Genomic DNA, 52,800 nt, shown 5'->3' on the forward strand with positions numbered 1-52,800 from the left:
ACCGGAGGTAAAGCCGGCCACCGGCGGCCATGCCGATACTACCCTTCACGTTTTTGGCACCGCCGCGCACGGCTCCCTCGCCGACATGCCATCCAGCCTTCGCCTTCCCCCGGCTCACCGCTTCCTCGCACGCCTGGCCACCGCCCTGGCCGCTCCGTTGGCCGCAGCATTGCTCCTCGGCGGCTGCGCCAGCGAACAGACACGCACCGGCGGCAAGACCGAAGTGCTCATCTCCAGCGGCTCCGAGACCCAGCTGGCCCGCTGCCGCAACAGCCTGGGGGCCGTGGCCATCACCGAGTCCGACACCAACGCGCAGGCGCTCGTGTCGGCCGGACTGCCGCGCTCGATGGCACCGCTGGTGCGCCAGCTGCTGCTGCAGACCCGCTGCTTCGTGGTGGTGGATCGCGGGCCGGCGTTTGCGATGCTGGAGCGCGAGATGAAGCTGCGCGAGCAGCAAGGCGAGCTGCATGCGGCGCAGGTCGCGGCCATGACCGCGGCCGACCTGCTGATGCGTGCGGAGATCGTCTTCCTCGAGCAAACGGGCGGGCAGCGCGGCGGCGTGGGCGCGCTCCTGAACAACGTGCTGGGCGGCGTGGCGGTCGAGACGCGCACGCGCGAGGCGCTGGTGGTGATGACGGTGGTGGACGTGCGCACGAGCGAAGTGCTGGCCGCGTCGTTCGGGCGCGGCACCAGCGAGTCGTCCGGCGTGGGCAGCATCATCCTGGGCGGCGGGCTGGTGGCCATCGAAGGTGGCTGGCTCGACACGCCGCAAGCCAAGCCGGTCGCCGCCGCGCTGGTGGACGCCTGGAACCAGCTCCTGCCGCGCCTCGCGGCCGTGAGCGACATGGCAGACGCCCCCTCGGCCCCCTCGCCGCAGAAGTGAGCCTTCAAACGCGGCAACACGCGTTTCGAGCGGTCACCCCTCGGGTATTCGAAGCGCGATACACCGGGGCCCATGAAAAGCGCTGCCTTCCTGATGCTGGCCCTCGGTCGCCCGGCCCACATCGGCGCGCTGGCGCCGTCGTCGCGCCGGCTGGCCGACGCCATGGCCCATGAGGCCGGCAGGGCGCGCTGCATGATCGAGCTGGGCGCCGGCACCGGCGCCATCACCGCGGCCCTGCGCGAACGCCACCCCCACCTGCCGATGCTCGCGGTGGAGCTGCAACCGGCGCTGGCCGATGCGCTGCAGGGCCGCTGGGACGGCGTGGAGGTGCGCTGCGGCGCGGCGCATCACATCCTGCGCCACGAAGCGCCGAGGCTGCCTGGCGAAACGGTGGTGGTGTCGTCGCTGCCCTTGCGTTCGCTGCCGGCGCCGCTGCGCACTTCGACGATCGACGCCTTGTGCAGCTTCGTCGGCGCACATCCGGCGCGCCGCCTGGTGCAGTACACCTACCAACCGCGGGCGCCGTTTTCGCTGCCGGGCAGCAGCCCGCTGCGCTGGCAGCGGCGCCAGCGGGTATGGCGCAACCTGCCGCCGGCCGACGTGTGGGTGCTGGAGCGCGCGACTGCGTCCTAGCGCGCGCGTACCGGCAGGCGTGCGTGCGTCAGTGCGCCGGGGGCGGCGACACCGTCCAGCGGCGCTTGGTCTCGCCGTGGCTGTCGACGCTGTCCAGGTGCACCGGGAAGCCCCACAACCTGGCGACGTGCTTCAGGACTTCCTGCGCGTCGTCGTTCAAGGGTCGTGCGTTGTGCTGCGTGTGCCGCAGCGTGAGCGAACGGTCGCCGCGCAGGTTGACGCTCCACACCTGGATGTTGGGCTCGCGCGAGCCCAGGTCGTATTGCTTGGCCAGCGCCTCGCGCAGATGCCGGTAGCCGATGTCGTCGTGGATCGCGCTCACCTCGAGCTCGGGGTCCTGGCTGTCGTCCTTGATTGCGAACAGGCGGAACTCGCGCATCAGCCGCGGGCTGAGGAACTGGCCGACGAAGCTCTCGTCCTTGAAGTTGCGCATCGCGTAGTCGAGCGTCTTCAGCCAGTCGCTGCCGGCGATGTCGGGGAACCAGGCGCGGTCTTCCTCGTCGGGGTTCTGGCAGATGCGCTTGAGGTCGGTGTACATCGCAAAACCCAGCGCATACGGGTTGATGCCGCTGTAGGCGCGGTGACCGACCGGCGGCTGGAACACCACATTGGTGTGCGATGACAGCCACTCGATCATCATGCCGTCGGCCAGCAGGCCGTCTTCGTACATGGTGTTGAGCAGCGTGTAGTGCCAGAAGGTGGCCCAGCCTTCGTTCATGACCTGGGTCTGGCGCTGCGGATAGAAGTACTGCGCGATCTTGCGCACGATGCGCACGATCTCGCGCTGCCAAGGCTCCAGCAGCGGCGCGTTCTTCTCGATGAAGTAGAGGATGTTCTCCTGCGGCTCCTCGGGGAAGCGGCGCGCGGTGTCCTCGCCGTGCGACTTGCCTGCCTTCCTGGGCAGCGTGCGCCACAGGTCGTTGATCTGCCGCTGCGCATAGGCCTCGCGGTCTTCACGGCGGGCCTGCTCCTGGGCGAGCGACAGCTTCTGCGGCCGGCGATAACGATCGACGCCGTGGTTCATGAGCGCATGGCAGGAGTCGAGCGTCTCCTCCACCGCCTGGATGCCGTGGCGCTCTTCGCATTCGGCCACGTACTTCTTCGCATAGACCAGGTAGTCGATGATGGACGAGGCATCCGTCCACATGCGGAACAGGTAGTTGCCCTTGAAGAAGCTGTTGTGGCCATAGGCCGCATGCGCGATCACCAGGGCCTGCATCGCCATCGTGTTCTCCTCCATCAAATAGCTGATGCAGGGATTCGAGTTGATGACGATCTCGTAGGCCAGGCCCATGTGCCCGCGCTTGTAGTTCTTCTCGGTCGAGATGAACTCCTTGCCGTAGCTCCAGTGCCGGTAGTTCACCGGCATGCCCACGCTGGCGTAGGCATCCATCATCTGCTCGGAGGTGATGATCTCGAGCTGGTTGGGATAGGTGTCGAGCCCGTAGCTCTGGGCCGTGGCGCGGATGGCCGCGTGGTATTCCTCGATCAGCTCGAACGACCAGTCCGAACGGTCCGGCAGCGTCTTCTCGGCGCGCGGCCGGCGCACCACCTGGGTGGAGAGTTTCACCGGGGGCTGCGGCGGCGGCAGTTCGCTGCCGGTGAACAGGTCGGGGGTCGGGTTGTCCACGACGGGCGAGGTATCGGTCGAGCGTCGCTTCATGCGTCCACCCCCTCCTTCTTGAACAGCTCGCGGAATACCGGGTAGATATGCGAGGGCTCCAGCACCTTGCGCATCGCGAAGTGCGGGTAGATCTCGGCGATCTGCTGGTATTCCTCCCACAGGTTCTGCTCGGGCTCGGCCACCTGCACGTACGCGAAATAGCGGCACAGCGGCAACAGCTGTTCGCTCACGATTTCGCGGCAGCGGCCGCTGTCGTGGTGCCAGTTGTCGCCGTCGCTCGCCTGCGCGCCGTAGATGTTCCATTCGCTGGTCGGGAACCGCTGCTTGATGATGTCGTGCATCATCACCAGCGCACTCGACACGACCGTGCCGCCGGTCTCGGTGGCGTGGAAGAAGTTCTCCTCGTCCACCTCCTGGGCCTGCGTGTGATGGCGGATGAACACCAGCTCGATGTGGTCGTAGTGCCGCGTCAGGAACAGGTACAGCAGGATGAAGAAGCGCTTGGCGAGGTCCTTGCGCTGCTCGTCCATCGAGCCGGACACATCCATCAGGCAGAACATCACCGCCTTGGTGGTGGGCACCGGCACCTTCACGCGGCTGCGGAAACGCAGGTCGATCGGGTCGAGGTACGGAATGCGCTCGACCCGCGCACGCAGGAAGGCGATGCGTTCTTCGGTGGCCTTGATCTCGGCCGTGGTGACCGGGTCGCCGGGCAGCGCGGTGCGCAGCAACTCTTCAAGGCGCGCCTGCAGCTCGCGCAGCTCGCGCCGCCAGTCGGCACCGATCGCGATGCGACGGCCGATGGCGCCGCGCATCGAACGCACCACGTGCAGGTTGTTGGGCGTGCCGTCGCTGGTGAATCCCGCCCGGTGGCTCTTGTACTCGGGCACCTCGGCCAGCGAGGTCTTCACGAGGTTGGGCAAGGCGAGGTCTTCGAAGAAGACCTGCATGAACTCTTCCTTGCTCAGGTGGAAGACGAAGTCGTCCTCGCCCTCGCCGCTGTCGCTGGCCTGCGAGCCGCCGCCACCGCCCTGCCCGCCCTGCGGCCGCTCGATGCGGTCACCCTTGACGTACTCGCGGTTGCCGGGGTGCACCATCTCGCGCTGTCCACCCTGGCCATGGCCGAACACCGGCTCGGACACGTCGCGCTTGGGGATGTGGATGTTCTCGCCCTGCTCCATGTCGCGGATGCCGCGCTGGCTGACCGCCTTGCGCACCGCGTCCTTGATCTGCTCACGGTAGCGGCGCAAGAAACGCTCGCGGTTGCCGATGGACTTGTTCTTGCCCGCCAGCCTGCGATCGATGATCTGCTGAAGCATGGAAGCCCCTGCGTTGATGTGTGCCGTCGCCGTCTCCTTGGATGGGTGGTCCGCTGATCAGCTGCTCTTGCGCACGCGCAGGTACCACTCGCACAGCAGGCGCACCTGCTTGGGCGTGTAGCCCTTGTCGACCATGCGGGTCACGAAGTCCTCGTGCTTCTTGGCTTCGTCGGCGCTCGCCTTCGCGTTGAAGCTGATGACCGGCAGCAGCTCCTCGGTGTTGGAGAACATCTTTTTCTCGATCACCGTGCGCAGCTTCTCGTAGCTGGTCCACAACGGGTTCTTGCCCTGGTTGTTGGCCCGTGCGCGCAGCACGAAGTTGACGATCTCGTTGCGGAAGTCCTTCGGATTCGCAATGCCGGCCGGCTTCTCGATCTTCTCGAGCTCTGCATTGAGCGCAGCGCGGTCGAACACCTCGCCGGTGTCGGTGTCGCGGTACTCGTGGTCCTGGATCCAGTAGTCGGCGTAGGTGACGTAGCGGTCGAAGATGTTCTGGCCGTACTCGCTGTAGCTCTCGAGGTAGGCCGTCTGGATTTCCTTGCCGATGAACTCGGCATACCGGGTGGCCAGGTGCTCCTTGATGAACGCCAGGTACTTCTGCTCGGTCTCCTGCGGGAACTGCTCGCGCTCGATCTGCTGCTCGAGGACGTACATCAGGTGCACCGGATTGGCCGCCACTTCAGACGAATCGAAGTTGAAGACCTTCGACAGGATCTTGAAGGCGAAGCGGGTGGATACGCCGCTCATGCCTTCGTCGACACCCGCGTAGTCGCGGTATTCCTGGTAGCTCTTGGCCTTGGGGTCGGTGTCCTTCAGGTTCTCGCCGTCGTACACCAGCATCTTCGAGAACAGCGACGAGTTCTCAGGCTCCTTCAGCCGGGTGAGGATGGCGAACTGCGACATCATCTTGAGCGTGCCGGGAGCGCACTTGGCTTCGGCGAGCGACGAGCCGCGGATCAGCTTCTCGTAGATGTGGATCTCTTCGGAGACGCGCAGACAGTACGGCACCTTGACGATGTAGATGCGGTCGAGGAAGGCTTCGTTGTTCTTGTTGTTGCGGAAGGCCTTCCATTCGCTCTCGTTGCTGTGCGCCAGCACGATGCCATCGAACGGAATCGCGCCGAAACCTTCAGTGCCCTTGAAGTTGCCTTCCTGGGTGGCAGTCAGCAAAGGATGCAGCACCTTGATCGGTGCCTTGAACATTTCGACGAACTCGAGCAGGCCCTGGTTGGCCAGGCACAAGCCGCCTGAGTAGCTGTAGGCGTCCGGATCGTCCTGGGCGTAGGTCTCGAGCTTGCGGATGTCGACCTTGCCCACCAGCGAAGAGATGTCCTGGTTGTTCTCGTCACCCGGCTCCGTCTTCGCCACGGCGATCTGCTTGAGCACGCTGGGATAGCGCTTGACCACCTTGAAGCGACGGATGTCGCCGCCGAATTCCTCGAGCCGCTTCACCGCCCACGGGCTGAGGATGCGGTTCAGGTAGCGACGAGGGATGTTGTATTCCTTCTCGAGGATGGCGCCGTCTTCGTCGGGGTCGAACAGGCCCAGCGGCGACTCGTTCACCGGCGAACCCTTGAGCGCGTAGAACGGCACCTCCTGCATCAGCTGCTTCAGCCGCTCGGCGATGGAGCTCTTGCCACCGCCCACCGGGCCCAGCAGGTAGAGGATCTGCTTCTTCTCTTCGAGGCCCTGGGCCGCATGGCGGAAGTACGACACGACCTGCTCGATCGAGTCTTCCATGCCGTAGAACTCGGCAAAGGCCGGGTAACGCTTGATGACCTTGTTGGCGAAGATGCGCGACAGGCGCGGATCGTTGCGCGTGTCGACCAGCTCGGGGTCACCGATGGCCTTGAGCATGCGCTCGGCCGCGGTGGCGTAGGCCAGTGGCTCCCGCTTGCAGATGTCGAGGTACTCCTCCAGCGAGAGTTCCTCTTCGCGGGTGCGTTCGTATCGCGCAGTGAAGTTGCTGATCACGTCCATCGTTTGACCTCCAATCCTCTACCGAGCTATTGCGGAGGCGGCGTCGCACGTGTTGCGCGTGGCAGGCCACGTGATGCGCTACCTGACTGACTCAAAGATCGTTCAAATCCGTGCCTTGCAAGTGCGGAGAAGCGCTGCCTTTGCCGCCCTGTTCTCGCCTGCGTTGCAAGGAGCATGCCCCTTTCCGGCGCATCGCGCTACCGCCGGACGAGGGAACCCTGTTTTGCGTGCAAGTTCCTCAGGTCATACGTTGTCAACGCACGTGCAGTCGCACGGCGCCGGCGCATGCATCCGTACTTCGATGCCGCATTCATGGAATGCATGCTGCGCCTTTTTCTGGCGGAGTTGTTTTAGGGATTAACCCTTTTTGCGTCAAGATTTTGCGCAGCGGGCGCGTGCGCGTGCGTGTGCCTCTGCTGCATGTGTGCAGCCGGACACGCCGATGAGACGCGGGAGAGGCGCGGCGCTATTCCTGGCGGCCGCGCAGCTTGTCGATCAGGCCGTTGAGTTCGTCGAGCGAGCCGAAGGCGATGGCCACCTCGCCCTGCTCGCCGCGCTTGGTGCGCTTCTTGACGCGGATCTCGATCGGCGCGGTCAACAGGTCGGCCAGCTCTTCCTCGATGCGCAGCAGGTCGCGCGGCTTGTCGGCCTTGATTCGCATCAGCGGCGCCTGGCGGCCCGCGGCGGCGCGCGCGACCAGCTTCTCGGCTTCACGCACCGAGAGCTTCTTCGCGGCGATCTCGTTGGCGCTGGTGATCTGGTGGGCACGGTCGAGCGCCAGCAGCGCTCGCGCATGGCCCATGTCCAGGTCGCCGGCCATCAGCATGTGCTGCACCGGCTCGGCCAGGTTGAGCAGGCGCAGCAGGTTCGATGCCGCACTGCGTGAACGGCCCACCGCCTGCGCGGCCTGCTCGTGCGTGAGGCCGAACTCGTCTGTCAGGCGCTTGAGGCCGTGCGCCTCCTCGAGCGGGTTGAGGTCCTCGCGCTGGATGTTCTCGATGAGGGCCATGACGGCGGCGGCCTCGTCAGGCACCTCCTTCACCAGCACCGGCACCTCGTCCAGCCCGGCCAGGCGGGCGGCGCGCGAGCGGCGTTCGCCGGCGATGATCTCGTAGCGCCCGGCCGCCACCGGCCGCACCAGGATGGGCTGCATCACGCCTTGGGACTTGATGCTCTCGGCCAGCTCGTACAGCGAGCCTTCGTCCATGCGCGTGCGCGGCTGGTACTTGCCGGGTTGCAGCGCGTCGAGCTTCAGCGTGGTGGGCGTGCGCGCGGCGTCGCCGCCGGCCGGCGCGTCGGGCACCTTGGGACCGAGCAGCGCTTCGAGGCCGAGACCGAGACCTTTGGGTTTTTTCGTGACCATGGGGGCGGATTGTCCCCGACAAAACCGGGCCTCCGGCGGCGCCTCGGGCTGCTCAGCGCTCGACGAGGGCCTGCAGGAGTGCCCGGCCTTCCGGCCAGTCGCCCAACCCCGAGTCGCCGTTGATGTGGCCGCGCGCGCCGATGGACACGAGCTCGGCGCCCCAGTCGGCCGCCAGCCCGGCGGCACGCCCCGGCGAGCAGAACGGGTCGTCCTGGCTCACCACGGCCAGCGCCGGGAACGGCAGCCGCTGGCGCGGCATCGGGCGCCAGTTGTGCAGCTGTGGCGGCGTGTCGTCGCGTTCCACGTCGGGCGGCGCCACCAGCAAGGCGGCCTTCACCCGGTGCAGCTGCCGGCTGTGCGAGGCCCAGGCCGCCACCAGTTGGCAACCCAGGCTGTGCGCCACCAGCACGGCCGGCTGCTCGCTGGCGAGCAGCTCCTCCTCGAGCCGGGCCATCCAGTCGCCTCGGCGCGGCCACTGCCAGTCGTCCTGCACCACTCGCCGGTCGCCAAAGGCCGCTTCCCAGCTGCTTTGCCAGTGGGCCGGGCCGGAGTCGAGCCAGCCCGGCAGCAGCAAGATGCGGGCAGCGGTGCCGCTCACACTCGCCGCCCTATCGCTGCAACGGCAGGTGGATGCGGCTCTCGCGCTGCGGGCCCCGCAGCAGGCTGCCGTCGCTGACCGGCTGGCCCTGTTTGAAAGCCGTCAGCGCCTGCTTGCCCAGGCCCAGCGGCACCGGCGGGCAGGCATTGCCGTTGGCCCGCATGTACAGGGCGGTCGCGAGCTTGGCCTCGTTCACGTCGCCCAGCGCGCGGCCGAGGTCGTCGCCCGCCGTGCAGTTGGCCCCAAAGCCATCGGCGTAGTCGCCGAAGCCCTTTGCATTGACGCCCTTGAATTCGATCGGGAAGTACGAGATGCCGCAGTTGTCCTTGGCCGTGAAGCCATACGGCTTGCCGCAGGTGGTGGTGCCGACGATGTTCACCTGCACGTTGATGCCCCGCAGGCCGTTGATGATGGACTCGCTGGCCGAACAGGTGCTGCCGCTGGTGAGCACGTAGACTCGCGGCAGGTCCAGCGACGGCAGGGGCTGTTCATTGGTGCACTGGAAGTTGGCGTTCAGGATGCACGACGTGTTGTAGAACGGCGTGCCAGGGGCCGCGTTCTCTGTCGTGCGCTTGTTGTTGTACTGGAACCTCTCGAACACCAGGCCCTGCGTGCGGCTCTGCCCGGCAACCATGTACGCCACCTCGCTGGCAATGAAGACGTAGCCGCCGCCGTTGTAGCGCAGGTCGAGCACGAGGTCGCTGACGCCTTCGGTGCGCAGCGTGTTGATCGCGGTGATCAGCTGCTGCTCGGCGGGGGCGATGTGGTCGTTGAAGACGATGTAGCCGACCTTCTGGCCGTCGCCGGCGGTGATCACCTGGGTGCGGAGCACCGGTGTCTTGGTGATCGCGGCCGCAGTGAAGGTGCGGGTGAGGTTCGCGCTGCCGGCGCGGCTGAAGACGAAGGTGTAGGTGCCGACGCTGCTCGGGAACAGCGCTGCATTGAGCACGTCCACGCCGGCAGAGGTGCCGTCGTCGGCGCTCACGCCGTTCACGCTCACCAGGGTGTCGCCGCGCTGCAGGCCGGCGCTCGCTGCCATCGACCCCGGTTCGATGTATGCGATGCGGATGCTGCGCGGAGGTGTGGGTGACAGCATCGACCATTCGATGCCATAACCCAGCGCCACGCCGGACCGCGCCAGATCGTTCCAGTCCTTGGTCGGGTAGGTGAAGCTGAAGCGGTCGCGGCGCTGGCCGCTGGTCGTGAGCGCAGGCGTACGCAGGGCGTCGAAGTAGCCGTCGATGGAGCCGTAGAAGCCTCCGGTCGTATCGACGCTGTATTGCGCGGCGTTGGCATCGACGCTGGGCATCTCGTCGTACCAGAGGTAGGCACCGTTCATGTACGAACGCAGCCAGGCCTTCTCGCTGGACAACGAACCGCTGGTGGTTGCCCGGGTCGCATCGCCTCGGTAGGGGTTGTTGGGCGAGCACTGCTGCGCGAGAGGCAGGACGTCGCCGCCGGAGCCACCGCCGCCGCCGCCGCCGCAGGCCGTCAGCACGCAAGCAGCCGTGAATGCAGCCAGGCTCCTGAACTTGCCGGCTCGGTTCAAGAAGTTCATAACGCTGGCCCCTCCCAGGACCGTGACGGAGCGAACGAAGGTGGCGCGATTCTAGGGAGTGCGACCGGCCGCTGCGCCCCCTCCGAAGAGGCCTGTCGTGCCGCCGATCCGGTCGGCCGGTCAGGTGGCCGAAGCATCCCGGCAACGGTAGTGGTACGCGTAGGCGTCCGTGAAACCGAGGCGGTGGTAGACCGCGCGCGCCGGGCTGTTGGCGGCATCCACCTGCAGATAGGCACAACGGGCGCCAAGCGCATGCGCACCTTGCAGCATGCTGCGGCACAGCTGCGATGCCCAGCCCTGTCCGCGGTGCGACGGTGCGGTGAACACGTCGTACAGGCCGACGAGGTCGTCTTCGACCGCGAACTGGCCGCAAGCCACCAGATGGCCGTCCACCATCAGCGCCCAGCCGGTGTAGGGCACAGGCGACGTCATCAGGCGTTGTGCATGCGCGGCGCGCTGCGACGCCGGCGAACCGCGCAATTCGCCCACCGCCTCGGCGAAGGCGACGGCGTCGAGTCGCTTCAACTGGGCGCCCTGCAGCCAATCGGCCTGCGTCTGACGGTCGATGGCTGGCGCGAGCGATGGCAGCACCATCACGCGCGTGTCGTCGATGCGGGCCCACCCCTGCTGCTCGAGCTCTGCATCCAGGCTGGCTGGCTGGGTGAAAGGCGTGATGCGCACGAAGAAGGGCAAGCCGGCCTGCGCGTAGGCAGCCTCGCACCTCGCGAGCTTGTCGGCCAGCGGCAGCCGGCCGGCGGCCACGGCGTTCACACAGCGCGCCCGCTTTGCCTTGCCTGGCGACAGGCGCACCAGCCAGCCGTCGAGCCAACGTTGCTGTGGCGGTGCGCTCGCATTGAGGCCCGCGTCCTCCACGCGCGATGTCAAGGCCTCATCAGCGATTGCACGCATGTGACTGCTCACATGCCACGAATGCGCTCGACCATCTCGCGTGCGAAGTCCACGAAGGCCTGCGCGCCCTTGGAGGCGGGATCGAACACCACCCCGGGCAGACCGTAGCTCGGTGCTTCGGCCAGGCGCACGTTGCGCGGGATCACCGTGTTGAACACCTTGTCGTCGAAGTGCGCCTTGAGCTGGTCGCTCACCTGGGCCTGCAGCGTGATGCGCGGGTCGTACATGACACGAAGCAGGCCGATGATCTGCAGATCACGGTTGAGGTTGGCGTGCACCTGCTTGATGGTGTTGACCAGGTCCGACAGCCCCTCGAGCGCAAAGTACTCGCATTGCATCGGCACGATCACGCCGTGCGCGCTGCACAGGCCGTTGAGGGTGAGCAGGCTCAAGCTCGGCGGGCAGTCGATCAGCACGAAGTCGTAGGACGCGTCGACCACGGCCAATGCCGCCTTGAGGCGCTTGTCGCGCTGTTCGAGTTCGACCAGCTCGACCTCGGCGCCGGCCAGTTCGCGGTTGGCGCCCAGCACGTCGTAGCCGGCCTTCTCTGACGGACGGCGTGCCTCGGCCACCGAGGCCGACCCCAGCAGCACGTCGTACACGGTGAGCGGCAACGCACGCTTGTCCACGCCCGAGCCCATCGTGGCATTGCCTTGGGGGTCGAGGTCGACCACCAGGACCCGCTGGCCGATCTGTGCCAGACCGGCCGCGAGGTTGACGGTGGTGGTGGTCTTGCCGACGCCGCCTTTCTGGTTGGCAATGCAGAAGATCTTGGCCATGGATGTGGTGCTGGAGGTGGGCACACGCCGGGCGCGCCTGGCTTGAAGCCCGGTATTGTCGTTGAGGCCAGGCCGGCTTCGGTTGCTGCCAGCCCACATCGAAGGCTCTGCCGAGCTATTGAGTGCCGAGCTTGATGCCGAAGCCGACGAGGAACGCGCCGGTAGCTCGCTCCAACAGCCGGGCAATGCGCCGGTGCGCGCGCACCTTGGCGGCCACCACGTTCGCGAAGGCGCACAGCGCCAGGCAGTACACCAGCGTGATGACGGCGATGGTGGCCGCCATGGCCCCGAAGGTGATGGCGCCGCGATGGGCAGCCGGGTCGATGAACAACGGGAAGAAGGCCATGTAGAAGACGATGGCCTTCGGGTTGAGCAAGGTGATGAGCGTGGCCTGACGGAAGTAGCGCCCAGGCTGCAGGTCGATCACCGGTGCGGCACCGTCCTTCGCGAGCAACAGCTTCAGGCCGATCCAGGCCAGGTAAGCCGCCCCCAGGTACTGCACCGCCTTGAACACTGCCGGGTAGGCAGCCAGCAGCGCGGCAACTCCCGCCACCGCCAGCCAGAGCAGCACCTGGTCGCCCGCGATCACGCCGAGCGTTGCTGCCGCACCGGCACGAAAGCCGCCCTTTCCGGTGGCCGTGAGCAGCGTGAAGGTGCCGGGACCTGGTAGCGCCAGGAACAGCAGGACGGCGGCACAGAAAGATCCATAGTCGGTAATGCCCAGCATGTAGCCTCCTCAGTTCTTGTGGCGCATCCAGACGATGCACCTCTCAGCCTCCAGGCCGGGGACCTGGAGATGTTCCACGTGAAACACCTCGACGTCCTCCGGCAGCTCGGCTATCTCGGCGTCGGGTCGCTTGCCTTTCATGGCCAGCCAGACACCGCCCTGCGCCAGCGAGCCGCGCGTCCATGCCACGAAGTCCGGAAGCGACGCAAACGCGCGGGACGTGATGACGTCCCAGGTCTTGGGCGCGAGGCTTTCGACCCGTGCATGCACACCCTGCAAGTTGCGCAGCCCCAGTTCGGCCGCCGCCTGCCGAATGAAACTGACCTTCTTGGCCACCGCATCGACGCAGCTCACCTGCAGTTGCGGGCAAGCGACGGCCAAGGCGACGCCCGGCAAACCAGCCCCGGCCCCCACATCCAGTACAGAGGCAGGGCGACCGCCCAGCTGGCGCTGGAGCGGCAAGACGATGGCCAAGCTGTCGAGAAGGTGCTGCGTCAGCATCTCGCCGGGCTCCCGTACCGCGGTCAGGTTGTAGACGCGATTCCACTTGCTGATCAGGGCGAGGTAGGCCAGCAGCTGGTCCACCTGCGGCGGCGCCAGCGACAGGCCGAGCTCGGAGGCGCCCGCGCGCAGACCTCCGGCGAGCGCCCCACCCTGCTCCACTGGGGCGCTCACGCCACTGCGCCGGTCGTCGGCGTGTCGTCGTTTGCGGCGGGTCGCTGCTCGAAGCCCTTGAAGCGGCCCTTCTTCAGATGAATGAGCAGCAGGGAGATCGCCGCCGGCGTGATGCCGGAAATCCGCGACGCCTGACCAAGCGTCTCCGGGCGGTGCTTGCTCAGCTTCTGGCGAACCTCGAAGCTCAGCGCCTTGACCTGGTGGTAATCGAGCTCAGGCGGCAGCTTGAGGTGTTCGTAGCTGGCGGCGCGCTCGACCTCGTCGTTCTGTTTGTCGATGTAGCCGGCGTACTTGGTGGCAATCTCGATCTGCTCGATCACCGCATCGGCAAGCGCTCCACCCAGTTCGGAATGCAACGTTTCACGTGAAACAGCCACGTCCGGGCGGGCCAGGACGCCAACGGCCGCGACCGCATCGAAGTCGACACCGGGGCGCCGCAGCAGATCAGCCAAGGCGTACTCGCGCTCCAGCGCCTTGCCGATCAGCCGCTCAGCATCTGCTGCCTGCAGGATGCCGGGGTGCACCCAGGTCGACTTGAGCCGCTGCGTTTCACGTGAAACAGCATCGCGTTTCCGGTTGAAGGCCGCCCAGCGCTCGTCGTTCACCAAGCCGAGCTGCCGCCCTGCCTCGGTGAGGCGCATGTCGGCGTTGTCTTCCCGCAGCTGCAGCCTGAATTCAGCCCGGCTGGTGAACATCCGGTAGGGCTCGGTGACACCCTTGGTGATGAGGTCGTCGACCAGCACGCCGAGGTAGGCCTGCTCGCGGCCCGGCAGCCAAGGATCGCGCCCCTGCACCTGCAGCGCCGCATTCACGCCGGCAAACAAGCCCTGTGCTGCGGCCTCCTCATAGCCGGTGGTGCCGTTGATCTGCCCAGCGAAGAACAGGCCACCGATGACCTTGGTTTCGAAACTGGCCTTCAACTCCCGCGGGTCGAAATAGTCGTACTCGATGGCGTAGCCGGGCCGCAGGATGTGGGCGTTCTCCAACCCGGGCATCGAATGCACCGCGGCGAGCTGGATGTCAAAGGGCAGCGAAGTCGAGATGCCGTTGGGATAGAACTCGTGGGTCGTGAGGCCCTCCGGCTCCAGAAAGATCTGGTGCGAGGTCTTGTCGGCAAAGCGGTTGATCTTGTCTTCGATGCTGGGGCAGTAGCGCGGGCCAACCCCTTCGATCACGCCGGTGAACATCGGGCTTCGGTCAAAACCGCTGCGGATGATCTCGTGCGTGCGCTCGTTGGTATGGGTGATCCAGCAGGGCAGTTGCTGCGGGTGCTGCTCCGGCCGTCCCATGAAGCTGAACACCGGCACAGGGCCCTGCCCGTCCATGCCGTCGCCGGGCTGTTCGGTCAGCCTGGAAAAGTCGATGGACCGGCCGTCGATGCGTGGCGGGGTGCCGGTCTTGAGCCGCCCCTGGGGCAGCTTCAGCTCCTTGAGCCGCGCCGAGAGGCTGACCGCCGCCGGGTCGCCGGCACGGCCGGCGGTGTAGTTCTGCAGGCCGACGTGGATCTTGCCGTCAAGGAAGGTGCCCGCCGTCAGCACCACCGCGCGTGCCCGAAAGCGCAGGCCGACCTGCGTCACGGCCCCCACCACCCGGTCACCTTCGACCATCAGGTCGTCGACCGCCTGCTGGAACAGCCACAGGTTGGGCTGGCTCTCCAGCCGGCGGCGGATCGCCGCCTTGTACAGGATGCGATCCGCCTGGGCGCGGGTGGCCCGCACCGCCGGCCCCTTCGACGAATTGAGGATGCGGAACTGGATCCCGCCCTCGTCCGTGGCGGCGGCCATGGCACCGCCCAGCGCATCGATCTCCTTGACCAGGTGCCCCTTGCCGATGCCGCCGATCGACGGATTGCAGCTCATCTGCCCGAGCGTCTCGATGTTGTGCGTCAGCAGCAGCGTGGCGCAGCCCATGCGGGCAGCCGCGAGCGCGGCCTCGGTACCGGCATGGCCACCGCCGACCACGATCACATCGAATTCCTTGGGATACAGCATCAGGTGCCTCGAACGAAATGCGCTGCAGACAGCAACGCGGGCAAACCCTGAATTTTAGTTATCCACAGCCCGCGCGTCACCTGCACGGATACCCACCCCGCCACGCCCGAAGGGGCCGGGCGACAATGCCGCCCATGAATTGCCGCCCCGGCTGCGCTGCCTGCTGCATCGCGCCGTCCATTTCCACCCCGCTGCCCGGCCACCCCTTCGGCAAACCTGCCGGCGTACGCTGCGCCCAGCTCGACGACGCGTTGCGCTGCCGCCTGTTCGGCCGCCCGGAGCGGCCGGCAGTGTGCGGCTCGCTGCAGCCGTCGGCCGAGATGTGCGGCGATTCGCGGGAACAGGCCTTGCGTTGGCTCGGCTGGATGGAAGCCAGCACGGCGCCAGAGGGCTCCCCCGTCGCCACGTCACCGCCATGATGAAGAACCCGTTTTCGCTGCACGGCCGCACCGCCCTGGTGACCGGCGGATCCACCGGCCTGGGCCTGGCCATCGCTCGCGCACTGGCGGCCGCCGGCGCCTGGGTGCTGGTCAATGGCCGGGACAAAGCCAAGCTCCAGGCCGCGGTCGCATCGGTCGAGGAAGCCGGTGCCGGCGCCGAAGGGGCCGCCAGCGCCCTGCCCTTCGACGTGGCCGACGAAACCGCCGTCGCCGCGGCCTTCGCGCAGATCGCCCAGCAGCACGGCCGGCTCGACATCCTGGTCAACAACGTGGGCCAGCGCGACCGGCGAGCCCTCGACGCGTTTGCGCTCGACGACGTGCGCCGCCTGCTGGGCATCAACCTGGTGGCGCCGTTCGACATCGCCCGGCGGGCTGCCGGCCTCATGCAGACCGGCGGGCGCATCGTCAACATCACCTCGATCGCCGGCCCGATCTCGCGCGGTGGCGACGCGGTCTACACCGCCGCCAAGGGCGGGCTCGAGGCGCTGACCCGCGCCCTCGCCGCCGAGCTGGGGCCGCGCGGCATCAACGTGAATGCGGTGGCGCCCGGCTTCTTCGCCACCGAAGTCAACGCGCCACTGGTCGCCGACCCGAACACTCGACAGTGGTTGCGGCAACGCACCTCCCTGGGTCGCTGGGGCCAGCCCGACGAGATTGCCGGCGCCGTGGTGTTCCTTGCCTCACCGGCCGCCAGCTACGTCACCGGACACCTGCTCGCGGTCGACGGCGGCTACCTGGCTCACTTCTAGACGGAAAGCTAGACAGAAAGACGAGGCCGTCAGCTGGCGCCCACCGCCGCCGACGGACGCCACCCGGCACGCGCCCGCCACCAAGCCACCAGGCTCGGATGGGCCCAGTACTTGTCGAAGAAGTAGTGCGCCACGGTGTTCACCAGAGGCTCCACGAAGGTGATGGCACCGGCGATGGTGATGCTGCCGGTGAGCGCGTAGCTCACGCTGAAGGCGATGCCGAGGTGCATCACGCCGAAGGTCGCTGTCTTCGCCATAAAAAGAAATCCTCTCAAACAAGAATGATTCTTGTTTGAGAGGATACGGGGCGTGCCTCCCGACACGCTATTGGATCGTCATGATGACAGCGATAGTTATCTCGGTAAGTGAGTCCTCAGTCCTCAGTCCTCAGTCCTCAGTCCTCGGTCCTCAGTTGGCTCCTGATCCAGTCAATGAAGGCACGGTGCGCAAGTCCTGCGCCACCTTGCCCTGCTGCAGCACGATCACCCGGCCGGCCGACGCGATGGTTTCGGGGCGGTGGGCAACGATCACCCGGGTGAGCTTGAGTTGTTTCACGGCCTGGTTGACCAGGCGCTCGCGATCGACGTCCAGCGCGCTGGTCGCCTCGTCGAGGAAGAGAATCTGCGGCCGCTTGTACAGGGCACGCGCCAGCAGGATGCGCTGCTTCTGTCCGCCGGAGATGCTGGCGCCCATGTCGCCGATCAGCGTGTGGTAGCGCATCGGCATGGCTTCGATCTCGTCGTGCACGGCGGCCAGCTTGGCGCATTCCTGCACCCAGTCGAGGTCCGGCCGCGGGTCGAAGAAGGCGATGTTGTCGATGATCGAGCCGGCGAACAGCTGGTCGTCCTGCATCACCGTGCCAATGAGGCGACGCCACGCCGGCAGGCCGAGCTGCCGCAGCGTCATGCCGTTGACCAGGATCTCGCCCTCGTCGGGCGCATGGATGCCGAGCATCAGCTTGAGCAGCGTCGTCTTGCCGCAACCCGACGGACCGGAGATCGCCACCGACTCGCCCGGCTCGATGGTGAGGCTGCAACCGTCGAGCACGCGTGCCTCGGTGTCCGAGTAGCGGAATCCCACGCCGCGCAGCTCCAGCCGCACCGGCGACTGCCCCTCGCCCTGCCCGGCCGCCAGCAGGGCGCTCTGCTCCGCCTCCGGCTCGCTGAGCACGATGTCGGCCAGCCGCTCGCCCTGCAGCTTCAGCATCTTGAGCTCGACCAGCTTGTCGATCAGGCCGGCGAAACGCGTGCTGAACTGCTCCTTGTAGGCCAGGAACGCGAACAGCATGCCGACCGAGAAGTTGCGCTCCATCACCAGCAGCGCACCGACCCAGATGATGGCCACCCGCTCCAGGCCGAAGATCAGCTTGTGGCTGACACCGAAACCGATGTTGAGCTTTTTCGTCGCGATGTCGGCGTTCATCGCGTCGACCACCAGGTTCAGGAACCGCGCCTGGCGGTCTTCCTGGCGGTTGAACAGCTTGATGGCCTGCACGCCGCGCAGCGACTCGAGGAAGTGGCTCGCCGTCTTGGCGTCGTGGACGATGGACTCTTCGGTGGCGTCGCGCAGCGGGCGGAAGAACGCCCAGCGCAGCAGCGCATAGCCGCCCACGCAGCCCAGCGCGATGAGCGTGAGCTTGACGCTGTAGATCCACATCATCACGAGCGTCACCACCACCAGCAGCCCGTCGAGCACCGCCTCCAGGAAGCTGGTGGTGAGCGTCTGCTGGATCTGCCGGACCGCGCCGAAGCGCGACATCACGTCGCCGGTGTGACGCTTTTCGAACCAGGCCACCGGCAGACGCATCAGGTGGGCAAACACGTTGCCCAGCCATTGCAGGTTCAGCGTGCTCGACAGGTACAGCACCGCCCAGGAGCGAATGGCGCCGGTGGCCACCTGCAGCAGCACCAGCAGGCCGAAGCCCAGGCCCAGGGTCACCAGCAGGTCGCGGTCGGCGCTCACCAGCGCGCCGTCCACCACCCACTGCAGGAAGAACGGCGACAGCAGCACGAACACCTCGAGCACCGCCGCCAGCACGAAGATCTGCGCGAGGGATCGCTTCAGGCCGGTCACCCGCCCCAGCAGCTGGGGCAAGGTGACCGCCTGTCGCTCGTTGCGCGGCTTGAACTCGGCCGTGGGCAGCAACTCCAGCGCCACTCCCGTGAAGTGCAGCGATACCTCTGAAATGGGCAACGTCCGCACGCCACGCGCTGGGTCGTGTATCACGGCCTGTCCGCGTCTGATCTCCCTGAGCACAACGAAATGGTTCAAGTCCCAGTGCAGCACGCAAGGCAGCTGCAGCTGGTTCAGCTGCGACAGCTCGGCGCGCAAGGCACGCGGGTTCATCTGCAGCTGGCCGGCCATGTGCACCAGGTCGGCCAGCGTGGCGCCCTTGAGCGACAGCGAGAAGCGCTGGCGCAGCGTGGGCAGGTCGGTCTTCAGCCCGTGGTAGCTGGCCACCATGGCCAGGCAGGCCAGGCCGCACTCGGCGGCCTCGGTCTGCAGCAGCATCGGCAGCGTCTGCGTGCCGAGGCCGAGTCGGAGCTGGCGCAGCATGTCCATCACACCTTGCCCGCCACGCCGATCAACGGCTCGAAGATCCACTCGATCAAGCGCCGGCGATCCAGCATCACGTCGCCTTCGAGCTGCATGCCGGCAGCCAGCGCCTGCTCGCGGCCATAGGCGCGCACCGCCTGCTGGTCGAGGGCCACGGTGATGCGGTACATCGGCTCGCTGGCGCTCCCCGCGAGCGGCAACCCGACCAGCTCGGATGCCTGGAGCGGCGTCTTCGATACCTGGAGCACCCGGCCCGGCTGCTGACCGAACTTCTGGTATGGAAAGGCCTGGTAGCGCAGCAGCACCGTCTGGTCGGCCTGCACGAACCCGACGGCGCTCGAGGGCGCGAACAGATGCGCCCGCAGCGGTGCGTCGGCCGGCACCACGCTGGCCAGGGTGGTCGAAGGCGACACGCTCTGGCCCGGCTCGGCCAGCACGGCCGTCACCACACAGTCCTGCTCGGCGCGCACCACCAAGCTGCTGCGCGCTTCGTTCTCGACCGCCTTTTGCGCAAGTTCGGCCAGGTCCCGCTCGATCTCGCCCTGCTCCGTCTGCATACGCAACACGAGCTGGCGACGTTCGGCCTCCATCTCCTCGATGTCGCGCTGGTATGAGCCGCGCTGGCGCTCCAGCTTCTGAAGCTCGGCCTTCAAGCCCAGCACTTCGGCCGTCTTGGCCTGCACCTGCGCTTGCGACACGAAGTTGCCCGCCTGCAACGATTTCCACTGGGCTTCGTTCTGCTCGGCCAGCGCCAGCCGGCCACGTTGCAGCTCGGCCTCGCTTTCGAGCTGCCGCTGCTCGTTGCGCAGCTGCTCGATGCGCCGCCCGAGGCTGGCCTGCTCTTCGACAACGAACTGGCTGCGCTGGCGCGCCGCACCCAGCAGGCTCGCTTCCCGCGCGGCCAGCGTCCGCTGCACCGCCGCCTGCGTGCCGCCCGCCAGGGTGTGCTGGTCGAGCGACAACTCGAACAGCGCCTCGCCCTTGCGCACCAGCTGGCCCTCGGTCACCAGGCGGCGCACCACGGTGCCGCCGATCGCCGGCCGCAGGCCGATCACACCGCCTTCGGGCACGAGGTAGCCATTGACCCGCGCCTTCTGCGTGTATTGCCCGACCGAGAGGAAGGCGACCACCGCCACGGCACAGGCCAGCATGAAGACGGTGAGCACCGTCAGCGACAACGGCCGGATCAGCTGGATCCCGCCCAGCCAGGCTTGCTGCTGGTGTTCGAGGGCTTCGGGGCGGAACAGGCTGGCCATGGTGAACCTGCGGGCGCTCTGTTCGGCTCAGCGCTGCGCCCTGTGCGGCAGCACCAGGGGCAGGATGAAGAAGAGAAGCAGCAATGCCGACCCCAGGGTGAGCAGGGGCTGCTCCGGCAGGGAAATGGCATCGACGGCGGACAGGGCGGCCAACGCGGGGTAGACGGCCAGCATGCATTGCATGACCACATGCATGCGCACTCCAGAGCGGCGATACCGGCGCACCCCGACCAGCAGGGCCAGCGTGAGAGACATCACGACTGCGGCACGCCAGGCGGCCGCGGACGCATCGACTGCCCCTCCGGTCAGCCAGATCAGCCCGACATACACCGCCGTCAAGATCAGGCCGAACCAGAGCGCGCTCCAGAACATGGCCTGGTCCGATGGCGAAGTCGCCTCGCGATTCAGCGCGAAGTAGTCCGCCATGAAATTCTCGACCTCAGAAAAACAACCGCGATTCCGGACACGAACACAAAGCTCGGTCATGGAATCGCGTGAAAAGTTGAGAGAGAGTACCCGGGGCGCACACCCCATTTCTTGTTGTGATTACCAGGTTTTGCTGGGGGCGGAGGTGTTGCCGCCACCAACGAATCGAAGCAACTCGGCATCCAGCTGAACGGGGGCCTGCTGCTCGGCGGTCTTGCGATCGACCTCCTTGATGGCTTCGGCTTCCACAACGACTTTGTTTTCCTGAGCCTGCTGCATGCTGTCCTCCAGACGCTTTGCGATGCGCACGACATCTCGTGCATGGCTCACATTGCAGCAGCCACCGCTACGCGGCGTAACTGTCAGCTCTTACAGGTGCGAACGCCCCGTAAAACTGCTTCTCCACAGCTCAGGCGGAATTCAGCGGATTAGGCCCAGGCGCAGGGCCTTGATGACGGCTTGGTGCTTGCTCGTGCAGCCAAGCTTGTGCATGGCATTGTTCACATGCAGTACGGCGGTGCGCTCGCTGATACCCAAAATGGCACCAACTTCCCACGCCGTCTTGCCATCCATGGTCCAACGCAACGCTTCAAGCTCGCGGGCAGTAAGCTGCGGAGCGTCCGACCCCTGTTCAGCGGGCACCAACAACCGCATTGCGGCGTCTTGAGCGTGCACCGCAAATAGCTGCAAATCGGCGACGATTCGGGTGAGTTCTGTGGCGTGGTTGGGCAGCGCCTGATCTCGATCCACACCGATCATGAAGTGCTTGCCATCTGGCAAATGCAGCGCCATCCCGACGCCGGTACGGTACCCAAATGGCGCCTGCTTCTCCCACTTCTCGATCAGCCCGCTATCGAGATAGGTGCTCTGATTCCAAATGATGGGCGTGCTATGGCGCTTGCAGTGCTGCAGCACCGGATCTCTGTGGCTGTATCCCTCGTCCTCAAAGGTCTGGCGATAGCCGTCCGGCGTGTTGTCGATACAGTAAAACTCCGTACCACCAAGGGGCTTATCTACGGCCACGAAAGCACTCATGAGATCAAAGCCCAACCACTTCGTGAAGCGCAGAACTTCGCCACGCAACTCGTCGAGGTTGCGCGACTCCAGCACTGACGTAAATCCACCATGCAGCATGCGAGATAGGCTCCTGGCTGCCGGTCATGATGCCGCACCGTGGACAGTGCACCCCTACCGCGGGATGGGTCCCGCCTCATGACCGTACAGCACAATATTGTGGCAGCAGGCCAAAAGCAAGACTGCGCAACGCTGCACAGTTCGATGTGTAGAGGCGCGCGAAGCCTCATACGCTGGGGCGCGAAACTCAGCTCAGCAGGCCCAACCGCAGCGCCTTCGCGACAGCCTGAACCTTGTTGACGCATTCGAGCTTATGGGCAGCGTGGCCGAGGTGCCGCACGACCGTTTGCTCGCTGATCGCCAGAATCCGACCGATCTCCCAGGCCGTCTTACCTTCCATCGCCCATTGGAGGACTTCGCGCTCGCGCCAGGAGAGCGCCACACCCTGCGCCGTAGCAAAGCCCTGCCTAGAAACTAGCAGTCGTGTAGCCACGCCTTCAGCGCAGCTAGCAAACAACAACAACTCGGCCGCTTGGCGCCAACCAGGCTCTGGGGCGCGACCGTGCGGCCTGTCCCTGTCAACGCCCACTAGAAGGTGCCGACCACCAGGAAGGTGAAGTGCCACCGCGACACCAGCCTTGTAGCCATGCTGAGCTTGCTCCTCCCACAACTCGCCGCGCCCAGCTCGCACATACGTCGCCTGATCCCAGATGATTGGCGACGAACTCAACTTGCAGTGCTGTGACACCGGATCTACACGAAACCGCGCTTCGTTCTCAAACGCCGACCGATAGGCATCAGGCGTGTTGTCTACGCAGTAAAAGTCTGCACCCTGCCCTCGATCGATCACAACCGTCGCCGACACGAAATCGAATCCAAGTCGCGCCGCAAAGCGGATCGTCACATCGCGCAACCCGTCGATGCCGTCGACGGACGCAAGGGCTTCGAGACATTCGGTCAAGCGCCTCATGTCCTAATCCTCAATTCAGGAATCCCAGCCGCAGCGCCTTCGCCACGGCCTGCACCTTGTTCACGCAGCCCAGCTTCTGCGCCGCGCTGACCGCGTGGCGAGTGACGGTCTGCTCACTGATGCAAAGAATCCGGCCTACCTCCCAGGCCGTCTTGCCGGCCATGGTCCACTGCAGTACTTCCAGCTCGCGCCGTGACAGCTGGATCGATGAGTCGGCATGCTCCTGCGGCACGAGCAGCCGCAGCGCTGCTACATGCGCATAGGCCGCAAACAGACATAGCTCGGCAGCGACGCGGCGCCGCTCTTCGGCGCTGCTGGGCAATGACTGATCGCGGTCAACCGCAAGCATGAAGTGCTTGCCATGAGGCAGATGCAAGGCCAATCCGATTCCCGTCCGATAACCGAAACGGGCCTGCTCTTCCCACTTGTCAGCGACACCGTGCTCTAGGTAGGTCTCCTGCTTCCAGAGAATCGGCGTGCCGCTTCTCTTGCAGTGTTGCGTCACTGGGTCTCGCTGCCAGTTGCCTCTGTCTTCAAAAGCGCTTCGGTAGGCGTCGGGCGCGTTGTCAACATAGAAGGAGTCCGTATGGCCTCCGGGCACGTCGACCACCACGGCTGCCGACATCAAATCGAAGCCCACCCACTTCGTGAACTCCAGCACGCGCTCGCGAAACTCCGCGACATCCGTCGCACGCAGTACCGAGACAAGGCGATCCTCCAGCATGGTTCCTCCCGCCTTCACGCGATCAACCCCAGCTGCAACGCCCTGGCCACAGCCTGCACCTTGTTCACGCACCCAAGCTTCTGCGCCGCATGGCCGAGGTGCCGCACGACGGTCTGCTCGCTGATCCCGAGAATCGCGCCCACCTCCCACGCCGTCTTTCCTGCCATGGTCCAGCGCAGGACCTCCAATTCGCGAGGGGACAACCGAGCCGGTGATCCCACAACCTCGCGCGCGCCGAAAAGTTGAAGCGCGGACTGCTGCGCATACGCCGTGAAGAGACACAAGTCCGCGGCCATGCGCTGCTGCTCCATGAGACTGGCCGGAAGCGGCTGATCGCGATCGACTCCGACGACGAAGTGCCGCCCTTGCGGAAGGTGTTGCGCCACACAAATGCCGGCGCAGTAGCCATGCGCTGCCTGCTCTTCCCATGTCTGCAGCAAGCCGCGCTTCGCGTACGTCCCCCGGCCCCAGATCGCGGGCGTGCCATGGTGCCTGCAATGCTGCATAACGGGGTCGAAGCGCGCCGCCTCCCTGTCGTCAGCCATCTCTCGATATGCGTCGGGAGCGTTGTCGACAGCGAGGAAGTCCGGCTCACTCATGGGTCGATCGATGACCACGATGGCCGCGACGAACTCGAACCCCAGCCACCGCGTGAAACGCAGGAGCTCCTCGCGAAACCCCTCGACGCTGCTCACCCCCAACATCACGGTGAACCGATCACTCGACATCGCCTCAGGCATCACCGCACCAACCCCAGCCGCATCGCCTTCACCACCGCCTGGATCTTGTTCACGCAGCCCAGCTTGTGGGTCACACGGCACAGGTGCCGCACGACCGTCTGCTCGCTGATGCCGAGGATGGCGCCGGTTTCCCACGCGGTCTTGCCCTCCATCGTCCAGCGCAGCACCTCCAGTTCACGCGCCGTCAGTCGAGCGGGCGCCTCATCGCCGCCGTCCTCGCACGCCAGCAGGCACAGCGCACGCTCCTCGAGAAATCGCCGGTAGCTCACGGGCTGCGGCACCACGCCGCGGCGCGTGATGCGCGCTGATTGGAGCGGCTTCATCCCGGACCGCCTTGTTGTCGACAACGGCATCGAGTCCCTTCCCTTCCGGTTGCTGCCCTGCTGCGGGGGGCCACATGTTGCCCCCACAGCGGGCCTCGGTGCACATGCGATCCCTAGAAAGAAGGAGGTCGATGTGCAACAGCTTGCAGCCCTCTCGCGGGGGGAACCCCGCGTCGCGCGCGGCACTTCGCACAACACAAGGCCGCCGTCAAGGGCAACTCCTTGGCATAGGCCGCAACACTCCGCGTCGATAAGGTTCGGCGCACCGCTCGCCAGCTCGCACCTCACCGCGACACGCGTGCCACACAGCCCGCAACACGGGCACGAGGGAGCCACATGACCTGCAATCGCTGCAACCCCAAGCGCCATCGCAACGGAGCCTGCTCGCCGTGTACCTGTTCAGACGAAAAGTCATTCAAGCGCAGCGAGCCCAGCACCTCGGCACCATTCGCCTCGGCGGACCGCCCAGCTTCAGTGTCGTCACCGGCGTGGCCCTCGCGCTCGCTCTCGCGCTGGTGAGCTTTGCGATGTGGGGTCACGTCACTCGCAAAGCCCGCCTGCCCGGCATGCTGGTACCCACGCTGGGCAGCCTGCAGCTGCCGGCACCGCAAGCCGGCATCGTGCTCGAAACCAGCGTGCGCGAAGGCGACCTCGTGCGCGCCGGCCATCCGCTCGTGGTGCTGAGCGTTGATCGCACCACCACCCAAGGCTCCACTGCAGCCTTGGTGGCCGGCAGCCTCGCCCAGCGCCGCGGCGCGCTGCTCGCCGAGCGCGCCTTGCGCGAGCTGCACAACAGCCAACGGCGCGAAGCCCTGCTCGATCGCATCCGCCACGCAGAGGCCGAGCAGCGCCGGGTCCGGGGCGAGGCCGAACTGGCCCATCGCCGCGTGCACCTGGCCGGCAAGACGCTCGACCGCTACCGCCAGCTCGCCGCCGAAGGCTTCGTCGCCGACGTGCAGGCCCAGCAGAAGCAGGAAGAACTGCTCGAACTGCAGGCGCGCACCCAAACCACCGAGCGCAACGCCGCCACCGCTGCCGCGCAACTGCAAGCGCTGCATGCCGAACTCGAAACGAACGCGACACAGCTGCGCACCGAACTGGCCCAGCTCGACCGCACGCTGGCCTCGCTGGAACAAGAGGGCGCCGAAAACGAAGGCCGCCGACGCGTCGTCATCACGGCGCCCCACGACGGCATGGTCACCGCCCGGACCTTCAGCGTCGGTCAGGGCGTGCAAGCCGGGCAGACGCTACTGACCCTCATCCCGCAAACCCTGCAAGGTGCGGTCGCGGGTCAACCGGCCGAGTTGCGCGCACAGCTCTACGCGCCCAGCCGCACCGTGGGCTTCATTGAGCCAGGGCAATCGGTGTGGCTGCGATACGCCGCTTATCCGTACCAGAAGTTCGGCATGGCGCCAGGCGAAATAGAAGCGGTCAGCCGTACTCCCATCAACCCACAAGACCTCCCAGCCGGCCAGGCGCAGGCCCTACTGGCCGCCGCGCAAGTCAACGAACCGCTCTACCGCATCGACGTCCGCATCCAGCACCAGCACATCGTTGCGTACGGCGAGCGGCAGTGGCTCAAGCCCGGCATGGCGCTCGAGGCCGACGTGATCCAGGACCGCCGCGCCGTTTGGGAATGGGTGATGGAACCGGTGCTGGCGGTTTCTGCGAAGGCGCGCATGGCCCCTGGTGTCGGCGCAGCCGGGAGAGCTCTTTGAACCGCCGATCCGCCCTCATTGCTGGCGCCGCGGTCACCCTGCTGACCACAACCGCCGCCCTCATGCGATCACATCATTTCAGCACCCAGCCGCTTGGCTTCCAGTACGTCGCCCGAAAAGGGGATGTTGAAGTCACTCTGGTTCCAACCATCCATGCCGCCCCAAAGCCGCTGCAGCTGCCAACTGCAGTGCGAGATCTACTGGCTCGGGCCGACGCCTTAGCCGTCGAGCTGGACGTGACAGACCTGTCACTCCAACAAGCCGCTCTGATGTGCACCGAGCGGGCTGCTAGCCAACTTCAGCGCCCACAGCTGTCGGAGCGGCAAGCACAGAAGTTGCGCCAGGCCCTACGCGACGCAAAGTTGGACGATCGCCTGCTCGAAGGCCAATCGCCCTACTTGCTCGCGCACTTGGCGGCGCAAAGGCAAATGCCTGAGTGGTCGGTTCGCAACGGCTTGGACCGGCTGCTTATCGAACACATGCGCAGCCTGGGGCGCCCGGTTGAAGCGCTGGAAACCACCTGCTCGCCCACCGACGCACTGGCTAGCGTCGCTCCCCGCCACCTCACCCCTCAACTCCTTGACGAGACCATCAGGGACGCAAAGTCGCCAAGCGCTCTTCAGCGAGCAAATCTTCTGCTTGAGGCCTGGGAAAGAGGAGACGCCGAACTCGTTCAACGCACATTCGCCAAGATGAAGACCGACAGCCCTCTTCAGGGAGCGCTCGCGTCAGCCGTACAGGCAATGCGCGACCGGACCATGGCGCAGCGCCTGGTGAGCATCGCCGCAGCTCACCGTAAGGTGGTGGCAGCGGTCGGCATGCAGCACATCTCATCGCCGCCCGGTATTCCGGGTGAGCTCATCCAACTCGGCTGGGATATCCAACCTATGCCTTAGGAACTCGCAGGGCCGCCCTTGTGCAACTGCACTGCAAATGCACTCCAGCGGCGCCAAAGGGCATCCGGCGTCTTCGCGACGCTCGCAGCGCCGGGCGGCTGAGGTCACCGCATATGGCCTCTCAACAAAGAGAGAGAGAACGCATGAAGTTACTGAACCCTGTCGAAGGGCAAGCCGTCAGCGGCGGAGTTCCCTTGCCTCCGGTACCCCTCCAGCCCGCGCCACCACGTGCTGGTAGCGACGGGTGGCAACCGGTGCAACCCGTCATCGGGCCACCCACACTCGGCCCGACCTAACAAACAGGCGCATGCCCATCAAGAAAACCGAGAGGAACAACAGCCATGAAAACACTCAGGTTCATAGATCTGGGATCGGTAGTCGCCGGCTCGAGCGAAGGGGGTGACCCCGGCACGTCTGGCTCGCAATCAGGCGCAAGCTCAAGCAACAACTCCGACGGCGGCACGATCAACGGCGTCGGTCAGCTTGTCGGCGCAGCGGTTGGGGCCACCCTGTGCATGGGCACCCCAGCAGTGCCCTATTGCGCCGCCGCTGGCGCCTTTGTTGGCGCAAACATCCCAACGGAATCCTCGTCCTCGCCTCGAGTGATGTTGTCAGACATCACGGCACCTTGACCAAGCTCCACGGCCAGCGCGGAGCCCAGATCTCGGACACGGCCGGGGCGTAGTCATTCGAACCGGAACCGCGAGCCGTTCTAGGGACAAAGCAACGATGGAAAGAGTCGCGCTGTATTTCTTTGCGGTCCTCGGAATGGCGTATCTGTTGATCACTTTGCAGGCAGGTTTCTATTCCGGGTCGTCCCTTCCCTTCACCGATCTGCTGAAAGCGGTCCTGTGGAGTTGCCCGCCCGCCATGGTGGCTGCCGCATCCGCGTATTCGAGATCAAAGCGGTCTCGCGTTGGTCGATCGGCATGAGGCGCCCACGTCGACCCGTCGAACGCTGGGCCACGGCAGAGGTCACCGCATTGACTTCACAACAAGGAGAGAGAACCCATGAAGTTACTGAACCCCGACGAAGGCTGCGCCGTTGGCGCAGGGGCAGCGCCCCTGCCGCTGCAGCCAGGTGCTCAGGGCGCAACGCCACCGCGCGCCGGCACTGACGGATGGCTGCCCGTGGAACCGGTCATCGGCCCGCCCGTGCTTGGGCCGGCTTGACCACCGCCGCAATCCTGCCGCAGCAGGTCTATCGCAAACCCATTCAACCAGGAAGGAACGAGATGCAAGTGCTGAACACGACCGAATGCGCAAGCGTCGAAGGCGCAGGTATCCCCCGAATCGTGACCGAGCTGGCCCGGGCACTTTGCGCGTCTGACGCCAATGCCGGCCAAAGCGGAGGCCAGATCTCGGACACGCCTGCGGCGTAGTCACTCGAGCCGAAATCGGGAGCACGGCACACAGAGGTCGCTTCATCGAAGGCCGGGCATCGGCCTTTTCATGTATCGAAGCCAGCACCCGGCACGTTGGGAGCGGGAGGGTTCCCCGCATCGTGAACCCGTCAAACCATGAAGGAAAGACATGCAAGTCCTGAACTTGAACCAGTGTGAAAGCGTAGAAGGCGGCAGCGGCGTTGTGCGCTGGGCCATCGCGGGCATCATCGAACTGACATGCGAGGCCACGAAGGCCCTGATCGCCAGCGACAGCAACGCCGGCCAGAGCGGCGGTCAGATCTCGGACACGCCCGCGGCGTAAAGCCCACCTCCTGGGCCCTTGGGCCTCTGCCAAGGCAGGGGCCTTTCAACCAGTTCCTCCTCAGCCTCAAATCGAGTGCACACATGGCCGCTATCGACCTGACTACGGTGACCTTCTCCTCGATCTTGCGCGAACTGGGTTTGCGCATCCTGGCGCCCGTGCTGCTCATCGTGGCGCCGGCCTTTTCGCTGGTGGTCATCTTCGGCTACGGTTTCCCGTTTCACTGGGCGCTTGTGGCCCTCACGATCGGAGCGGTGCCGATCGGTGCGTCCCTCACACACATCTACCTTAAAAACCGCTACCCGCATATCTCGGCCTTCGCTCGGCTGCGGCCGCTGCCTTGGCGCACCAAGGCCTTACTGCTCGTTCCGATCGCCATGCACCTGGCAGGGGTCTCGTTCTACGTCGTCTCAAACGGCGGGCCGTCGCTCCACCCGGAAAATCACACCGGCCTGCTCATCAGCACATTCCTCGTGATGGTGACGCTTCCCGTTGCAGAGGAATGGATCTTTCGCCTATGCGCCCTGCAGGGCATGGTGTCCCTTGGCGTGCGCGCACCGCTTGCGGTCGGGCTGAGCGCGCTGTTGTTCGGCGGAGCACACGTCTCGGCTGGGCCCACTGGAATCGCGCTCATCGCCACCATCGGCGCCTGCTGGGCCGTCATTACGTTGCGCACCCGCTCAATCTGGCCGGCTATCGCACTCCACGCTGCGTGGAACGCCTGCGAATTTCTGTACGGAACGCTCACCGGCCATCGTATCGACTGGGACGACCGCCACGTCAACGCCAACGATGCCCTCCTACCCATTGCGGTTGCTGCCGCCACGGTGGTGGTCACCGTTCTCATTGCTCAACAACGGCGCCCCACCGAGCCGACTTTGCAGGACACCGTGCCGTCACCGCCGGTCGACTGACTGACACGAGCCATCGGGAGTCCGCGCCCTCACCTGACCACACCCCTCATGCACGCCCAGCTTCAGTCCGAAGCCGCCGAATGCTCTCTCGCGTGCTTGGCCATGGTGGCCAGCGCACACGGCTTGCGGCTCGACCTGGCCGAGCTGCGGCGGCGGTTTCCGGTGTCGCTGAAGGGCGCCAATCTGCAGCAACTGATGGTCCATGCAGCGGCGCTGGGCTTCTCTTCGCGACCTCTGCGCCTCGAAATGTCCGAGCTGCGCCAGCTGCAGCTGCCCTGCGTGCTGCACTGGGACCTGAACCACTTCGTGGTGCTCAAGCGCGTCAACCGCCGAGGCGCTGTCGTGCTCGACCCGGCAGTCGGCGAGCGGCGTCTGCCGCTTGCGCAGGTGTCGCGCCATTTCACCGGCGTGGCCCTCGAGCTCTTTCCCAATGCCACCTTCCAGCCGGCCGATCAGCGACAGCGGCTGAAGCTTTCGCAGCTCACCGGCCGCGTGCGCGGCCTGAACCGGTCGCTGCTGCAGATCCTCGCGGTGGCGCTGGTGCTCGAACTCTTCGCCGTGGTGGCTCCGCTGTTCAACCAGCTTGTGGTGGACGAGGTCATCACATCGCACGATGCGGACCTGCTCACCGTGCTGGCTCTGGGCTTCGGACTGCTGCTCGTCGCCCAGACAGGCATCGGCCTCGCCCGCTCCTGGATGGTCATGGTGCTCGGCCAGACACTGTCGCTGCAATGGCTGGGCAACATGTTCGCCCACCTCGTGCGCCTGCCCCTCGACTATTTCGAGAAGCGCCATCTCGGCGACGTGGTGTCGCGCTTCGGCTCGGTCACCGCCATCCAGAAAACGCTCACCACCAACGTCATCGAAGCCGTGCTCGACGGTGTCATGGCGCTGGCCGCACTGACCATGATGCTGCTGTATGCACCGCAGCTGGCGGCGGTCACGGTGACGGCGGTGCTGCTGTACACCCTGCTGCGCTGGGCTTCGTATCGCCCGCTACGCGAGGCCGCGGCCGAGCGGCTCGTCGTCGCCTCGCGCGAGAACACGCACTTCCTCGAGACCTTGCGTGCCATCACGCCACTGAAGCTCTTCGGCCGCGAGGAGGCACGCCGCGCGGGCTGGCAGAACCTGATCGTCGACGTGCAGAACCGCGACGTGCGTACGGCCCGGATGAACATTGGCTTCGCGGCGGCCAGCACCTTCATCTTCGGCACCGAGAACCTGGTGGTGTTCTGGCTGGGCGCGAGGCTGGTGATGCAGGGCCAGAGCACGCAGGCCGTGGCATTCACCGTCGGCATGATGTTCGCGTTCGCGAGCTACAAGGGCCAGTTCACCAGCCGCGTGAGCGCCCTCGTCAACTACGCAATCGAACTGAAGATGCTCAGCCTGCATGCCGAGCGCCTGGGCGACATCGCGCTCACGGCCCCCGAGACGGATGAGCTGCCCGAAAGCGACCTGTCCCACCTGCCCGCCTCGCTGGAGCTGCGCAACGTCAGCTTCCGCTACGGCGAGGGCGAGCCGTGGCTCCTCAAGAATGCGAACTTCAAGGTCGAGGCCGGCCAGAGCGTGGCACTGACCGGCCCTTCGGGCTGCGGCAAGACCACCTTGCTCAAGCTCATGCTCGGCCTGCTGCCGCCCACCGAAGGCGAGGTGCTGTACGGCGGCGTGCCGATCCGCCAGCTCGGCATTGCCAACGTGCGGCGGCGCATCGGCACCGTCATGCAGGAAGACGTGCTGCTCACCGGCAGCCTGGCCGACAACATCAGCTTCTTCGATCCGCGGCCGAGCAGCCAGCGTGCGGAAGTCTGCGCACGGCTGGCTCAGCTGCACGCCGACATCATGAAGATGCCGATGGGCTACCACACCCTCGTTGGCGACCTGGGCAGCGGGCTCAGCGGCGGGCAGAAGCAGCGGCTGCTGCTGGCACGCGCGTTGTACAAGCAACCCAGCGTGCTCGCGCTCGACGAAGCGACCAGCCACCTCGACGCGGGCAACGAACGCGCCGTCACGCTCACCCTCGGCGGCATGCGCCTGACCCGGCTCGTCATTGCCCACAGGCCCGAAACCATCGCGGGGGCGCAACGAGTGGTGCAGATCCGCGACGGCCAGGTGGCCGAGCTCATGCAAGCCGTGCCTCGACCTGCCCAACCAACAGCGCCGATGCCCGCCTGAAGGCACGGGCACCCCCACGAATGAAGCCCCGATTCACCCTGACAAGGTTTACAGGTGACAGTGTTTACAGCTGGCAAGACGCGCATTGCCGTCCAAACTGTCTCCGTCAGACTTCACTTGATTGAACGCTATGGACGCAGCTTGGAATGTCGATGGGTGGCCGCCGATCCTGTGGCAGGCGAGCTCGGTGCCGCAACTGCACCTGGTTCACCTCGAAACCAACGTGATCAACTCTGGCGACGACGAAGAGCCGTGCAGTGGCCAAACGGTGTGGGGCGGACCATCCGTCGGAGGCACCGCAGGTGTGGCGTGGGACTGGGTGCGCATGGCACCGGGCATCGTGGCGATGGTGGACCCGCTCACGGTCATCACCAACCTGCGCCTGCTCGGACCGCGCGGCCAGGTGCTGTCGGCCATGCAGGCTGCGCCGCACCTCAACGAGATCGTGCACTCGCTGCCCTGGCAGGACGAAGTCAACCGGGCACTACGGCGGGTCGAACTCACGGCTGCCTGACGACAGGCGCGCAGCCGCACGCGCACACGCTCCCATACGCACACGGCGCCCGTGCTGATGCGGCGCGGGTGCGCATGCTGATTGCGAGTGCCGACCGGCTGCCTGGCGCGGCTTCAGTCGTCCGAGCTGAAGCCCGAAGCCTTGACGATGGGCGCCCAGCGCTCACGCTCGCGGCTCAGCTGGCGCGTGTACTGCTCGGTCGACTGCGAGACCACCGGCTCGAAGGCGAACTTCGCCATGCCCTCGGTCACCGCCTTCTCGCGCAGCGCCAGCCGCGCGAGGTCGAAGATGCGGTCGATCACCGCGGCCGGCGTCTTCGCCGGCACGAACAAGCCGAAGCTCTCGACGCCGATGATCGACTGGAAGCCCTGCTCCGGGAAGGTCGGCACCTCGGGCGTGAAGCGCGAGCGTTTCGTATCGGTCACGCCGAGCAGGCGCACCTTGCCGCCAGCCAGGTAGGGCAGGAAGTCCCCCAGCGCGAACATGCCCGACGCGATCTGGCCGCCCATGAGCTCCTGCATGCCCGGAGCGGCACCGCGGTACGGCACGTGAGTGAGCGTGATGCCGGCAGCCCGCTCGAACTGGTTGCCCAGGAAGTGCGGCATCGCGCCCGCGGCAGGCGACCCGTAGGCCGACTGCTTCGGATTCGCCTTGGCCCATTCGACGAACTGCGCGAGGTTGGTCACCGAGGCCGGCACCATGGGCCCCACACCGAAACCGCAGGTGTATTCACACACCGACGTGACCGGCACCACGTCGGTGGGCGCATAGGCCAGGCGGCGGAACACATGCGGATAGATCGTGAACATCGACGCCGGGCTCAGCAACAGCGTCAGGCCGTCGGGCACCGCCTCCTTCAGTGCGGCAATGGCGATGCGCCCGCCGGCACCCACCTTCTGCTCGACCAGCACGTTGCCCGCGTAGCGGCCGCGCCATGCCTCGGCGATGAGCCGCGCGGTGGTGTCGATCGAACCGCCGGCCGGAAAGCCTGCCAGGATGCGCGCCTGCAGCGTCTGCGCCTGCACCTGCGCGGCCCACGGCGCGGTGGCGCCCAGCGCCAGGGTTGAAACGAACTGTCGGCGAGTCAGGCCCATGATGTGCTCCGCAGCAATGGTGTTGGCCCGGCATTGTGGGGCAAGGCCTCTCGCGACCCCGCCGCCCGGGCTGCTACGCTGCAGGGCCGTTCGTCGGCCCCCGCGGGCGGCATCTCTCTACACCACCGGAGAACCCCTCACCCATGCAAAAGATCCTCAAGGCGTTGGGCCTGGTCGTGCTGGCCGCCGTGGCCTACCTGCTGCTCTGGCCTGTGCCGATCGCGCCGGTGTCATGGGCCGCACCCGAAGACTCGGGCTACAGCGGCGCCTTCGAACGCAACGAACGGCTCTCCGCGCTGGAACACCTGCCCTTGGGCGATGACGAAGGCCCGGAGCACGTGGTGGTGCGCGACGGCTGGGTGTATGCCGCGGTCAGCAGCGGCGCCATCGTGCGCATGAAGCCCGACGGCTCCGAGCGCAGCGTGGCCGTCAACACCGGCGGCCGCCCGCTCGGCTTCGACTTCGACGCACGTGGCGCGATGGTGATTGCCGACCCGATGAAGGGCCTGCTGCGCGCCACCGAGTTCGGCCCCGGCTCCAAGGGCGCCAAGCTCGAGCTGCTCACGAGCACGGTCGACCATCCGCAGAAGAACGACCCGATCCGCTATGCCGACGGCGTGGTGGTGGCCAGGAACGGCACCATCTACTTCACCGATGCGTCGCGCCGCTTCGCGCCGGCCGAATGGGGCGGCACCTTCATGGCCAGCATCCTCGACATCCTGGAGCACCAGTCCACCGGCCGCCTGCTCGCCTACGACCCCAAGACCAAGACCACCCGCGTGCTGATGCACGGCATGTGTTTCCCCAACGGCCTGGCGCTGTCGGCCGACGAAAACCACCTGTTCGTCGCCGAGACCGGTGAATACCGCATCTGGAAGGTCGCCGTCGACGCCAGCCTGCTCGACGCGAAGACCATGGTCGGCGCCCCCGGGGACCGCGCCCGCGTGCTGCTCGACAAGCTGCCCGGCTACCCCGACAACCTGATGCGCGGCCAGGACGGCCGCTACTGGGCCGGCTTCGCCAAGCCGCGCGGCGCCTTCATCGACAAGACCGCCGGCATGCCGTGGCTGCGCAGCCTGTCGCTGCGGCTGCCGCGCAAGCTGTGGCCGGTGCCGCCCGCCTACGGCCACGTGTTCGCATTCGACGAGGACGGCCGCGTCACTGCCAACCTGCAGGACCCGAGCGGCGCCTACCCGGAGGCGACCTCGGTCACCGAAACCGACGAACGCCTGTACGTGCAGAGCCTGCATGCCAAGACGCTCGGCTGGCTCGACAAGGCCGCCGCCGGCCTGCCGGCGCCCGAGCCGGCTACCGCACCGCCGCCGCCCGCAGCCTCCGAGCCACAAACCAAAGGCAAAGCGCGGCGAGTACAGCGCTGACCAGCAGCGGCACGCCGATCTGCGCAGCGCCCAGGGTTTCGCCGCGCAGCACCCGGTTCATCAGGGTCTGCTGCGCGAGCGCCGGCACCCACGGGTACCACGGCTGCTCGCCGCTCTGGCTGAACACCGTGACCAGCGGCAGCAACGACACCACCAGGATCACCACGGTGCTGTTGGCCTGCGCCTCCTTGAAGCTCCTGCAGCGGATGGCCACCGCCATCAACAGCGCGGACAGCGCCGCCGCCAGCGGCACCAGCACCGCGAGGAAGCTCGCCGCCTCGCGCAGGCCGAACAGGAACAGCGAGCGCAGGGTTTCGCTGCGGATGAGCCACTGCGCCGGCAGGAAGCTCGCCACCGACAGCACCGCGATCAGCATGCCCACGCTGGCCACCGCGCCCCACTTGCCCAGCACCAGCGCCATTGGCGAGGCCGGGTTGGTCAGCAGCGGCTCCAGCGAACCGCGCTCGCGTTCGCCGGCCGTGGTGTCGAGCGCCGCGTTCAGCGCGCCGTACAGCACGGCCATGATCACGAAGAACGGCAGCATGGTGGTGAACTGCGCGGCACGGATCTCGCGGCTGGCAAGGTCACGCTCCTGCACCTCCATGCTCTGCAGCACCGCCGGGCTCACGCCACGCAGCGCCAGCGTGAGGCCGGCGCGCTCCTGGTTGAACGCGGTGAGCAGGCGCATCACCCGCGTGCTGCCGGCCTCTGCCTGCCGGTTGCTGCTGTCGCTCACCAGCTCGACCACCGGCAGCTCGCCGGCCGCCGCACTGGCCGCATAGTCGGGCGGGATCACGAGCACCGGCTCGCCGAGCTTGGAGGTCCTGAGCTGCGCCTCGTAGTCGGCCGGCGCCTCGATCACCGAGAACGTCTGTCGCTCGATGAAGTTGCGCAGCGCCGGCGCATGCTCGATGCCCGACACCACGATCACCCGCTTGTCGGCCTGCGTCTCGAACTGCGCCACAAGGCTCGACAGCAGCACCAGCACCAGCGGCCCCATCAGCACCGAGCTCAGCAGCACCACCAGCAGTGTGCGGCGGTCGCGCAGCGCGTCGACGATTTCCTTGCGGTAGACGGTCCATGCACCTCGGGTCATCGATGTTCTCCGAATGCCAGCTGCACGAAGGCCTCTTCGAAGTCGCTCTGCCCGGTGCGTGCGCGCAGCTCGTCCACCGTGCCCTGCGCCACCGCATGCCCGCGCGCGACCACCACCACCGTGTCGCACAGCTTCTCGACCTCCTGCATGATGTGGCTCGACAGCACGATGCACTTGCCCCCGCCGGCCGCGCTGCACAGGTGATGCAGCGTCTCGCGCAGCGCGCGGGTCGACAGCACGTCCAGCCCGTTGGTCGGCTCGTCGAGGATGATGTTGGCCGGGTCGTGCACCAGCGCACGCGCGAGCGCAGTCTTCATGCGTTCGCCCTGGCTGAAGCCTTCGGTGCGGCGGTCCAGCAGCGGCTTCATCTCCAGCATCTCGGCCAGGCTTTCTGCACGCGCATCGGCCGCCTCGGCCGACAAGCCCTGCAGGCGGCCGTAGTAGGTGATGTTCTCGCGCGCCGACAGCCGCGGGTACAGCCCGCGCGCATCGCTGAGCACGCCCATGCGACCCGCCGCCGCCTGCGGGTCGCGCCGCACGTCGACCCCATCGACCTCGATGCGCCCGGCATCGGCCGTCATGAGCCCGGCCACCATGCGCAGGGTGGTCGTCTTGCCGGCGCCGTTGGGTCCCAGCAGCCCGGTGATGGCGCCGTCGGGGGCCGCGAAGCTGAGGCCTTCGACCGCCTGCACCACACGCGCCTTTCGGCCGCGACCGGTGACGAAACGCTTGGCGAGGTCCTGCACCCGGATCACTGCGCGACCTCCTGCCGCTGGGCCTTCGGCCGCCACGGCTCGAACACGGGCGGGCGCGGGATGTTGCGCACGCAGGCGGCGTCCACCTGCTGCGCCTGGTCATCGGTGGCGGCATCGATGAAGCGGAACACCACGTCTCGCGTGCAGCCGATGCCCAGGATGCCGTGACCCGCATTGGGCACCACCACGTGCTGGGCCTTGGCGCCGAGTGCCTTGGCAGCACGCTCGCCGTGGCGCGGCGGCGTGGCCGGGTCGATGCCGCCGCTGAACACGAGCGCCGGCGCCGGGCTTTGCGGCATGCGGTAGAAGCCCTGCGGCACGGCGCCGCGCGGCCAGTCGCGGCACACGCCCCGATAGAACTCGGTGAACTGCGCGCTGAAGTCGGCCGTGCCCGAAGCGACGGCCCTGCCCTGCTCCAGCAGCGGCATGTCCTCGGCACACACCACCGAGAAATGCATGCCCCAGTACAGCCGCTGCTGGCCTCCGCGCGAGCCGCCGGTCGCGCCCGAAAGCCCCAGCAGCGGCGTGAAGCGGCCCTCCACCGCCTCGGCCATCGCATACGGCAGGGCTGCGGCCAGCGCCGGCACGTACAGCGGCGCGCGCAAGGCGCCGGCCAGCATGTCGCGGTCGAGCGTGACCTGCTGCTCCCGCCCGCTCATCGGGTCGGCCACGGTCACCTTCTTCGGCAGGCTCGCCAGCAGCGCATGCCAGCGCTCGCGCAGGCGCGGGTGGCGCTGGCGGCATTCGTCATCAGCCTCGCAGCCGGCAAACGCCGCATCGAGGGCGGCCTGCCCGTCCACCGCAAAGCTCGCCGGCAACACCATGTCCGGCGGCGCCACGCCATCGAGCACCACGCGCCGCACCCGCTGCGGAAACTGCCGCAGGTACTCGAGCGCCGCGCGCGTGCCATAGGAGCCGCCCACCAGGTTGACCTGGGGAGCCCCCAGTGCCTCGCGCACCGCGTCGGCATCGGCCATTGCCTCGATGGTGGTGTAGTGGTCGAGCCGCCCATGCGGCAGCTGCTGCAAGCGGGTGCGGCAGCGCGCCAGCCGCTGCTGCAACGCGCCCATGTCGATCTGCTCGGCCAGCGGCAGGTCGCGTTCGTCTGCACAGGGCAGCGGCGCCGAGCGGCCGGTGCCGCGCTGGTCGATGAAGACCACGTCGCGCCTGTTGTTGAGCCGGGCGAACAGGGGCATCACCTGCCCGGCCAGCGAGATGGCGCTCTGCCCCGGCCCGCCGGCCAGGAAGAACACCGCATCGTGCTGCTTGTTGCGCGCGGCGGCGGGCACCACGACGAAGTGCACGTCGATCTGGGCGCCTTGCGGCTGGGAGGGGTCGAGCGCCCGCCGCACCTGGCCACAGAGCACTTCCTGCTTCAGGCCCGGCACGCGGCAGGCGGCCGGGGGCGCGGCGTGCAAGCCGCCGGCGGCCGCCAGCGCGAGGGCGGCCCAGACGATGGAGCGTGGATTCATTGAGGCGCGATTCTGAACAGCCGGCAGTCCCGCGGCAACGCACCGGTACCAATTGGCAAGTCCCCCGAAAGCATGTCGCCGCGCCACAACAGTCGGCTCCCGGCGGCCGCTACATTCCCGAAGTCGCCGTGCAGTGCCCGTCCGGGGGGGGCCGGCGCCTTCTTCCACGACCCGACAGATCGAGAGAGAAAACCCATGAAAAAGTCCCTGCTGAGCATCACCCTGGCCCTCCTTGCCGCAAGCGGCGCACAGGCCCAGGTCGGCCCCAACAAGCCCGTCGGCTTCGTCGGCGGCTTCGGCCTCACCGGCGGCGGCGAAAAGCTCATCACCGTCGAATACACCAACGGCGACAACCAGGATGTGCGCAGCGGCGGGCTGGTGCACTTCTACGGCGGCGTCGAATTCGCCGTCGCTCCGCTGGTGACGATGCAGGCCACCGTCGGCTACCACGTCGACAACGTGTCGGCCCGCAACGGCGACGCCAAGTTCGAGCGCTTCCCGTTCGAATTCCTCGCGCACTACGAGATCTCCCCCCAGTTCCGCCTGGGCGGCGGCCTGCGCTACGTGACCAGCAGCAAGCTCAGCGGCGACGGCGCTGCCGAGTTCCCGACCATCGAGTTCAAGTCGCACGCCGGCGCGGTGATCGAAGGCGAGTACCTCTTCAGCCCGCACTTCGGCGCCAAGCTGCGCTTCGTGAGCGAGAAGTACAAGCCCGAGTTCGGCGGCTCCAGCGTGAGCGGCGACCACGTCGGCCTGTACGCCACCTTCCACTTCTGAAGCACAACTGAAGACTGAAATCTGAAGGACGAAGCCCGGCATTGCCGGGCTTTCTTGTCTTCAGCGCAGGAAGGCGTCGTAGCCGGTCTTCAGGATCAGCGCGCCCACCACCACGATGAACACGCCGCGCACGAAACCCGCGCCATGCTTGAGCGCGAGGCGGATGCCGGCCAGGCTGCCCGCCACGTTGGCCAGCGCCATCACCAGCGCGATGTGCCACCACACGTGGCCCTTCCAGGCGAACAGCACAAGGGCGGCGAAGTTGGTCGCGGTGTTCAGGAGCTTCGCGCTGGCCGACGCGTGCAGGAAGTCGTAGCCCAGCAGGCGCACGAACAGGAAGACGAAGAAGCTGCCGGTGCCCGGGCCGAAGAAGCCGTCGTAGAAGCCGATCAGCAGGCCGATGCCGGCCGCCACCGCCGCTTCGCTGCGACCGGCAAAACGGGGGGCATGTTCGCGGCCGAGGTCCTTGCGGGCCAGCGTGTACAGCAGCACGCCCAGCAGAATGAAGGGCAGCGCACGCCGCAGGCCGTCGGGCGGCACCATCGTCACCACCCAGGCGCCGGCGAAGCTGCCGGCCAGCGCCGCCCCAGCGCCCGGCAGCAGCGCGGGCCAGTTCATCTGCACCTTGCGCGCGAACTGCAGCGTGGCCCAGCCGGTGCCCCAGATGGCGGCGCCCTTGTTGGTGCCGAACAGCGTGGCCGGCGCCGTATTCGGGAACACGCCGAACAAGGCCGGCACCAGGATCAGCCCGCCGCCGCCCACGATGGCGTCCACGAAACCGGCGAACAGCGAAGCAAGCGAAACAACGACGAGATCGAGCATCTGGAGGCAGGCAGCGGCGCAAAGCCGCGCAGCATAGCCGCCCCGCTTCAGCCCGCGCAGGCGTAGGCGCGAAGCCCTTGCAGGTCGGTCACGGTCACCCCGCGCGACTCGACGCGGATGAGGCCGATGCGCTCGAGCTCGTGCAAGGCGGTGTTGACCCGCTGCCGGGACAGGCCCGACAGCAGGCCGATCTCGTTTTGGCGCAGGTCCACGAACGGCCCGGGATCGGGGTAGAGGTCGGGGTTGAACAGCTGCGCCAGGCAGCGCGCCACCCGGGCATCCGGGCTCAGCAGGCGGCCGCCCTCGAGCATGCCGATGAACAGCCCGAGCCGCGCGTTCATCAGCGTCTGCAGGTAATGGTTGAACGGCAGGCTGGTGTCGCGCAGCCGCTGGAAGGTGGCGGCCGGCACCAGCGCGATGCGGGTGGGACGCAGCGCCACCGCGTCGTAGCGGCGCGGCTCGCGCTTCAGCAGCGACCCTTCGCCGAACCAGGCATCGGCGCACACGCCGGCCAGTGTGGAGGTCTTGCCGTCGGCCAGGGTCACCGACATCTTGCCCAGCCCTTCGATGATGCCGATCCAGTGGTCCACCGGATGGCCCATGCGGGCGATGCAGCCGTTCTGCGGCACGTGGCGCTCGCGCGTCTCGTGCAGCACGAGGTCGAACTCCGCCGGGGTGAGCACCCGGCCCCAGGTCGACGCGGCCAGCATCTCGTGCAGGGTTCTCGTCGGCGCTTTCGGCATGGGTCTCTCGAGCGAGCGAGCGTTGCGGTGTTCACCAAAAAACAAGGGCGCCGGAGAGCCGGCGCCCTGTGAGGGTGACTTTGTCTTGAAGTCACGCTGTCTGATGATTCTGGTGTTCTTCGCTTGTCTCCTCAGTCCCCCGCCTGCGCGGGCTGTGGGCTCGCGGCGAGTGGGCGCACTGTAGGCGCCTCCGGGGGGGGCCGCACTTGGGGTTTTCCTGCCCCTTTTTTGGGCAATCGTGCCGCCCACCGCCCGAGAATCCTGGCCTGTCGCCACTTTGTGCACGGGAACGCCATGGAACTCAGTTGCTTCAGTTACCAGGTACGGGCCAACGTCGGCCATCTGGTACTCAACCGGCCTGCTGCGCTCAACACGATGAGCCCCACCTTCTGGCGCGAGCTCGAGGCGGTGCTGGGCGAGCTGCACCGCCACAGCGCCGGCGTGCGTGCGCTCGTACTCAGCTCGACCGGCAAGCACTTCAGCGCCGGCATGGCGCTCGAGACCTTCGGCGCCGGCATCGCCATGGACGACAGCGCCGCGGCCGGCCGCGCCAACATCGTGGACGAACTGCTCGACATGCAGCAGGTGTTCAACCAGCTCGAGGCGCTGCGCCTGCCGGTGATCTGCGCCATCCAGGGCGGCTGCATCGGCGGTGCGCTCGACATGGCGGCCGCCTGCGACATCCGCTGGTGCACCGCCGACGCGTTCTTCTGCATCCAGGAGATCAACATCGGCATGGTGGCCGACCTGGGCTCGCTGCAGCGCCTGCCCAAGCTCATGAGCCACAGCCTGCTGCGCGAGCTGGCCTACACCGGCCGGCGCCTGCCGGCGGCCAAGGCACTCGCCAGCGGTCTGGTGAGCGAGGTGTTCGACACGCAGGAGCAGATGCTCGAAGCCGCCCTCGCCTGCGCAGCCGAAATCGCGGGCAAGCCGCCGGTGGCCATCGCCGGCAGCAAGCGCGCGCTCAACTACGCGCGCGACCATTCGGTGCGCGACAGCCTCGAGCAGATGGCCCTGCTGCAGGCCGGCTTCTGGCAGACCGACAACCTGAAGCTCGCCATCGGCGCGCGCAAGGGCGAGGCGGCGCAGTTCGAGGACCTGCGGCCGATCCAGCGGTTCGCCGAACGCTGAGGCCTGCCGGAGTCCGCGAGCGAGCCGCATGTATTACCATGGACCCCACCAGTAATACCGGGCGATCCAGATGGCAACCAGTCTGACGAGCAAGGGTCAGGTGACCATTCCCAAGCACATCCGGGATGCATTGCATTTGCACCCCGGCACTCCGGTCGAGTTTTCGGTCAACGAAAACGGAGAGGTGGTGCTGCAGGCCGCCGGAACGAAACCCAGGCGGCGCCCGGCGGATCGGTTTGCAGCGGTGCGAGGCAAAGCGGATGTGAAGTGGCGCACCGACGACTTGATGAAGCTGCTGCGCGGCGACGACTGAGCGGGCATGCTGCTCGTCGATACCAACGTCCTGCTCGACGTGCTGCAGGACGACCCCGAATGGGCAGACTGGTCAATCAGCCAGCTGCGGGCCCAGTCTCAGGTGCATGAACTGGCCATCAACCCCGTGATCTATGCCGAAGTCTCGTTGTCGTTTTCGACCCTCGAGGCGCTCGAACGTGTCGTCGAGCAGATGCAGCTGACGCTCGAGGAACTGCCTCGACCTGCGCTCTTCCTCGCCGGCAAAGCCTTCGGCCAGTACCGGCGGCGCGGAGGCACCAAGGCGCAAGTACTGCCGGACTTCTTCATCGGTGCACACGCAGCGGTGCGAGGCTGGCCGCTGCTCACACGCGATGCCAGCCGCTTTCGCACCTACTTTCCAGGCCTGACAGTGCTGGCGCCGTGAAGGCCGGTCAACGCAGCGCCTGCCCGCAGCTCAGGCCTGAGCCGCTTCGGCAACGATCCACTGCGCCGCGCGCTCGGCGATCATGAGCGTCGGCGAGTTGGTGTTGCCGCTGGTGATGGTGGGCATCACCGAAGCGTCCACCACCCGCAGCCCCGCGATGCCGCGCACACGCAGGCGCGCATCGACCACCGCGCCATCGTCGTCGGCCCGCCCCATCCTGCAGGTGCCCACCGGGTGGAAGATGGTGGTCGCGATGTCGCCGGCCAGCCGGGCCAGCTCCTCGTCCGTCTGGTACTGCACGCCGGGCCGGTATTCCTCGGGCTGGTATTTCGCGAGCGCCGGCTGCGACACGATGCGGCGGGTGAGGCGCAGTGAATCGGCGGCGACCTGCCGGTCTTCGAGCGTGGACAGGTAGTTGGGCGCGATGGCCGGCGCGGCCTCGTGGCTCGGCGAAGTGATGCGCACATGGCCGCGGCTCGTCGGGTTGAGGTTGCACACGCTGGCGGTGAAGGCGGGGAAGTCGTGCAGCGGTTCGCCGAAAGCGTCGAGCGACAACGGCTGCACGTGGTACTCGACATTGGGCCACTCGAATTGCGGCGACGACCGGGTGAAGGCGCCCAGCTGCGACGGCGCCATGCTCATCGGCCCGCTGCGCATCAGCGCGTACTCGAGCCCGATGGCCGCCTTGCCCCAGGGCGTGCTCGACAGCATGTTGAGCGTCTTCACGCCGTTGACCTTGAACACCGCGCGGATCTGCAGGTGGTCCTGCAGGTTCTCGCCCACGCCCGGCAGTTCGTGGCGCAGCTCGATGCCGTGGCCGCGCACCAGCTCGGCCGGCCCGACGCCCGACAGCTGCAGGATCTGCGGCGAGCCGATGGCACCGGCGCACAGCAGCACCTCGCGCGCGGCCCGCGCGACCTGCACGCCCTCGGGCGTCACCACCTCGGCACCGGTGCAGCGCAAGGCACCGTCGGCGCCGCGCTCGAGCAGCAGTCGCTTCACCTGGGCGCCGGTCCACATCTCGAAGTTGGGCCGGCCATAGCAGGTGGGCCGCAGGAAGGCCTTGGCCGTGTTCCATCGCCAGCCCTTGCGCTGGTTCACCTCGAAATAGCCCACGCCTTCGTTGTTGCCGCGGTTGAAGTCGTCGGTGGCCGGAACGCCGGCTTGCTGTGCCGCCTTTGCAAACGCATCGAGGATGTCCCAGCGCAGCCGCTGCTTCTCGACCCGCCATTCGCCGCCACGGCCGTGCAGCGCGGCGAAGGCCTCGTCCTGCCGGCCGCCGTCGAGCCGCCAGTGGTCCTCGTGCTGCTTGAAGTAGGGCAGGCAGGCGTCCCAGCGCCAGCCGTCGTCGCCGGCGAGTTGCGCCCACTGGTCGTAGTCGCGCGACTGGCCGCGCATGTAGATCATCCCGTTGATGCTGGAGCAGCCGCCCAGCACCTTGCCGCGCGGATAGCGCAGCGAGCGGCCGTTCAGGCCCGGGTCGGGTTCGGTCGTGTAGCACCAGTCGGTGCGGGGGTTGCCGATGCAGTAGAGGTAGCCGACCGGGATGTGGATCCAGTGATAGTCGTCGCGCCCGCCCGCCTCGATGAGCAGCACACGGTGGCTGGTGTTGCGGCTCAGGCGGTTGGCCAGCAGGCAGCCGGCGGTGCCGGCGCCGATGATGATGTAGTCGAAGGTGGGCGTGTCGCTCATGGAAGGTCTTGACCGTGGTCAGCGCAGCCCACACTGGGGCGACCAAGGGATGCTGGGAACGAACCTGCGCAGTATGCGGAGCTCGGGCGTTTGTCGCCAACGGGCTTACGCGGAGGATCGCGACACCCTTTACCGAGCCGGCATACTTGGTCCTTGAGGGACGAGGAGACCGCAGTGTCCGAAGCACACGAGCAATACCGGTTCAGCGCCACGCTGCAAACACATGACGCAGCGGCTCTCCACTGTCTTCGGGCCCTTTGCCAACATCACGCAGGCGGGAAGTACCCGCAAATCGGATGGGGCGGCACGAAGCAAAGTGACTGGAAATTGCGTGACGGCAAGTTCGTGGTTCGCTTCACGTCGGCTGCCGGGCGTGAGGCGTTCTTCAACGACGCCAGGCGTCTGCTGGCCAGTCACTGGAAGGAGATAGCGCGCAGTGACGAAGACCCGGCAACCCCTCAGCGATAGAACGTGACGCCCTGCCCGCATCGAGCACATGCCTGGCAAGCCCGGGCACTCAAATTGGCAAGAAGCTAACCGACACAGCAACCCACGCGCTCGACAACTATGCGCCCCAGGCGTATAGTGCCGCGATGTTCACCGTGGTCGAGACCCAGCTGTTTCAGAAGCAGTGGCCCGCCTACTGGACGGAAGAAGAACGAGGCGAATTCGCGTCCTTCCTCTCTGCGAACCCCGAGGCCGGAGACGTCGTGCCAGAGTCCGGCGGCATTCGCAAGGTTCGCTGGAAACGCCCGGGGACCGGCAAGTCCGGTGGAGTACGGGTTATCTACTTCACCCGAAATGAAGCAGAGGAGCTGGTGCTTCTCACCCTGTACGCGAAGTCCAAGACCGACAACCTCACCGGTGCTGTACTCAAGGAGATCCGTCGTGCCCTCGAAGACTAAGCCTCTCTCTCCCAAGGAACTCGCCAAGTTTGAGGCGAGCCGTGACCTCGGCGCCGAGCTTCTGCAATCCATCCACGAGATGAAGGCTGGCAAGGTCCGGGTTGCCTATAGCCCGGCCGCGGAGGCGCGAGAGAAAACCGGCCTGTCCCAAAGCCAGTTCGCCGCGCTACTGGGCGTATCCGTGCGCACACTGCAAGGCTGGGAGCAAGGTCGCAAACAGCCCAGCGGCGCAGCACGCACGCTGCTCACAATCGCGCGAACCAATCCAAAAGCGTTGCTTGCAGTTGCCGGCAAGTAGTGCCCGCCAGCTGGCCCCTGGAAGCGGCTATTCCTCGATCTTCACCCCCCGCCCGAATGCGAGGCGCCCCTTGATCTGCGCGGCGGCCTCCTTCGGCTCGGGGTAGTACCACACCGCATCGGGCGCCACGTCGCCGTCGACGAACAGGTTGTAGTAGCGGGCCTCGCCCTTCCAGGCGCACATGCTCTTGGTGTTGCTGGGCAGCAGGTAGTCGCGCGGCACTGCGCCTTCGGGGAAGTAGTGGTTGCCTTCGACCACCACGGTGTCGTCGCTTTCGGCCACCACGGTGCCGTTCCAGATCGCTTTCATTCAACGGATTCCTTCTTCAATCTCATTCGTTCGGGGCCGCGAGCCAGTGCACGCTGAACATCCGGTCGCGGTCGCACCATACCGGCCCCACCTCGAAGCCCGCCTCGAGTGCCAGCGCCTGGAAGCCTTCGACGGTGAACTTGTACGAATTCTCGGTGTGCAGCGTCTCGCCGTCGGCGAACTCGAAGCGACGGCCGCACAGCACCACGCTCTGGCGGCGCCGGCTCACCAGGTGCATCTCGATGCGCTGCAGGCGCGGCTCGTAGAACGCGTAGTGCGCGAACTGCGCCGGCTCGAAGTCGGCGCCCAGCTCGCGATTGGCGCGCACCAGCAGGTTGCGGTTGAACGCGGCGGTCACGCCGGCCGTGTCGTTGTAGGCGGCGTGCAGAACCGCCGGGTCCTTCACCAGGTCCACGCCGATCAGCAACCCGCCGCCCTTGAGCCATTGCGCCGCATTGCGCAGGAAGTGCGCCGCCTCGCCCGGCGAGAAGTTGCCGATCGACGAGCCGGGGAAGAAGCCGACGCGGCGGCTGCCCGGCAGTGCCGGCGGCAGCTCCACGTCGCGGGTGAAGTCGGCCGCAATGGGTGTGATGGCGAGGCCGGGGTAGTCGCGCGCCAGCGGCTGCACAGCGGCCTGCAGGTGATCGCCGGAGATGTCGATCGGCACGAAGCGCCTCGGCGCGCGCAGCGCGTCGAGCAGCAGCCGCACCTTCACGCTCGAGCCGGCGCCGAACTCCACGATGTCGGCGCCCGGGCCCATGCACAGCGCCATCTCGTCGGCATGCCGCGCCAGCAGCGCAAGCTCGGTGCGCGTGGGGTAGTACTCGGGCAGCTCGCAGATCGCGTCGAACAGCGCCGACCCTTGCGCGTCATAGAAGTACTTCGGCGAAATGATCCGCGGGCTGCGCGACAGCGCGGCGACGAGGTCCCGCGCGAACCCGGCCTGCTCGACACCGCCATCGAGTTCGCTGAAGTCGGAATCATTGGCGCGCTGCAGGCCCGCCGCTGCATCGAGCAGCATGTGCGCACGCAGGTCGGGCTTGATGCGCAGCAGATGTTGGTCGTGGTTCACAGGTCCCTCGCCAGGCGCAGGCCCGAGAACTGCCAGCGCGCTCCCGGTGGAAAGAAGTTGCGGTAACTGGCCCGCAGGTGACCGGCCGGCGTGGCGCAGCTGCCACCGCGCAGCACCAGCTGGCCCACCATGAACTTGCCGTTGTATTCGCCCACCGCACCGGGCAGCGGCCGGAACCCGGGATAGGGGTCGTAGGACGAGCGGGTCCATTCCCACACCTCGCCCAGCATCTGCTGCAGCTGCGGAGCGGCCGTGCCCGCCGCCGGCCTGGGGTGCGGGTGCGACGCCTCGAAGCGCGGCGCCGGCAGGGGCGCGGCCTGCGAGGCCGCGGCTTCCCATTCGAACTCGGTGGGCAGGCGCGCGCCGGCCCAGGCGGCATAGGCGCTGGCCTCGTAGAAGCTCAGGTGGCACACCGGCTCCGCCGGGTTCAGCGGGAGCCGGCCCAACAGCGTGAAGACGCTCGGCACGTCGGCGTCCACATCGCTCCAGTACAGCGGCGCCTCCCAGGCGCCCTGCTGCACCGCCGACCAGCCGTCCGACAGCCACAGCTGCGGCCGCCGGTAGCCGCCGTCGCGGATGAACTCGAGGTACTCGCCGTTGGTGACCGGCCGGCTGGCCAGTTGGTAGGGCGCGAGCAGCACCGCGTGGCGCGGGGTTTCGTTGTCGAAGGCAAAGCCGTCGCGCGGGTCATGGCCGATCTCGACGCGCCCGCCCGCACAGTCCCACCAGCTAAGCGGCTGCGCCTCGTGCGGGGGCGCCTGGCGCGGCGCAGGCAGGTAGGCCGGCGCGAGCGGGTTCAGCGACAGCAGGTGCTTGATGTCGGTGAGCAGCAGCTCCTGGTGCTGCTGCTCATGGTGCAGCCCCAGCGTGAGCAGCGGCTCGGCACGGGTCCATGTGGCTGCGTCGGCTTCGCGCACGAGGCGCACCATCCCTTCATCGACGAAGCGACGGTAGGCCGCCACCTCGTCGCACGACGGCCGCGTCAGCACCCCGCGCTGCGGCCGCGGATGGCGCGGCCCGAGTGACTCGTAGTACGAGTTGAACAGGAACGCATAGCGCTCGTCGAAGGCCCGCCAGCCCCGCAACAGGGGCTGCAGCACCAGCGTCTCGAAGAACCAGCTGGTGTGTGCGAGGTGCCATTTGGTCGGGCTCGCGTCGGGCATCGACTGCACGCACCGGTCTTCGGGCGAGAGCGGCGCCGCCAGCGCCTCGGAGGTCGCGCGCACCGCAGCGTAGTGCCGCAGCAGCGCGCCACGGGCCTCGTCGTCGCCACACGCGGAATCGTCCGCGGGCTCCTCACGCTGGATCAAGGCTGTCTCCTTTTTGTGTCGGGCCTGCAGCGCTGCCGCCCCGAAAAGAGTGGGTCGAGGGTAGCACCCGCTTCCTTACAGCGCGGGCCGCATGGGCATCGGCACACCGCATGCCCATGGGCCACGAAAGCGCTGTAGGAGTGTGCGCACGCCACGCCGTGGAGCCTGCCTACATCGACCGTCCGAGGCGCGACCCAAACTCGGAAGGCCATGACTGCAAGCCTCAACCCCAGCACGTCCGCGCCGGCCGTTGCTGCCCCGGCAGCAGCGCTGTCGTCGCGCACGTTCAAGGTGCTCACGGTGAACACCCACAAGGGCTTCACCTTCTTCAACCGCAAGTTCATCCTGCATGAGCTGCGGGAAGCCGTGCGCAGCGTGAGCGCCGACATCGTGTTCCTGCAGGAAGTGCTGGGCGCGCACGCCGGCCACTCGCTGCGCTACGTGGACTGGCCCGAAACACCGCAGTACGAGTTCCTGGCTGACAGCATCTGGCCGCAGTTCGCCTATGGCCGCAACGCGGTGTACCCGGACGGCGACCACGGGAACGCGGTGCTGTCGAAGTTTCCGATCGAGCGCTACGAGAACCACGACATCAGCGTCGGCTGGGGCGACGAAAGGCGCGGCCTGCTGCACTGCGTGCTGCGCCCGCCGGTGGACGACGAGGTGCATGTCATCTGCGTGCACCTGAGCCTGCGCGAGTCGCAGCGCGCCCAGCAGCTCGACCTGCTGTGCCGCCAGATCGACACGCGCGTGCCGGCCGATGCGCCGCTGGTGGTGGCCGGCGACTTCAACGACTGGCGCCTGAAGGCCCACGATCGGCTGCAGCGCTGCGCCGGGCTGCACGAGGTGTTCGTCACCCAGCGCGGCCAGGCGGTCAAGACCTTTCCGGCGCGCTGGCCGCTGCTGCGGCTCGACCGCATCTATGTGCGCAATGCCGAGTCCCACCAGCCGGTGGTGCTGCCCAACAAGCCGTGGTCACACCTGTCGGACCATGCGCCGCTGGCGGCGGAGATCTCGCTGTGAACACGCCGCCCAAGTCGTCGAGATGGGTCGGCGGCAACCGCTTCGAGCTGCTCGAAAACGGCGAGGAGTTCTTCCCGCGCGTGTTCGAGGCCATCGCACAAGCCGAACGCGAAGTCCTGCTCGAGACCTTCATCCTGTTCGATGACAAGGTCGGCCGGCAGCTGCATGCCGCCCTGCTGGCCGCGGCGAAGCGCGGCGTGAGCATCGACGTCACCATCGACGGCTACGGATCGCCCGACCTGCCGCCTCGGTTCACCGGCGCGCTCATCGAGGCGGGCGTGCGCCTGCATGTGTTCGAGCCGTGCCGCAGGCTTTTCGGGCTGCGCACCAAGTGGTTCCGCCGCATGCACCGCAAGCTGGTGGTGGTGGATGGCGTGCGCGCCTTCGTGGGTGGCATCAACTACTCGGCCGACCACCTCGCGGACTTCGGCCCCAAGGCGAAGCAGGACTATGCGGTGCAGATCGAGGGCCCGCTGGTGGCCCACATCCACCGCTTCGCCACCCAGGCCCTCGGCGAGCGCCGCCCGCCACGCGCCCATTGGTGGCAGCGGCGCGGCCTGCGCGAAGGCGCCTCGCCGGTGCCACCGGCGGTGGGCGATGCGCAGGCCATGCTGGTCACCCGCGACAACCATGAACACCGCGACGACATCGAGCGCCACTACCGCGCGGCCATCCGCTCGGCGAGGCGCGAGGTGATCATCGCCAACGCGTATTTCTTCCCCGGCTACCGGCTGCTGCGCGAGCTGCGGCGCGCTGCCCAGCGTGGGGTGGACGTGAAGCTGGTGCTGCAGGGCCAGCCAGACATGCCGATCGTCAAGTGGGCCGCCGAGCTGCTGCACGGCCCGCTGCTGCGGGCAGGCGTGCAGATCCACGAATACTGCCGCCGGCCGCTGCACGGCAAGGTGGCGGTGGTCGACGACGAGTGGGCCACCGTGGGCTCGAGCAACCTCGACCCGCTGAGCCTTGCGCTCAACCTCGAGGCCAACGTCGTGATCCTCGACGCCGGCTTCAACCGGCAGCTGCGCGAACGCCTGCACACGCTGATCGAAAAGGACTGCAAGCAGCTCGACGCGAGCAGCGCCCCGCCGCGCACCGCCTGGCGGCTGGTGCTCGACTTCGCGGCCTATCACTTCACGCGCAAGTTCCCTGCCTGGGCCGGCTGGCTGCCAGCCCATACGCCACGGCTCGCGTCACCGGACGAGGTCGAAGGCCGCGAACAACCGGCGGTGGGCCACCGGGCGCACCCATGAGACACCCTGAGTCAACCTGGATCTCACGGGCCGCTCCCAAGCCGGCTCCCGCCCTTGCGCACCCGGGCGGCTGGCGCCGCGCCTGGCCGGTGCTGCGCCGCATCGGCATCGCGGCCTTTGCCCTGGTGGTGGTGTCGCTGCTGGCGTGGCAGGCCCGGCGCATCGACTGGAGCCAGGTGCTCGTTGCGCTGCGCGGCTACGGCGCGCCCACGCTGCTCGCCGCGGTGGCGCTGGCAGCACTGAGCCATGGCCTCTACAGCTGCTTCGACCTCGTGGGCCGCCACTACGTGGGCCATGAAGTGGCCGCCCGCCACGTGATGCGCGCGGCGTTCGTGAGCTACGCCTTCAACCTAAACATGGGCACGCTGGTCGGCGCGGTCGGCATGCGCATGCGGCTGTATTCGCGGTTGGGGCTCGATGCGCCGGACATCGCCCGCATCGTGGGTCTGAGCCTGGTGACCAACTGGTCGGGCTACCTGCTGCTGGCCGGCGGCGTGTTTGCCAGCGGCCTGGTCGACCTGCCGGAGCAATGGCGCATCGGCGACGACGCGCTGCAGGGGCTGGGCTTCGTGCTGGTGGCCACCGCAGCGGGCTACCTGTGGCTGTGCCACAGCTCCAGCACCCGCTCATGGAGCGTGCGCGGCCACGAGATCATGCTGCCCGGCCCCGGCGTGGCCGCCGTGCAGATCGTGCTGTCGATGGCGAACTGGAGCGTGATGGCCGCCATCGTCTGGCTGCTGCTGCGGCCACAAGGCGACACGCCGCCGGGGTACGGCGCCGTGCTGGCCACCTTGCTGGTGGGCTGCGTGGCCGGCGTGCTGGCCAAGGTGCCCGCCGGCCTGGGCGTGCTCGAGGCGGTGTTCATCGCGATGCTGGGTCACCGGCTGGCGGAGCACCAGTTGCTCGCCGGCCTGCTGGTCTATCGAGCGGTGTACTACCTGCTGCCGCTGGCGGTGGCCGCGATCACCTATGGCGTGCTGGAGTGGCGGAGCCGGCACCCGCGCAAGGCCATGCCGCGATGAAACCCGGCACGACCGCGGCCCGTTCGGCACCGGCCTTGTCGCTCGGAGCGTTGCGCGAGGCGGCGAAGGACTGCCGCGAATGCCCCATCGGCTACAACGGCACGCGCATGGTGTGGGGCGAGGGCGCGCCTCATGCGCGCCTCATGCTGGTGGGCGAACAGCCGGGCGACCAGGAAGAGCAGCAGGGCCGCCCCTTCGTGGGCCCGGCCGGCCGGCTGCTCGGCGAGGCGCTCGCGCAGCTCGGCTGGCCGCGCGAGACCCTGTACGTCACCAACGCAGTCAAGCACTTCAAGTTCGAGTTGCGCGGGAAGCGCCGCATGCACAAGACCCCAGGGCAGCGCGAGGCCCTCGCATGCGCCGGCCACTGGCTCGAAAGCGAGATCGCCGCGGTCCGGCCCGAAGCGGCCATCGCGCTGGGCGGCACCGCGGCACGGGCGCTGCTGCGCCGGCCGGTGGCGGTGCTGAGCGAACGCGGCCGGTGGCAGGAGCGCGAGGCCGACGGCCTGCCGGTGCTGGTGACCCTGCACCCCTCGGCGCTGCTGCGCCTGCGCGGCGGTGAACGCGAAGCCGCGTTCGAAGCCTGGCTGCATGACCTGTCGCAAGCCGCCGAGTACGTGCCGGCCACGCAGGACGGTGCACGGGCACGTCGATTGCGCCTGCAAGGGTGAACCCCGCAGTACCAAGGAGACCACCATGGGCACCAGCCCCCTGCTCGGCAGCGAACGCGTGCCGGAACGCCCCGAAGGCACCGGCACGGACCGCCTCGGCCCCAGCGACAGCTCGGACTCCGGCAGCGACATCGTCGGCGCCGACGGCGCGGTGGACACCGACGAGCTCGGCCTGTCGGCCGAGGACATCCGTCGCGAACGAGGGGCGGGTGCCGACATCGGCGACGCCAACCTCGACAGCGACACCGACGCTTCAGGCACGGGCGAACGCGCCGAGGCCGGCCGCGACACCCTGCGCCGCGAAGCGCCCGACATCGCGCCGGACCATGTGGAAGGCGGCAGCGCCGAAGAGTTGCTCAACGACGAACTCAATGCTGCCGCCACCGACCTCGGCGAAGACGACAGCGAAGACGACGGCGACGATGCTTGAACACAACACCTGCACGCCGCCGCGCAGGCCCGCGCGGCCCGTAAAGCTTGCGGTCAATGACGCGCACCCGCCCTTCCCGGTGGACTGGCCGGACGTCGAGCCGGACGAGGACCTGCCCGAAGGCATTCCGCCGCCGGTGCAGCGGCGGCGCGGCCCGCTGCCCTTCAGGCCTGCACCGGTGATGCAGTTCCCGGGGCCCGACGGGCCGGTACTGCCGCTGCACTGAGCTCCTGAAGCCGCCTTCGGCGCGGATACATCCTGAAGCATCTTCCACCCGCCTCGGCGGGTGTCGCGCCGCATTGGCGTGGCCGAAAATCGCCCGCGACCTGGAGGCGAGCGAGCGGCGTGCCGGGTCCACAAAACAAGCGCCCGGCACCGGGCGCGGATCGCATCGCAGGGAGTTCCGATGTCCACCGTCCTCAACGGCCTGGCCACCTTGGCCACCGGCCGCGCCGACTTGGCCGCGCTGGCCGCCGGCCTGCTCAGCCAGAAGAACCGGCTGCTGGCCATCGAGACGGCCCTGCCCAGCACCACGCTGGTGGTCGAGCGGCTGTCCGGCACCGAAGGCATCAACACCCTGGGCGGCTTCGAGATCGACTGCCTGTCGCCCAGCGCC

General features: G+C 67.3%; 54 protein-coding genes and 2 pseudogenes. 25 read left to right on the forward strand and 31 right to left on the reverse strand.

Annotation, left to right across the window (positions count from 1 at the left end; all coding sequences use genetic code 11):
- The first annotated feature begins 85 nt into the window (after window positions 1-85).
- Together E8D38_RS06255 and E8D38_RS06260 are read left to right on the forward strand one after the other, a co-directional pair.
- A complete protein-coding gene (locus tag E8D38_RS06255; RefSeq protein ID WP_140626954.1) occupies window positions 86-883 on the forward strand; it encodes a CsgG/HfaB family protein in 798 nt (265 codons plus the stop codon).
- A gap of 72 nt (window positions 884-955) precedes the next feature.
- Window positions 956-1,516, forward strand: a complete 561-nt coding sequence (locus tag E8D38_RS06260; protein WP_219851662.1) for a class I SAM-dependent methyltransferase — start codon at window positions 956-958, stop codon at window positions 1,514-1,516.
- 28 nt (window positions 1,517-1,544) lie between these two features.
- Here E8D38_RS06260 and E8D38_RS06265 read toward each other — a convergent pair whose 3' ends face one another.
- The 11 genes from E8D38_RS06265 to mnmG all read right to left on the reverse strand — a co-directional run bounded on the left by E8D38_RS06265 (window position 1,545) and on the right by mnmG (window position 15,039).
- Window positions 1,545-3,179 (reverse strand): SpoVR family protein, encoded by a 1,635-nt coding sequence (locus E8D38_RS06265; protein WP_140626957.1) that lies wholly within the window; start codon window positions 3,177-3,179, stop codon window positions 1,545-1,547.
- Entirely contained in the window at window positions 3,176-4,459 is a 1,284-nt protein-coding gene (locus E8D38_RS06270; protein ID WP_140626959.1) for a YeaH/YhbH family protein, read from the reverse strand. The genes E8D38_RS06265 and E8D38_RS06270 overlap by 4 nt, the downstream gene beginning before the upstream one ends.
- 57 nt (window positions 4,460-4,516) lie before the next feature.
- Complete coding sequence (locus E8D38_RS06275) at window positions 4,517-6,439, reverse strand: PrkA family serine protein kinase (protein WP_140626961.1); 1,923 nt, start codon at window positions 6,437-6,439, stop codon at window positions 4,517-4,519.
- Between the two features lie 466 nt (window positions 6,440-6,905).
- Complete coding sequence (locus tag E8D38_RS06280; protein WP_140626963.1) at window positions 6,906-7,802, reverse strand: ParB/RepB/Spo0J family partition protein; 897 nt, start codon at window positions 7,800-7,802, stop codon at window positions 6,906-6,908.
- 52 nt (window positions 7,803-7,854) lie between these two features.
- Entirely contained in the window at window positions 7,855-8,400 is a 546-nt protein-coding gene (locus tag E8D38_RS06285) for an RBBP9/YdeN family alpha/beta hydrolase (protein ID WP_140626965.1), read from the reverse strand.
- A gap of 10 nt (window positions 8,401-8,410) precedes the next feature.
- A complete protein-coding gene (locus E8D38_RS06290) occupies window positions 8,411-9,958 on the reverse strand; it encodes a S41 family peptidase (protein WP_140626967.1) in 1,548 nt (515 codons plus the stop codon).
- A gap of 120 nt (window positions 9,959-10,078) precedes the next feature.
- Window positions 10,079-10,867, reverse strand: a complete 789-nt coding sequence (locus E8D38_RS06295; RefSeq protein WP_140626969.1) for a GNAT family N-acetyltransferase — start codon at window positions 10,865-10,867, stop codon at window positions 10,079-10,081.
- An 8-nt stretch (window positions 10,868-10,875) separates the two neighbouring features.
- Window positions 10,876-11,646, reverse strand: coding sequence for a ParA family protein (locus E8D38_RS06300; protein WP_140626971.1), 771 nt, complete (start codon window positions 11,644-11,646; stop codon window positions 10,876-10,878).
- Between the two features lie 115 nt (window positions 11,647-11,761).
- Window positions 11,762-12,373 (reverse strand): LysE family transporter, encoded by a 612-nt coding sequence (locus E8D38_RS06305; protein ID WP_140626973.1) that lies wholly within the window; start codon window positions 12,371-12,373, stop codon window positions 11,762-11,764.
- Between the two features lie 9 nt (window positions 12,374-12,382).
- Complete coding sequence (rsmG, locus tag E8D38_RS06310) at window positions 12,383-13,048, reverse strand: 16S rRNA (guanine(527)-N(7))-methyltransferase RsmG (protein ID WP_425462753.1); 666 nt, start codon at window positions 13,046-13,048, stop codon at window positions 12,383-12,385.
- Window positions 13,045-15,039, reverse strand: coding sequence for a tRNA uridine-5-carboxymethylaminomethyl(34) synthesis enzyme MnmG (gene mnmG / locus E8D38_RS06315; RefSeq protein WP_140626975.1), 1,995 nt, complete (start codon window positions 15,037-15,039; stop codon window positions 13,045-13,047). The genes rsmG and mnmG overlap by 4 nt, the downstream gene beginning before the upstream one ends.
- A gap of 134 nt (window positions 15,040-15,173) precedes the next feature.
- Between mnmG and E8D38_RS06320 the strand changes: the two genes are divergently transcribed.
- Together E8D38_RS06320 and E8D38_RS06325 are read left to right on the forward strand one after the other, a co-directional pair.
- Complete coding sequence (locus E8D38_RS06320; RefSeq protein WP_140626978.1) at window positions 15,174-15,458, forward strand: YkgJ family cysteine cluster protein; 285 nt, start codon at window positions 15,174-15,176, stop codon at window positions 15,456-15,458.
- On the forward strand, window positions 15,455-16,228 hold the full coding sequence (locus E8D38_RS06325; RefSeq protein WP_140626980.1) for an SDR family oxidoreductase: 774 nt from the start codon (window positions 15,455-15,457) through the stop codon (window positions 16,226-16,228). Before E8D38_RS06320 ends, E8D38_RS06325 begins: the two co-directional genes overlap by 4 nt.
- Window positions 16,229-16,257: 29 nt before the next feature.
- Here the strand turns inward: E8D38_RS06325 and E8D38_RS06330 are convergent, their stop codons facing one another.
- From E8D38_RS06330 to E8D38_RS28820, 10 genes and pseudogenes are all read right to left on the reverse strand, one after another.
- Window positions 16,258-16,485, reverse strand: a complete 228-nt coding sequence (locus tag E8D38_RS06330; RefSeq protein ID WP_140626982.1) for a DUF2061 domain-containing protein — start codon at window positions 16,483-16,485, stop codon at window positions 16,258-16,260.
- A gap of 151 nt (window positions 16,486-16,636) precedes the next feature.
- A complete protein-coding gene (locus E8D38_RS06335; RefSeq protein WP_246099375.1) occupies window positions 16,637-18,784 on the reverse strand; it encodes a peptidase domain-containing ABC transporter in 2,148 nt (715 codons plus the stop codon).
- 5 nt (window positions 18,785-18,789) lie between these two features.
- Complete coding sequence (locus E8D38_RS06340) at window positions 18,790-20,040, reverse strand: HlyD family secretion protein (protein WP_140626986.1); 1,251 nt, start codon at window positions 20,038-20,040, stop codon at window positions 18,790-18,792.
- A gap of 27 nt (window positions 20,041-20,067) precedes the next feature.
- The gene (locus E8D38_RS06345; RefSeq protein WP_140626988.1) at window positions 20,068-20,466 is read right to left on the reverse strand and encodes a hypothetical protein; all 399 of its coding nucleotides are present in this window, start codon (window positions 20,464-20,466) and stop codon (window positions 20,068-20,070) included.
- 120 nt (window positions 20,467-20,586) lie between these two features.
- Window positions 20,587-20,775: a hypothetical protein gene (locus tag E8D38_RS06350; protein ID WP_140626990.1), complete on the reverse strand. Its 189-nt coding sequence runs from the start codon at window positions 20,773-20,775 to the stop codon at window positions 20,587-20,589.
- Between the two features lie 111 nt (window positions 20,776-20,886).
- Window positions 20,887-21,600 (reverse strand): helix-turn-helix transcriptional regulator, encoded by a 714-nt coding sequence (locus tag E8D38_RS06355; protein ID WP_140626991.1) that lies wholly within the window; start codon window positions 21,598-21,600, stop codon window positions 20,887-20,889.
- 187 nt (window positions 21,601-21,787) lie between these two features.
- A complete protein-coding gene (locus E8D38_RS29280) occupies window positions 21,788-22,510 on the reverse strand; it encodes a helix-turn-helix transcriptional regulator (RefSeq protein ID WP_140626993.1) in 723 nt (240 codons plus the stop codon).
- Between the two features lie 10 nt (window positions 22,511-22,520).
- Window positions 22,521-23,234, reverse strand: coding sequence for a helix-turn-helix transcriptional regulator (locus E8D38_RS06365; protein ID WP_140626995.1), 714 nt, complete (start codon window positions 23,232-23,234; stop codon window positions 22,521-22,523).
- Window positions 23,235-23,248: 14 nt separating this feature from the next.
- Window positions 23,249-23,974, reverse strand: coding sequence for a helix-turn-helix transcriptional regulator (locus E8D38_RS06370; protein WP_140626997.1), 726 nt, complete (start codon window positions 23,972-23,974; stop codon window positions 23,249-23,251).
- Window positions 23,974-24,177, reverse strand: a pseudogene (locus E8D38_RS28820) (helix-turn-helix domain-containing protein); the annotation flags it as partial. The pseudogene E8D38_RS28820 and the gene E8D38_RS06370, both read right to left, overlap by 1 nt.
- A 509-nt stretch (window positions 24,178-24,686) precedes the next feature.
- On the opposite strand from E8D38_RS28820, the gene E8D38_RS06380 reads away from it, so the two are divergent.
- The 6 genes from E8D38_RS06380 (at window position 24,687) to E8D38_RS06405 (ending at window position 32,218) form a co-directional block, all read left to right on the forward strand.
- A complete protein-coding gene (locus tag E8D38_RS06380; protein ID WP_140627001.1) occupies window positions 24,687-26,015 on the forward strand; it encodes an HlyD family secretion protein in 1,329 nt (442 codons plus the stop codon).
- Entirely contained in the window at window positions 26,012-26,911 is a 900-nt protein-coding gene (locus tag E8D38_RS06385) for a TraB/GumN family protein (protein WP_181178953.1), read from the forward strand. The genes E8D38_RS06380 and E8D38_RS06385 overlap by 4 nt, the downstream gene beginning before the upstream one ends.
- A 1,533-nt stretch (window positions 26,912-28,444) precedes the next feature.
- Window positions 28,445-28,618 (forward strand): hypothetical protein, encoded by a 174-nt coding sequence (locus E8D38_RS28205; RefSeq protein WP_181178954.1) that lies wholly within the window; start codon window positions 28,445-28,447, stop codon window positions 28,616-28,618.
- A gap of 83 nt (window positions 28,619-28,701) precedes the next feature.
- A complete protein-coding gene (locus tag E8D38_RS06395) occupies window positions 28,702-29,532 on the forward strand; it encodes a CPBP family intramembrane glutamic endopeptidase (protein ID WP_181178955.1) in 831 nt (276 codons plus the stop codon).
- A 48-nt stretch (window positions 29,533-29,580) separates the two neighbouring features.
- Window positions 29,581-31,704, forward strand: coding sequence for a peptidase domain-containing ABC transporter (locus E8D38_RS06400; protein ID WP_140627009.1), 2,124 nt, complete (start codon window positions 29,581-29,583; stop codon window positions 31,702-31,704).
- Window positions 31,705-31,834: 130 nt separating this feature from the next.
- The gene (locus E8D38_RS06405) at window positions 31,835-32,218 is read left to right on the forward strand and encodes a hypothetical protein (protein WP_140627011.1); all 384 of its coding nucleotides are present in this window, start codon (window positions 31,835-31,837) and stop codon (window positions 32,216-32,218) included.
- A 113-nt stretch (window positions 32,219-32,331) separates the two neighbouring features.
- Here the strand turns inward: E8D38_RS06405 and E8D38_RS06410 are convergent, their stop codons facing one another.
- Window positions 32,332-33,312, reverse strand: a complete 981-nt coding sequence (locus tag E8D38_RS06410) for a tripartite tricarboxylate transporter substrate-binding protein (RefSeq protein WP_140627013.1) — start codon at window positions 33,310-33,312, stop codon at window positions 32,332-32,334.
- Between the two features lie 143 nt (window positions 33,313-33,455).
- Between E8D38_RS06410 and E8D38_RS06415 the strand changes: the two genes are divergently transcribed.
- Entirely contained in the window at window positions 33,456-34,691 is a 1,236-nt protein-coding gene (locus tag E8D38_RS06415) for an SMP-30/gluconolactonase/LRE family protein (protein WP_140627015.1), read from the forward strand.
- On the opposite strand, the gene E8D38_RS06420 is transcribed toward E8D38_RS06415, so the two are convergent.
- Genes E8D38_RS06420 through E8D38_RS06430 form a run of 3 tightly spaced genes read right to left on the reverse strand, consistent with a single transcriptional unit; the run spans window position 34,621 to window position 38,014 of the window.
- Window positions 34,621-35,787, reverse strand: coding sequence for an ABC transporter permease (locus tag E8D38_RS06420; protein WP_140627017.1), 1,167 nt, complete (start codon window positions 35,785-35,787; stop codon window positions 34,621-34,623). The two genes, E8D38_RS06415 and E8D38_RS06420, sit on opposite strands and share 71 nt — an antisense overlap.
- Window positions 35,784-36,542: an ABC transporter ATP-binding protein gene (locus E8D38_RS06425; RefSeq protein WP_140627019.1), complete on the reverse strand. Its 759-nt coding sequence runs from the start codon at window positions 36,540-36,542 to the stop codon at window positions 35,784-35,786. The genes E8D38_RS06420 and E8D38_RS06425 overlap by 4 nt, the downstream gene beginning before the upstream one ends.
- Window positions 36,539-38,014 carry an alpha/beta fold hydrolase gene (locus tag E8D38_RS06430; protein WP_140627021.1) on the reverse strand — a complete coding sequence of 492 codons (1,476 nt, stop codon included), beginning with the start codon at window positions 38,012-38,014 and terminating at the stop codon, window positions 36,539-36,541. The genes E8D38_RS06425 and E8D38_RS06430 overlap by 4 nt, the downstream gene beginning before the upstream one ends.
- A 195-nt stretch (window positions 38,015-38,209) precedes the next feature.
- Between E8D38_RS06430 and E8D38_RS06435 the strand changes: the two genes are divergently transcribed.
- Complete coding sequence (locus E8D38_RS06435) at window positions 38,210-38,791, forward strand: outer membrane beta-barrel protein (RefSeq protein ID WP_140627023.1); 582 nt, start codon at window positions 38,210-38,212, stop codon at window positions 38,789-38,791.
- Between the two features lie 60 nt (window positions 38,792-38,851).
- Here the strand turns inward: E8D38_RS06435 and E8D38_RS06440 are convergent, their stop codons facing one another.
- Window positions 38,852-39,613: a TSUP family transporter gene (locus tag E8D38_RS06440; protein WP_140627025.1), complete on the reverse strand. Its 762-nt coding sequence runs from the start codon at window positions 39,611-39,613 to the stop codon at window positions 38,852-38,854.
- A 47-nt stretch (window positions 39,614-39,660) separates the two neighbouring features.
- Window positions 39,661-40,356 (reverse strand): Crp/Fnr family transcriptional regulator, encoded by a 696-nt coding sequence (locus E8D38_RS06445; RefSeq protein WP_140627027.1) that lies wholly within the window; start codon window positions 40,354-40,356, stop codon window positions 39,661-39,663.
- A gap of 294 nt (window positions 40,357-40,650) precedes the next feature.
- On the opposite strand from E8D38_RS06445, the gene E8D38_RS06450 reads away from it, so the two are divergent.
- The 3 genes from E8D38_RS06450 (at window position 40,651) to E8D38_RS06460 (ending at window position 42,205) form a co-directional block, all read left to right on the forward strand.
- Window positions 40,651-41,487, forward strand: coding sequence for an enoyl-CoA hydratase-related protein (locus E8D38_RS06450; RefSeq protein WP_140627029.1), 837 nt, complete (start codon window positions 40,651-40,653; stop codon window positions 41,485-41,487).
- A 70-nt stretch (window positions 41,488-41,557) separates the two neighbouring features.
- Window positions 41,558-41,800: an AbrB/MazE/SpoVT family DNA-binding domain-containing protein gene (locus E8D38_RS06455; RefSeq protein WP_140627031.1), complete on the forward strand. Its 243-nt coding sequence runs from the start codon at window positions 41,558-41,560 to the stop codon at window positions 41,798-41,800.
- A 6-nt stretch (window positions 41,801-41,806) separates the two neighbouring features.
- Entirely contained in the window at window positions 41,807-42,205 is a 399-nt protein-coding gene (locus E8D38_RS06460; protein ID WP_140627033.1) for a type II toxin-antitoxin system VapC family toxin, read from the forward strand.
- 30 nt (window positions 42,206-42,235) lie between these two features.
- On the opposite strand, the gene E8D38_RS06465 is transcribed toward E8D38_RS06460, so the two are convergent.
- Window positions 42,236-43,897, reverse strand: a complete 1,662-nt coding sequence (locus E8D38_RS06465; RefSeq protein WP_140627035.1) for a GMC family oxidoreductase — start codon at window positions 43,895-43,897, stop codon at window positions 42,236-42,238.
- 174 nt (window positions 43,898-44,071) lie between these two features.
- Here E8D38_RS06465 and E8D38_RS06470 point away from each other — a divergent pair, with 174 nt between their 5' ends.
- The 3 genes from E8D38_RS06470 to E8D38_RS06480 all read left to right on the forward strand — a co-directional run bounded on the left by E8D38_RS06470 (window position 44,072) and on the right by E8D38_RS06480 (window position 45,100).
- Window positions 44,072-44,365, forward strand: a complete 294-nt coding sequence (locus E8D38_RS06470; RefSeq protein WP_140627037.1) for a hypothetical protein — start codon at window positions 44,072-44,074, stop codon at window positions 44,363-44,365.
- Between the two features lie 125 nt (window positions 44,366-44,490).
- Entirely contained in the window at window positions 44,491-44,802 is a 312-nt protein-coding gene (locus E8D38_RS06475) for a type II toxin-antitoxin system RelE/ParE family toxin (protein ID WP_140627038.1), read from the forward strand.
- Window positions 44,786-45,100 (forward strand): helix-turn-helix domain-containing protein, encoded by a 315-nt coding sequence (locus E8D38_RS06480; protein WP_140627041.1) that lies wholly within the window; start codon window positions 44,786-44,788, stop codon window positions 45,098-45,100. Before E8D38_RS06475 ends, E8D38_RS06480 begins: the two co-directional genes overlap by 17 nt.
- A 27-nt stretch (window positions 45,101-45,127) precedes the next feature.
- Here the strand turns inward: E8D38_RS06480 and E8D38_RS06485 are convergent, their stop codons facing one another.
- From E8D38_RS06485 to egtB, 3 genes are read right to left on the reverse strand one after another with little or no spacing between them, the layout of a single operon-like run.
- Window positions 45,128-45,409, reverse strand: a complete 282-nt coding sequence (locus E8D38_RS06485) for a DUF427 domain-containing protein (RefSeq protein WP_140627042.1) — start codon at window positions 45,407-45,409, stop codon at window positions 45,128-45,130.
- A 22-nt stretch (window positions 45,410-45,431) separates the two neighbouring features.
- Window positions 45,432-46,430, reverse strand: a complete 999-nt coding sequence (gene egtD / locus E8D38_RS06490; RefSeq protein ID WP_140627079.1) for an L-histidine N(alpha)-methyltransferase — start codon at window positions 46,428-46,430, stop codon at window positions 45,432-45,434.
- Window positions 46,431-46,477: 47 nt separating this feature from the next.
- On the reverse strand, window positions 46,478-47,788 hold the full coding sequence (gene egtB, locus E8D38_RS06495) for an ergothioneine biosynthesis protein EgtB (protein ID WP_425462756.1): 1,311 nt from the start codon (window positions 47,786-47,788) through the stop codon (window positions 46,478-46,480).
- Between the two features lie 213 nt (window positions 47,789-48,001).
- Between egtB and E8D38_RS06500 the strand changes: the two genes are divergently transcribed.
- The 7 genes and pseudogenes from E8D38_RS06500 to E8D38_RS06525 form a co-directional block, all read left to right on the forward strand.
- Window positions 48,002-48,814 carry an endonuclease/exonuclease/phosphatase family protein gene (locus E8D38_RS06500; RefSeq protein WP_140627043.1) on the forward strand — a complete coding sequence of 271 codons (813 nt, stop codon included), beginning with the start codon at window positions 48,002-48,004 and terminating at the stop codon, window positions 48,812-48,814.
- The gene (clsB, locus tag E8D38_RS06505) at window positions 48,811-50,064 is read left to right on the forward strand and encodes a cardiolipin synthase ClsB (protein WP_140627045.1); all 1,254 of its coding nucleotides are present in this window, start codon (window positions 48,811-48,813) and stop codon (window positions 50,062-50,064) included. The genes E8D38_RS06500 and clsB overlap by 4 nt, the downstream gene beginning before the upstream one ends.
- On the forward strand, window positions 50,061-51,086 hold the full coding sequence (locus E8D38_RS06510) for a lysylphosphatidylglycerol synthase transmembrane domain-containing protein (protein WP_140627047.1): 1,026 nt from the start codon (window positions 50,061-50,063) through the stop codon (window positions 51,084-51,086). The genes clsB and E8D38_RS06510 overlap by 4 nt, the downstream gene beginning before the upstream one ends.
- The gene (locus E8D38_RS06515; RefSeq protein ID WP_140627049.1) at window positions 51,083-51,754 is read left to right on the forward strand and encodes a UdgX family uracil-DNA binding protein; all 672 of its coding nucleotides are present in this window, start codon (window positions 51,083-51,085) and stop codon (window positions 51,752-51,754) included. The genes E8D38_RS06510 and E8D38_RS06515 overlap by 4 nt, the downstream gene beginning before the upstream one ends.
- 25 nt (window positions 51,755-51,779) lie before the next feature.
- On the forward strand, window positions 51,780-52,184 hold the full coding sequence (locus E8D38_RS06520; RefSeq protein ID WP_246099377.1) for a hypothetical protein: 405 nt from the start codon (window positions 51,780-51,782) through the stop codon (window positions 52,182-52,184).
- Window positions 52,177-52,410, forward strand: a complete 234-nt coding sequence (locus E8D38_RS28210; protein WP_181178956.1) for a hypothetical protein — start codon at window positions 52,177-52,179, stop codon at window positions 52,408-52,410. The genes E8D38_RS06520 and E8D38_RS28210 overlap by 8 nt, the downstream gene beginning before the upstream one ends.
- A gap of 180 nt (window positions 52,411-52,590) precedes the next feature.
- Window positions 52,591-52,800 (forward strand): annotated as a pseudogene (locus E8D38_RS06525) (hypothetical protein); the annotation flags it as partial.

The organism is Methylibium rhizosphaerae (genome assembly GCF_006386545.1).
Taxonomy (GTDB): Bacteria; Pseudomonadota; Gammaproteobacteria; order Burkholderiales; family Burkholderiaceae_C; genus Pseudorivibacter; species Pseudorivibacter rhizosphaerae.

What these genes read in the sequence shown, in the direction of transcription:
- E8D38_RS06255 (WP_140626954.1), top strand. Translation starts at nt 86, where the DNA reads ATGCCATCCAGCCTTCGCCTTCCCCCGGCTCACCGCTTCCTCGCACGC.
- E8D38_RS06260 (WP_219851662.1), top strand. Translation starts at nt 956, where the DNA reads ATGAAAAGCGCTGCCTTCCTGATGCTGGCCCTCGGTCGCCCGGCCCAC.
- E8D38_RS06265 (WP_140626957.1), bottom strand. Translation starts at nt 3,179, where the DNA reads ATGAAGCGACGCTCGACCGATACCTCGCCCGTCGTGGACAACCCGACC.
- E8D38_RS06270 (WP_140626959.1), bottom strand. Translation starts at nt 4,459, where the DNA reads ATGCTTCAGCAGATCATCGATCGCAGGCTGGCGGGCAAGAACAAGTCC.
- E8D38_RS06275 (WP_140626961.1), bottom strand. Translation starts at nt 6,439, where the DNA reads ATGGACGTGATCAGCAACTTCACTGCGCGATACGAACGCACCCGCGAA.
- E8D38_RS06280 (WP_140626963.1), bottom strand. Translation starts at nt 7,802, where the DNA reads ATGGTCACGAAAAAACCCAAAGGTCTCGGTCTCGGCCTCGAAGCGCTG.
- E8D38_RS06290 (WP_140626967.1), bottom strand. Translation starts at nt 9,958, where the DNA reads ATGAACTTCTTGAACCGAGCCGGCAAGTTCAGGAGCCTGGCTGCATTC.
- E8D38_RS06295 (WP_140626969.1), bottom strand. Translation starts at nt 10,867, where the DNA reads ATGCGTGCAATCGCTGATGAGGCCTTGACATCGCGCGTGGAGGACGCG.
- E8D38_RS06300 (WP_140626971.1), bottom strand. Translation starts at nt 11,646, where the DNA reads ATGGCCAAGATCTTCTGCATTGCCAACCAGAAAGGCGGCGTCGGCAAG.
- E8D38_RS06305 (WP_140626973.1), bottom strand. Translation starts at nt 12,373, where the DNA reads ATGCTGGGCATTACCGACTATGGATCTTTCTGTGCCGCCGTCCTGCTG.
- mnmG (WP_140626975.1), bottom strand. Translation starts at nt 15,039, where the DNA reads ATGCTGTATCCCAAGGAATTCGATGTGATCGTGGTCGGCGGTGGCCAT.
- E8D38_RS06320 (WP_140626978.1), top strand. Translation starts at nt 15,174, where the DNA reads ATGAATTGCCGCCCCGGCTGCGCTGCCTGCTGCATCGCGCCGTCCATT.
- E8D38_RS06325 (WP_140626980.1), top strand. Translation starts at nt 15,455, where the DNA reads ATGATGAAGAACCCGTTTTCGCTGCACGGCCGCACCGCCCTGGTGACC.
- E8D38_RS06330 (WP_140626982.1), bottom strand. Translation starts at nt 16,485, where the DNA reads ATGGCGAAGACAGCGACCTTCGGCGTGATGCACCTCGGCATCGCCTTC.
- E8D38_RS06335 (WP_246099375.1), bottom strand. Translation starts at nt 18,784, where the DNA reads ATGCTGCGCCAGCTCCGACTCGGCCTCGGCACGCAGACGCTGCCGATG.
- E8D38_RS06340 (WP_140626986.1), bottom strand. Translation starts at nt 20,040, where the DNA reads ATGGCCAGCCTGTTCCGCCCCGAAGCCCTCGAACACCAGCAGCAAGCC.
- E8D38_RS06345 (WP_140626988.1), bottom strand. Translation starts at nt 20,466, where the DNA reads ATGGCGGACTACTTCGCGCTGAATCGCGAGGCGACTTCGCCATCGGAC.
- E8D38_RS06355 (WP_140626991.1), bottom strand. Translation starts at nt 21,600, where the DNA reads ATGCTGCATGGTGGATTTACGTCAGTGCTGGAGTCGCGCAACCTCGAC.
- E8D38_RS29280 (WP_140626993.1), bottom strand. Translation starts at nt 22,510, where the DNA reads ATGAGGCGCTTGACCGAATGTCTCGAAGCCCTTGCGTCCGTCGACGGC.
- E8D38_RS06365 (WP_140626995.1), bottom strand. Translation starts at nt 23,234, where the DNA reads ATGCTGGAGGATCGCCTTGTCTCGGTACTGCGTGCGACGGATGTCGCG.
- E8D38_RS06370 (WP_140626997.1), bottom strand. Translation starts at nt 23,974, where the DNA reads ATGCCTGAGGCGATGTCGAGTGATCGGTTCACCGTGATGTTGGGGGTG.
- E8D38_RS28205 (WP_181178954.1), top strand. Translation starts at nt 28,445, where the DNA reads ATGCAAGTCCTGAACTTGAACCAGTGTGAAAGCGTAGAAGGCGGCAGC.
- E8D38_RS06395 (WP_181178955.1), top strand. Translation starts at nt 28,702, where the DNA reads ATGGCCGCTATCGACCTGACTACGGTGACCTTCTCCTCGATCTTGCGC.
- E8D38_RS06400 (WP_140627009.1), top strand. Translation starts at nt 29,581, where the DNA reads ATGCACGCCCAGCTTCAGTCCGAAGCCGCCGAATGCTCTCTCGCGTGC.
- E8D38_RS06405 (WP_140627011.1), top strand. Translation starts at nt 31,835, where the DNA reads ATGGACGCAGCTTGGAATGTCGATGGGTGGCCGCCGATCCTGTGGCAG.
- E8D38_RS06410 (WP_140627013.1), bottom strand. Translation starts at nt 33,312, where the DNA reads ATGGGCCTGACTCGCCGACAGTTCGTTTCAACCCTGGCGCTGGGCGCC.
- E8D38_RS06415 (WP_140627015.1), top strand. Translation starts at nt 33,456, where the DNA reads ATGCAAAAGATCCTCAAGGCGTTGGGCCTGGTCGTGCTGGCCGCCGTG.
- E8D38_RS06420 (WP_140627017.1), bottom strand. Translation starts at nt 35,787, where the DNA reads ATGACCCGAGGTGCATGGACCGTCTACCGCAAGGAAATCGTCGACGCG.
- E8D38_RS06430 (WP_140627021.1), bottom strand. Translation starts at nt 38,014, where the DNA reads ATGAATCCACGCTCCATCGTCTGGGCCGCCCTCGCGCTGGCGGCCGCC.
- E8D38_RS06435 (WP_140627023.1), top strand. Translation starts at nt 38,210, where the DNA reads ATGAAAAAGTCCCTGCTGAGCATCACCCTGGCCCTCCTTGCCGCAAGC.
- E8D38_RS06440 (WP_140627025.1), bottom strand. Translation starts at nt 39,613, where the DNA reads ATGCTCGATCTCGTCGTTGTTTCGCTTGCTTCGCTGTTCGCCGGTTTC.
- E8D38_RS06445 (WP_140627027.1), bottom strand. Translation starts at nt 40,356, where the DNA reads ATGCCGAAAGCGCCGACGAGAACCCTGCACGAGATGCTGGCCGCGTCG.
- E8D38_RS06450 (WP_140627029.1), top strand. Translation starts at nt 40,651, where the DNA reads ATGGAACTCAGTTGCTTCAGTTACCAGGTACGGGCCAACGTCGGCCAT.
- E8D38_RS06455 (WP_140627031.1), top strand. Translation starts at nt 41,558, where the DNA reads ATGGCAACCAGTCTGACGAGCAAGGGTCAGGTGACCATTCCCAAGCAC.
- E8D38_RS06460 (WP_140627033.1), top strand. Translation starts at nt 41,807, where the DNA reads ATGCTGCTCGTCGATACCAACGTCCTGCTCGACGTGCTGCAGGACGAC.
- E8D38_RS06465 (WP_140627035.1), bottom strand. Translation starts at nt 43,897, where the DNA reads ATGAGCGACACGCCCACCTTCGACTACATCATCATCGGCGCCGGCACC.
- E8D38_RS06475 (WP_140627038.1), top strand. Translation starts at nt 44,491, where the DNA reads ATGTTCACCGTGGTCGAGACCCAGCTGTTTCAGAAGCAGTGGCCCGCC.
- E8D38_RS06485 (WP_140627042.1), bottom strand. Translation starts at nt 45,409, where the DNA reads ATGAAAGCGATCTGGAACGGCACCGTGGTGGCCGAAAGCGACGACACC.
- egtD (WP_140627079.1), bottom strand. Translation starts at nt 46,430, where the DNA reads ATGCTGCTCGATGCAGCGGCGGGCCTGCAGCGCGCCAATGATTCCGAC.
- E8D38_RS06500 (WP_140627043.1), top strand. Translation starts at nt 48,002, where the DNA reads ATGACTGCAAGCCTCAACCCCAGCACGTCCGCGCCGGCCGTTGCTGCC.
- E8D38_RS06510 (WP_140627047.1), top strand. Translation starts at nt 50,061, where the DNA reads ATGAGACACCCTGAGTCAACCTGGATCTCACGGGCCGCTCCCAAGCCG.
- E8D38_RS06515 (WP_140627049.1), top strand. Translation starts at nt 51,083, where the DNA reads ATGAAACCCGGCACGACCGCGGCCCGTTCGGCACCGGCCTTGTCGCTC.
- E8D38_RS06520 (WP_246099377.1), top strand. Translation starts at nt 51,780, where the DNA reads ATGGGCACCAGCCCCCTGCTCGGCAGCGAACGCGTGCCGGAACGCCCC.
- E8D38_RS28210 (WP_181178956.1), top strand. Translation starts at nt 52,177, where the DNA reads ATGCTTGAACACAACACCTGCACGCCGCCGCGCAGGCCCGCGCGGCCC.